Below are 56,023 nucleotides of genomic sequence, written 5' to 3' on the forward strand. Positions count from 1 at the left end.
AAGCCCCGCGCTGATCATATGAGATGTGCAGCGACCATCGGACAATCATTCATAAGCTCGGTTTTTTGACCTGAATCAATGCTGCACTGCACAGGTGTCGCTATTGGATCGGACAAGACGGTGAACGCTGGCTGAACTAAGCAGGTTTTCTCCGCAGTCCGCTTCATGGCGATTGCCTCACTTGTCCCGTGGCGGGCGCGTTTCTCTAATGGAGTTCAGTGCCATGCAGGCCAATACCGTAAAGTCACGCACGCGGAAGACTCGTCGGAGCACGGATACCGGCACGCGTAAGCCCCGGGTATCCAGCGCCCCCGCAAGCGCTCCGCTTGTCCCCGAATGTGACCGGCCGACACCGGGTCACTATACGGCACAGGCGATAGACCATGCGTTCAAGGCCAATCTGGCGCGGTTGACCCTCGGCATCTCTCCCGCCGGTCTCGCGACATCCTATTTCAACTGGTTCTCACATCTCGCGCTGTCCCCGGGCAAGCATATGGAGCTGGTGGAGAAAGCGGCCCGCAAAGCCGCACGGATTATGATCCATGCCGGAACGGCTGGGATGAACGCGGAAGCGCCCCCCTGTATCGAGCCGCTTCCCCAGGACCGCCGTTTCTCGGGCGAGGCCTGGAAACAGTGGCCTTTCAACATGATCTCCCAGTCTTTCCTGCTGACCCAGCAATGGTGGCATAACGCCACAACGGAGATCGACGGCCTCTCGAAGGAAGACGAGCATGCGGTGTCGTTCATGGCCCGGCAGATGCTCGACCACTATGCGCCGTCGAACATGCTCTGGACCAATCCCGAGGCCCTGAAGGCGACGGTTGCGCAGGGCGGCACGAACCTGGCCCGCGGGGCCGGGTATATGGCGGACGACTGGCAGCGCGCTATTGCTGGCAAGAAGCCGTCCGGAGCGGATGCCTTCCAGGTCGGGCGGGATGTCGGAGTGACGCCGGGCAAGGTGGTCTACCGCAATCACCTGATCGAGCTGATCCAGTATGAGCCGACCACGAAGCAGGTCTACCGGGAGCCGGTTCTGATCACGCCCGCCTGGATCATGAAGTACTACATCCTCGATCTCTCGCCGCATAATTCGCTGGTCAAATACCTTGTCGATCAGGGCCATACCGTCTTCATGGTCTCCTGGCGCAACCCGACATCGGAAGATCGCGACCTCGGCATGGAGGACTACCGTCAACTCGGCGTCCTTGATGCCCTCGACGCGGTTTCGGCGATTATTCCGGACACACAAATTCATGCGGTCGGCTACTGTCTCGGTGGGACGCTGCTCTCGATTGCGGCAGCGGCCATGGCGCGGGACGGCGATGACCGGCTGAAATCGATCACCACTTTCGCCACCCAGGTGGATTTCACCGAGGCCGGCGAGTTGATGCTGTTCATCCGGGAAAGCGAAGTCGCCTATCTGGAAAACATGATGTGGGACCAGGGTGTCCTTGATGGCTACCAGATGGCCGGGGCATTCCAGATCCTGCGCACGAACGACCTGGTCTGGTCACGCATGGTCCACGACTACATGCTGGGCGAACGTCAGGAAATGAACGACCTGATGGCCTGGAACGCGGATCTGACACGGATGCCCTACCGGATGCATTCCGAATATCTGCGCAGCCTGTTCCTTGACAACGACCTCGCCTCGGGACGGTTCACGGTGGGAGAGCGGCCGATCAATCTGGCCGACATCCGGGCGCCGATCTTCGCCGTGGGAACGGTAAAGGATCATGTCGCGCCCTGGCGGTCTGTACACAAGATCACCTTCCACCCGGCGACGGATGTCACGTTCGTGCTGACGAGCGGCGGGCACAATGCCGGGATCGTCAGCGAGCCGGGCCACCCGCGCCGGAACTATCAGGTAGCGACCAAGAAGGCGGGCGAAAGTTATATCGATCCGGATACCTGGGTGGCGGAAACACCGCGTAAGGACGGCTCCTGGTGGCCGGAATGGCAGGCCTGGCTTGCCGGGCAATCGACGGAAGGGGCCGCGCTGCCGGTCATGGGTGCGCCGGACGCGGGATACGCGCCGCTCTGTGATGCGCCGGGCACCTACGTTTTGCAGCAATAACGGCAGGATGTAGCCGGGGATCTGCTCACTCGCCGTGACATATGCAGTGAGGTCCCGTGATCGCAGACCGGCTTGGCCTTTTGTTTACGATGGTTTGTCTTTTCCAGCATGTTTTGCCAGCACAGCGTAAAGCTTGTTCGGGTCTACCGGCTTGGAGATATGATCGACCATTCCGGCGTCACGGGTGCTTTGCCGGTCGTTGTCGAAGGCGTTTGCCGTCATGGCGATAATCGGCAAACCGCTGTGCCCCGGGTCTCCGAGGATCTTTCGAGCTGCGCTCAGACCGTCCATTTCCGGCATTTGCAGGTCCATGAGGATAGCGGAAAATGTTCCCGGCGGTTCCGAACGTACTCTCTCGATCGCGCGCTGTCCTGTCTCTGCAACCGTCACCTGCATGCCGATCTGCTCCAGCATTTCCCGGGCAACCCGTTGGTTCGCAATATTATCTTCGGCCAGTAAGACGCGCAGGCCTGAGAGAGCGGCACGGTGCGAGTGGTCGATTTGGGGGCGCGGGCGATCGGTTGGCGCTGCCTCTCCACAAGCTGTGAGCAGGGCATCTCGCAGACGCGTAGGCGTTACGCCCTTCGGTATCATGCCGTCCATTTCGGCCGCCGGCGCGCTTTCGTGAATCTCGTTCCCGCCGAATGTTGCGATCAGGCGGCGCTTAACCTGCTGCCCGCTCATACCCGGGCGGTTTTGCAGTGCCGTGCGCAGACGGTTTGCGGTTTCCGGTGTGGTTATGGCGTGGTCCAGCAGAACGATGTCGTAGGGAGGCTCCGCCGTGCGCAGAGCGTGCTCCGCAGTTTCGCAACCGGCAGCGGTTCCGGCCGTTGCCCCAAGCTGCTCAACCGATCGCGCAAGGGTCTCACGTGCTTTATCCACTGCGTCGACGACTAATACATGCAAGTCGCTCCGGATATCATTTTCCGGCAGTGGAGCAGCATCGGTCGGCGTTTTAAACTTCACCGTAAGATGGAAATTGCTGCCTTTGTCCTGAACGCTTTCGACACCGATCGCGCCGCCCATCAAGGTTGTGAGTGCCTTGGAAATCGCCAGGCCGAGGCCACTTCCGCCATAGCGCCGCGTCGTTGAGGTATCCGCCTGACTGAAGGCCTGGAACAGGTTCTCGAATTGCTCCGGCGCCATGCCAATGCCGGTATCGGCGATCTCAAAACGGAGGGTTACGCCTTCTGCGTCCCGCTCAACCAGATCGACACTGAGAACAACCGATCCCTTATGTGTGAATTTGGCGGCGTTACTGGTGAGGTTTAGGAGAATCTGAGCAAGCCGGAACGGATCGCCGATAAGCCTTTCGGGGACGTCCTCTCCGACTGTGAGGAGGAGGTCGACATCGGACGAGAGTATACTGTTGCCTGTCAGGGCGACGACGTTGCCGAGTATGTCGTCGCGATGAAACAGCAGGCTCTCAAGCTCCAGCATACCGGCGTCGATCCGCGAGAAATCGAGGATGTCGTCGAGAATTCGGAGCAGGAGCTGGCTGGAGCTTTCGACCTGTGTCAGATGCTCGTTTTGCTTCTGTGTCAGATCTCCCCGGAGGACGAGCTGGGTGAAGCCTATAATTGCATTGAGTGGAGTCCGAATTTCATGGCTCATGTTGGCCAGGAAAGCGGATTTGGCGCGCGCCGCCGCTTCGGCGTCATCTTTCGCGAGCCGGATTTTTTCCTGATCCTCCATCCAGTCAGTGATGTCGACCAGCACGGAAACCCATCCGCCGGATTCCGTTTTCCGGGTCCGCCGGTCGATATGTTTCTGCCGCATCGGCCAATATTGGACGGAGTGGTTGAAGTCCTCGAACTCGTAGTAGTTCAGGTACTGTTGCCACACTTCCTCATATGTTTGTCCAGGAAATGAATCGAGCTCCTCGACTTCGTAGCGCAGCAGGTTGGCCATGCCGCCCATTTCCAGCATCAGGTCTTCCGTGTAGCCCTGAATTTCGACGAAGGCGCTATTCCAGGCCCGGAAGTTGAAATCCTTGTCGTAGATGATGACCGGGTGCGGGATTGCCTGTAGAGCCGCGTTCAATTCCTCATGCAGTTGCCGGGATTGATCTTGCGCGGCGGCCAGGTGGGTGTCCCTGTCCAGAAAAGCCAGGAGCACAGCTGCGGTTGTGGCGGCTATAGAGCGGAAGATTTCCCGGTCGATATCCGAGAATGCATGCTCGCGATCGGCGATGGCGGCGATAGCACCTAACGTGCCTGCGGCCGTCATAAGCGGGGCGGCGAGGGTCGTTTGCTGGCGGGACTGTGACGGCGCTGTCTCTGAAACCGCCACCGACTGACGGATGCGGATACATCGGGATAGGGGCGAGTCAGGGTCCTCAAGGGAGATCGTGTCGCCCTCGGTATTCGAATACGCGGTTAATTTCTGGCCCGCTGTGTCGATTAATACGAGCTGAGAGCGGTCGCATGAAAGGAGCTTCGGTACGCGCTGGTCAAGCACCCGGTTGAGTGCAGGGATGCCGTCTGCGGCCACGAGCGAGCTTAAAACGTCGGCGAGTTCGCCGAAAGGCGATGCGTGAGTGGTCAGGGTAATGTCGGCGGTTGGTGCGGTCATGCGCGGCATCTCTCAGGCGCAAACAGAATGCAGCCCGGAGAGATTTTTCGTAAGCAACATCTTGTCTGGCGCACGCGGTCTGACCATGGCAGCTGGTGGCGGACCCGGGATGGGTCCGCCTGATTTCGCAAGGTTTGGCCCCGTGGCCTCACCCCTTCCGGAACATGACTGGTTCTTCGGATTGGCTGATAACGCGGTGTTCGAAAGGACCGGAGCGCTTGATCGTGGATCCGGGCTGCAGATCGTATTCCTCGGCATCGGTCGATCCGTCGACCCGGCGAACCTCCCGGCGGAACAGAAAGCGCGTTAGCGCGGTAACCGTGTATGTCTCATCGGCGCCGTATTTGTGCCATTCGGTCGCGTCGCCTTTTTCCGGAAAGACAACCAGTCGTCCCTTAACGTTGGGTGAGCCGATCGCTACCCCATCGCCTTTATCTGTATCGTGATTATGAACAGTCATCGCGGTCCCACCCCGATTGATTGAGATACCAGATTTCTAATGTGAGAAAACTCGTGTCGTCAATCGAATGTCATAATCTGAATTAAGGGAAAATATTGTAAAATATTCCCTTAATTATAGGTTTCTTTGCAGCAGTTTTCTTGGGGTTTATCTGCCGGCTAGATATTCAGCAGGAAGATTCTGGTCACCGCGATCGTTACCAACTCCAGGTAGAGTACCATCGCGATCATCATGCCGTAGCGCTGCAGGTCGCTGATCAGTTTTGATTTCCGCTTGCGGGCAGCGGTACTGAAACTGCCCCACTTGGATGTCACATAGTCGATCTTGCGCACTTCTGCCGATTGCCACCACTGCAGACTGAGGACCACGCCGGCGCTGGCGAGGCTGAAAATCCAGACCATGATCATAAGCAATTGGGCGAGTGTCGGATCTTTCCAGTGGGTCCATTCCCCGTAGCCAGTCGCAACCGCGGCGCCGATGGAGAAATAGAGCACGGCGCGCCATTGCTGATGCTTCGCGAAGCGCAGGTTTTCGGACGCATCGGCATAGATCGCGAGGAATTCTGCGTGGGTCGTTTCCTCAAGTTCGCTCGGGGTGTCTTCCTCAGGGTTGAGCGGATCGAGGCGGTCTTCATCGGTGTCGATCGGATTCAGCGGCTTGGCCATGATCGGATCCTTCCCGTTCAGGCGGCATTCAGTACCGCCGGGCATTTCGGCTCTTTACGATGCCTTATTTTAGGCACCGATGGAATTTCGCTTTCCCTGCAAGGTCCGGCGTGCTGCTGGACTGAAGCTTACCCTTTTAGGAATTCGATCATGGATGGCCACATTGCGGCACCGTATTAGAGAGAGGAGGTGTTGATGTGCATCTGCTCCATGTTCGAAGCAGGAAAAGCGGTTGTTAAGTCAATATGTGAGTATGGCCAGTCCTCCGGCGAAACATCCTGCGCCGACTGCAGCGCCCAGCAGCAGGTTGCGTTTTGCCAGGAAGAACACCGCGAAGCCGATCGCCACTGCACCGACCCTGAGCATGAGCGGGGTGTCGGCCAGATCGCCGGTCGGCAGGATCGCCATGCGGGAGATCAGCCCGGCGACGGTGGCGTAGGAAACGCAGCCGATCCAGCGAAACAGAGCGCCGTCAGTGTCGATTTTCGAGGCCAATAAGGCACCCAGGACACGCCAGAGAAAGGTGACGGAGGCTGCCAGTAGGACCAGCGCGAGAGGCGAAATCGCGGCGGCGCTCATCGGCGCCTCCCGAGAATGATATAGGCAAGCGTCCCGCCGATCAGGCCTGTCAGGATCACCCCGTAATTCGGCTCGATGCTGTGCAGGGGAGGGCCAATGACGGCGCCGGCACAGACAGCGAGAATGACAAGGCGGTCTCGGTTCAGTGCAAACAGTAACGAAAGAAATACGACATTGAGGAACACCAGGGTAAGGCGGACGATGGCGGGCATGTCCGCAGAAAGCCAGTATCCGGCAAGCGTGCCGATGCAGCCCATGGTGATGCAGAGCCCCGCGACGGGCCAGTAGTAGGCCAGCGCCGATTCTTTGTTCATGCGCTGTGCGGCCGCCATGCCCATCGGCCAGGTCGATGCCGACATCAGGTGCGCGATAAAGATCCGTTTCAGCGGATGCGTAACGGCATCGCGGAAGGTGCCGACCAGGATCGTCGCCATCGGGAAGAAGCGGACGCTGGCCATGGATACGGCCAGCAAGGTGACGAAAAGATCCGCTCCCGAGGCTTTCAGGTCCGCCATCGCGACCTGCCCCGGCATGGCCCATACAAGCGCCGTTGAGAGCAGGGCCTCGAAGGCGGAAAAGCCGTTGGCATGTGCAAGGGAGCCATAGCCGAGCATGGTTGCGAAGACGACAATCGACGGGACCGCAAGGCCATGCCGCACACCTTCGCGAAAGGCTTCTTTCCGATTAGGACTGCATTCACTCTCGGTTTTCGCTGCGCTCAAGGCCGCCTCATACGTCTTAACTCTTCCGGGGAGCGAAATTTGACAGATTGCGTCTGGATTTGACTATCAAAAGCATACAGACTGCCCCGCTGAAAATGGTGCAAAAAAGAGAAAAAATCAAAGCACCGCCTAGATACGAGCGAGCCATGGGAGGCCGTGTAAATGCATGATGACCGACTGATCGAAGTCGACGATCTTCGGGTTCACTTTCCGCTTGATGACCAGACGGTCAAAGCGGTTGATGGAGTCTCTTGGCATATTGACCGGGGCGAAACGCTAGCTGTTGTCGGCGAGTCCGGGTCAGGTAAATCCGTTACGGCGATGTCGCTGATGCGGCTGACCGATTATGCCGGCGGGCATATAGCGTCCGGCAAGGTCGATTTCCGGCGCAAGAACGGTGAGGTGATCGATATCGCCAAAGCCGACCAGGGCACGATGCGGGATATTCGCGGTAACGATATCTCGATGATCTTCCAGGAGCCGATGACCTCTCTCAACCCGGTTTTCACCATCGGGTTCCAGATCGCCGAAACCATCATGCTGCACCAGGGCAAGAGCGAGCAGGAAGCGCTCGACATGGCTCTGGAGATGCTGAAACTGGTCCGTATTCCGGAACCGGAAAAGCAGCTGACCCAGTATCCGCACCAATTGTCCGGTGGTATGCGCCAGCGGGTGATGATTGCGATGGCGCTGAGTTGCCGTCCGAGCCTGCTGATCGCCGACGAGCCGACCACCGCGCTCGACGTGACGATCCAGGCGCAGATCCTTGATTTGATCAAGATGCTGCAGCAGGAAATCGGCATGTCCGTGATGTTCATTACCCACGATATGGGGGTGGTGGCCGAAGTGGCGGATCGTGTCGTCGTCATGCTGAAAGGCAAGAAGGTCGAGGAAGGGCCGGCGGAGCAGATCTTCCATTCGCCGCAGCATCCTTACACCAAGGCCCTGCTCGCAGCCGTGCCGAAACTCGGCTCGATGAAGGGCATGACCTTCCCGGCCAAATTCGCGAATGTCGATGTGAGTCGGTCGGAAGGCGAAGCAGTCAAGGACGCATCCGCCGCGCACGAACTGCAGGAAATGCAGGACACGGTTCGGCACACGGAAGCACCGTTGCTGACGGTCGAAGGTCTGACCACCCGGTTCGATATCCGTAAGGGTATGTTTGGATCGGCTACGGCGCGGGTTCACGCGGTCGAGGGGGTTTCTTTCGGTCTGCAGCCGGGCGAGACCCTGGCGCTGGTCGGAGAGTCCGGCTGCGGCAAGTCGACCACCGGGCGGTCTATCATCAAGCTGGTGGAGCCGAACAGCGGCAGCATCAAGTTTGAGGGCACAGAGCTGATGGGGCTCGACCCGAAAGACATGCGCCCGCTGCGCCGCGACATGCAGATGATCTTCCAGGACCCGTTCGCATCCCTGAACCCACGTATGACGGCGGGGTCGGCCATTGCGGAGCCTATGATCGTCCACAATATCGCCTCCGGGAAGGATGCGGATGAGCGGGTGGTCTCTCTGCTGCGCCGTGTTGGTCTTGATGCCGAGCATGCGGAACGGTACCCGCATGAATTCTCCGGCGGGCAGCGCCAGCGGCTTTGCATTGCCCGGGCTCTTGGGCTCGGGCCGAAGCTGATCATCGCGGATGAAGCGGTTTCGGCTCTGGACGTGTCGATCCAGGCGCAGGTCGTGAACCTGATGATGGATCTGCAGGAAGAATTCGGCCTCGCCTATCTCTTCATCAGCCACGACATGGCCGTTGTCGAACGTGTCAGCCACCGGGTTGCCGTGATGTATCTCGGTGAGATCGTCGAGATCGGCCCCCGTGCGGCTGTGTTCGAGAATGCTCAGCATGCCTATACGAAAAAGCTGATGTCGGCGGTTCCGGTCGCCGATCCGTCGCGCCGCAAACGGGACCTCAACCTGATGACGGACGAGATCCCGAGCCCGCTAAAGCCGATTGGCTACGAGCCTCCGAAGCAGGAATACCGGCAGGTCGGCGAAGGGCACTTCGTGCTGGAGAGTTAATCTGGCTGCGACCAAATCTGAAATCTGAAACGGCGCCTTCGGGCGCCGTTTTTTGTTGCCGTCTCGGTGAGTGAAATCCGGATATAGTCGGCCGGCATTCAAGCTGGAGAGCGATAATGACAGACTTCGGACAGGCCGTGCCCAGCGGCACGGATATAGATCATGCTGTAGCCGCGCTGGCGGGGGTTGCCGAGGAGACACCACTGATGGCAGCGCCGCATCTGGCCAACCTGTCCGGAGCCGCCGAGGTGTATGTGAAAGCTGAGTCGCTCCAGCGTACAGGATCTTTCAAATTCCGGGGTGCCTATTGGCGCTGCTGCAATCTGACCGATGGAGAAAAACTGGCCGGTGTCGTGGCCTACTCCTCCGGAAATTTCGCGCAGGGGCTTGCCGCCGCCGCAGCAGTTTTGGGGATTCCGGTAACGATTGTCATGCCCGAGGACGCACCGGAGGCAAAGCGCCGCAAGACGGAAGCCTATGGTGCAACTGTTGTCCTGAGTAAACATGGCAAACGCCCGCGCGAAGAGGTGGCCAGTACGCTGGCCAGGGAGATTTCAGAACGGGAAGGCAAAGTCTTGCTGCATCCGTTCGACGATCCGCTTGTTGTGACGGGGCATGCCAGCGCGGCTGCGGAGATAATCGAGGGGCTGCGGCGCGGTGGGAAAGAGGCGCCTGATTTTGTGTTTTCATGCGTTGGCGGCGGCGGCCTGATTGCCGGTCTCGCAGCGGGTTTCAATCGGTTATCCCCATCAACGCAGCTTGTCGCAGTCGAGCCCGAAGGCTTTGACAGCTTCGGGCAGTCCCTGGATGCTGGTGCAGTAACCCGGATCCGCGGCGACAGGGCGTCGATTTGCGATGCGCTGCAGGCAACGGCGCCGGGCGAGGTACCGTTTGCCTGCGCCAGAGCGACGGGGATGCAGCATCACGCTGCGGTGGGCGACGATACTGTCCGTGCGGCAATGCGGGTCGCATTCGAAACCCTGAAGCTTGTGCTTGAACCGTCGGGCGCCGTGGCGCTGGCGGCCTTGCTGCAGCGGCCGGACTATATTCAGGGCAAGCGCGTTGTGGTGATGGCTACAGGCGGGAATATCGATTTCGAGCAGTTCTGCGGAACGCTGGGCAGTGTGACACTTCAGTAAACCGTCAGAGCCTTAGCTTTATTGTGATTGTCTGAGCGCATTCCGGACAAAGAAAAAGCCCCGCCAATGGCGGGGCTTTTTGCTGAAGGTGTTGGTCTCATCCGCGCGTTCTGAGTTTCGGATCCAGGATATCCCGGACCGCGTCCCCGAAGAGATTGAAACCGAAAACGGCGATGGTAATCGCGAGGCCTGGCCAGATCGGAACCCAAGGCGCACTTTCGGCATATTCCTCGGCTCCGCCCTGCAGCATCAGGCCCCAGGCCGGTGTCGGTTCCTGCACGCCCATCCCGAGATAGGAGAGGGAGGCTTCCAGCAGGATCGCTTCACCTAGGAAGGCCGTCAGCATGATCAGGAACGGCGCGAGAACGTTTGGCGCAATGTGCTTCATGATGATGCGCATATGCCCGTATCCGATGGACCGGGCCGCATCAACATACGGCATCTCTCTGATCGCCAGTGCACTGGACCGCACGACGCGAGCGCAGCGCGGCACGAAGGGAATGGTAATCGCAATGATCACCTTGTCCGTACCGGTGCCGAAGATCGAGACGATGGCCAAAGCCATGATGATCAACGGAAATGCCATGAACACATCGATGATGCGCTGCATGATCAGATCGAACCAACCGCCGAAATAGGCACTCGCGACGCCGAGAATAAGCCCCCCGAATGCACCGACGAGGGCGCAGGCGAACCCTACGAAGAGAGCCGTTCTCGCGCCGTAAACGATACGCGAGAAGAGATCTCGTCCGAACTGATCGGTACCGAGCAGAAATTCCATGCTCGGCGCTACCAGCATATGCTCGAAACTATTGGCCTCCGGGTCGTATGGGGCAATAAATTCGGCAAAGACAGCCATGAAGACCATCAGAATAATGACGATGGCTCCACCGGTGCCGAGCGGCTGGCGCCGAACCATCCTACCGATATGATCGGTGATTCGGACCCGTTTGAAGCCGGTGTTGGTTTCGGGACTTGCATCCATGGTGCTCATGTCCTGCATCTCCCCTAGCTGTAACGAATGCGCGGATCGAGCCACGCATAGAGCACATCGACGACGAAGTTCATGAAGACGAAGATCGTCACCACGAGCATCACCAGCGCCTGTGTCAGTGTGTAATCGGATTGGGTCACGGATTCGACGAACAGCTTTCCGAGGCCGTTCAGGTTGAACACCTGCTCGGTCACGACAAGGCCGCCCATCAGGAACGCGAATTCAATCCCGATGATGGTCACCACCGGCAGCATCGCGTTTTTCAGCGCGTGCTTGTTGACGATGACTTTCTCGATCAGGCCCTTGGCCCGGGCTGTGCGGACATAATCCTCACCCAATACTTCAAGCATGGCCGAGCGTGTCATGCGGGTGGCGACAGCGGAATATCGATATCCCGTTGCCAGTGCAGGCCAGATGAGCTGCGATATATTATGTGCCGGATCATCAAAGATCGATTTGAAGCTGATCGGCGGCATCCAGGGTCTTCCCATGAATTCCTGCGTTCCGATCAACAGGCCGAGGATCATCAGAATGCCGAGCCAGAAGGATGGCATTGCGATACCGGCGATGCTGAAGCCGCGGACAACGTAATCGACCATCGTGTTCTGCTTCGCTGCGGAGATCACCCCGAGCGGAATAGCGATAACGATCGATGTCAGTGTTGCCATGATGGCGACCTGCAGCGAGAGCTCGAACCGAACGCCGATCTCGTAGGTAACGTCCTTGCCTGTCCACATGGACGTGCCGAGATCAAGAACGAAGAAGCCCTTCATATAGTCCCAGAACTGGACATAGATCGGGTTCTCGAGGCCGAGATTTATCTGACATTGTTTGATCTGCTCAGGATCCGCGTATGCACCTTCGCCGCCGAACTTGATCAGGCAGATATCGCCCGGAACAAGCCGCAAGAGAAGAAAGACGAGGATAGCCGCTCCGATCAGGGTCGGAAGCAGCATGAGCAAGCGTTTGACGATGTATCCGTACATGCCTTGCCGTAAAACCTTTGCTGGAAAAGGGCGGCCGCCCCGCCGGGTGCGGGGCGGCCGACGTCTTTAGCAGTGGATTAACCGCCGAGTTGTTTCTTCTTCTCGGCCTGGTCGATCCAGATGTTGTCGAGTGCCTGGTTCAGGTAGTGGCTTGGTGCGATCTTCCAGCCCTTCACATAGGAACGGTGCGGGTTGATCTTGTACCACCACAGCGTGATGAACTGGGATGACAGCTCGTCCAGAACCCGCTTTTCGTACTTGCGGATGATCTCGCGCTGTTTCCCTTCGTCACCTTCTGCCAGAAGCTCGTCATACCATTTGAGCAGCTGCTCATCCTGGAACTCGGCGTAGTTGTTGCCGGCGCCGGGCAGGAACTTCGAGATGTCGGCGATCGGGTTCACGATCGACTGACAGTTGAAGTCGAGCGAAATGGTGAAGTCTTTCTTCTTCCGCAGCGTGGCATAGAAAGGAGTGGTCGGCTGGACCCACTGGTCCGCCTTCACACCGATCTTCTTCCACTGATCGATCAGCCATGTGCCGACAACCTTGTAAGGCTGGTCGACGCCGCGATTGTGCAGGGTGACCTTCAGGTTCTCGTGACCGGCTTCTTTCAGCAGTCGTTTTGCTTCAGCACGGTTCGCCTCGACATCGTTGCCATAGCCGGCAAGCTGAGCCAGTTCGGCTTCGGTTGCTGCGAGCGGGTGGCCCGGGAAGACAACCCCGCCAACCGTTTTCACGATCGCGATGCGGGACAGATACTTGGAGCCGCCTTTGCGATCGATGGCGAGCGAGAGGGCTTTACGCACCCGCACGTCGTCCATCGGCTTGACCTTGTGGTTCGGGGTCACGATCAGAACGCAGTTCCAGTCGCTTTCCTGAACCGTGATGCTGTCGCCAAGGGCTTTGACAAGGTCGTCACGCGCTTTCGGCGGGAAACCGCGGAATTCGATGTCGGCCTGGCCGCCACGGATCGCCTGCAGGCGAACGGACATTTTCGGCGCGGAAATCGCAGTGAAACCGTCAAGGTAAGGCATGCCCTTGTGATGGTAGTTCTCGTACTTGACGCCTTTCACATGGCTGCCCGGTACGTGCTCAACAAACCGGAAAGCGCCCGATCCGTTGATGTTTTTCTGGTGCCAGGTGTAACCGTGCGCGTCCAGATCCTTCTTTGCGTAGAGGAAGTTGTACGGCATGGCGACAGACGGCAAGAAGGTGCCTGTCGGGTTTTTCAGCTTGAAGACGACGGTGTAATCGTCAGGAGCTGAAATCGATTCGACGGTCTTGAAATATGCCTGCCGGTTCGAGGCAATGCCCTCCGGCGGAAAGGCGATCTTGTCGAAGGTTGCCTTGACGTCGTGCGCGGTCAGCGGCGTGCCGTCATGGAACTTCACGTCCTTGCGGATCTTGAAGGTGTACTTGGTACCGCCGTCGGTCGGCTTCGGAACATCGCCTTCACAAACGTCGCAGACAAAGTCTGTCGGCGAGGAGGGGTTGTCCGGGTTAACCCGCATCAGCACGCTGTAGAACGGGCGGATCGGGTGGATCATACCGAAGGTGGATTCAATGTGTGCGTCGTAAGACGGAATTTTCGATCCGACAACCAACCGCAGCTCGTCGCCATATTGCGGCGTTTCGGCTGTTGCGGGGCTGGCGGGCCCGAAGATGGCTGCAACACCCAGCGCGAGCGCTGTTGTGGCAGCAGAGCGCCAAAGAATTTTCATAGACGTGTTCCTTCCCTAGTAGCGGATTTATTTATTGTTTTTGAGAGGATCGGTCGGAAATGAGCGTTTCCGTTTCTTCGCCAAGCGAAGAACGGACTCATTACCAATTGGACCGTTGTCTGACGTTCCTCCGTTCGCCTACCCTTTCGACAGTCTGCTAACCGTTGTTTTCCGGTCTTTCAGCTGATCGAACTGAATATCATTGTCCCGGCTTTCGATTTCCGGTCAAGGAAACACTGCATAACGGGACGTGCTTTTCCGGACTACGGGAACATGTCGAGGGAATGGAAACAAAATGACGGTGGTTAAAGCGCTTTTTTTTGATGTGTTTGGGACCGTTGTCGATTGGCGGAACAGCATTGCTGCGGAAATAGACCGTTTTTCCGATAAAAAGGGCCTGGACCTGGACGGGCAGGCCTTCGCGCTCTCCTGGAGGCGGCGTTACGTCCCGGCAATGGCCCGGATACGGAGTGGGGAACGGGGGTTCATTGACCTCGATACGCTGCACCGGGAAAACCTGATTGAGGTGCTCGAAGAGTTTGGGCTCAAGGGGCTGGGCGACTCCGATGTCGACCATCTCAATATGGTCTGGCATCGCCTTAACCCCTGGCCAGACAGCGTGCCGGGGCTGACGCGGCTGAAGACCAAATTCATTCTGGCAACCATGTCGAACGGCAACGTAAAGCTGATGGTCGATATGGCGAAGCACGGCGGCCTGCCCTGGGACATGATCCTCGGGGCCGAGATCGCGCAGAGTTACAAGCCTGATCCGGAAACATATCTTGCCGGGTGCCGCATGCTGCGCCTCGCTCCGGAGGAATGCATGATGGTGGCGGCTCACAATAGCGACCTGGTCGCTGCCAGGGCGCTGGGCCTCAAAACCGCTTTCATTGCACGGCCCACGGAATACGGGCCGGAACAGACGATCGATTTCAAAGCCGAGCACGATTTTGACGTCGTCGCGGAGTCGATGGAGGGCGTTGCCGACAAGCTCGGCTGCTGACGCTGTTAGAAAGGGAGGAACGGAATGGCCAACAAGAGCCCGACCGAGACATTCGGAGATTTCATAGCCGCGATGAGCGGTATGCCCGTGCCGGAGACGGCACAACATCATGCGAAACGTTGCGTCCTCGACTGGTTCGCGGCGGCCGTTCCGGGGGGCGTGCTGCCGCCGGCGACATTGCTGCCGGACGCAGTGCCCGAGGACCTGGATCGAGGCCGCGCGCGGCTTGTGCCGTCCGGGCGCTTTGCGACGGCACGGGCCGCGGCCCTGATCAACGGTGCCGGGTCGCACACGGTCGAATTCGACGATATTTTCCGCGACGGGCTCTACCATCCGGGTGTTGCCGTCATTCCGGCGGCGCTCGCGCTCGCCGAGGAAACCGATGCGGATGGTGCACTTTTTCTCCGCGCGGTGATCGCTGGCTATGAGGTCTCCAACCGGATCGCCGCAGCGGTCAATCCTGCGCATTACGACTATTGGCACACTACGGCGACCATCGGGTATTTCGGCGGCACGGCATCATCTTCCGTCCTGCTCGGTCTGACGGCCACGGAGGCGGCGCATGCGCTTGCCACAGCGGGCACCATGGCCGCCGGGTTGCAGCAGGCTTTCCGGGCGGAGGCGATGAGCAAGCCTCTGCATGCCGGACGGGCATCGGAAGGCGGCGTGCTGGCGGCGCGGATGGCGAAAGCCGGCATCACAGGCGCGCTCGATATTCTGGAAGGGGCCGCCGGATTCGGTGCGGCGATGAGCCGGGATGTGGATTGGGAGGCCGCCGTTGCCGGACTTGGCTCCGACTGGACCATTGAGCGGACCACGCAGAAAAACCATGCAGCATGCGGGCATGTTCATGCAGCTGTCGATGCCGTGAGGGAAATCGTTACCGCGAACAATCTCACCGCGGAGTCCATCCGCAAGATTGAGGCCGGATCATATCAGAAGTCGCTCGAGATCTGCGGCAACGCCGATCCCAAAACGGCTTTCGAGGCCAAGTTCTCGCTGCCCTATTGCCTCGGTGCAGTCATTGCCACCGGGGCGGTCCGGATCGCTGCCTTCTCTCCGGAGGCGCTTGCAAGCCCGACGATCCGCGATATCGCGGCTAAGGTCGAGCATACGGTCGATCCGGAATGCGACGCGGCGTTTCCGCTCCGGCGCTCTGCAAAAGTCACCATCGCGACCACGGATGGCCAGCGTTTCAGCCACTATGCGCAGACCCGCAAGGGAGATCCGGATTTGCCGCTGACCGATGCTGAACTGGAAGAGAAATTCTTTGAGCTGACGGGCGATGTGCTTGGCACGGCGGCCAGACCATTGCGGGATGCGCTCTGGCGGATCGATGCCTTGGCATCCCTGTCCGAACTGCCATTCGGCACCATCGAAGCTAAATCAGCAGCGGAATAACCGCGCCTAACAGGAGGAAGTTTTGGATTTCAATTTGAGTGAGGAGCAGCGTCTCTTCCAGGATGCCGTGCGCGGTTTTGCCGAGCGTCATCTGCAGGAAGATGCGCTCGCCCGGGCCCACGAAGAGAGTTTCCCGTTCGATGTGGCGAAACTGATGGCCGGACAAGGCCTGATGGGCATCACCTTCGATGAGGCCGACGGCGGGCAGGGCGGCTCGGTGATGGATGCGGTGCTTGCCATCCAGGCCGTCGCGGAGATTTGCCCGCGCAGTGCCGATGTCATCCAGGCCGGTAATTTCGGCCCGATCCGGACCTTTGCCGAATATGCCAGCCCGGCACACAAGGAGAAGTGGCTGGGCAAGCTTCTGGCCGGCGAGATGGCGATCTCACTTGGTATGTCCGAGCCGGAAGCAGGCTCCGCCGCGACCGATCTCGTCACCACTGCCACGCCGGACGCGGACGGCTTTCGGGTTAATGGCACGAAAGTCTTTTCCACCCACAGTCCGGAAGCGGGGATCTTTCTGATCTATGTGCGCTTCGGGCCGGGCATTGACGGCATTGGCTCGGTGATCCTTGAGCGCGGGCAGGACGGTTTCACCATGGGCAAGCCGGTGCGCTATGTCGGCGGCGAGCACTGGTGCCAGCTCTATTTCGAGGATGTCTATGTTCCGGCGGAAAATGTACTGCTCGGCGAGGGCGGGTTCCGCAAGCAGATCGCAGCCTTCAATATCGAGCGGATCGGGAATTCCGCCCGGGCACTCGCCTTTGGCCGGTACGCGTTCGGGATCGCACGTGACCATGCGCTGACACGCAAGCAGTTCGGTCGGGAGTTGGCGGACTTTCAGGGCATCCAGTGGAAATTTGCGGAGGCGGCGGCCCAGATCGAGGCCGCTCAGCTCATGCTCTACAAGGTCGCGACAGAGGCCGCGGAACGACTGCCCTCCGCCTATGACACGGCGATTGCCAAGTTCCTGTGTAACGAGGCCGGGTTCCGGGCAGCGAACGACGCCATGCAGGTGTTGGGTGCCCTCGGTTACACGGAAGAGAGCCTGGTTGAATATTGCTGGCGACGGACGCGGGGTTGGCAGATAGCTGGCGGCAGCCTTGAGATGATGAAGAACCGGATCGCCGAAGGCGTGTTCGAGAAACGCTTCTCCCAGCGGGCGCCGAAAGCAAAATAGTTGCTTTTGGCAATTAATTGATTGCTGTTGGCACTTAATGCGGTCACCATGCTTCCGTAACAGGGAGGAACATGGTGACCGATACGCATGACCCGGTGGAGGCTGTCCGCCACTTCACCCGCTTCTATACCGGCCGGATCAATGTTCTGGCGGAGCGCCTGCTGGAGAGCGAATTCTCGTTGCCGGAAGCGCGTGTGATCTTCGAGCTTGGCCATTGCGACGGGATGAGCGCCAGCGATCTGGCGGACATGCTGGGGCTCGACCCGGGTTATCTCAGCCGCCTTCTGAATGGCCTGAAGCGTCGCGGCATTCTTAACCGGTCTGTTTCCGAAGCAGACCGCCGGCGGCACGTTCTTTCGCTGACGGATGAGGGGCACAGCGCGCTCGATGGGCTTCAGGCGAAATCGCGTGCCGAGGTTTCAGCCGTGCTGGAGCCGCTGGGGCGGGAGGCGCGCCGCGATCTGGTCTCGACCCTGCGGAAGGCGGAAAATCTGCTTGGCGGTGAGAGTGTCGGTGGAAAATCGGTTCCAGTGATCCGGCCGCACCGGGTCGGAGAGCTTTCCTGGGCGCTTGCCCGGCAGGCCATACTTTATGAGCAAGAATACGGCTGGGACGGCGGCTTTGAGCTGACCTTGCTGAAGATCGGCCGCGAATTTCTTGAAAACTACAATCCAGCCGACGATTGTCTCTGGATCGCAGAGGTGGATGGCCGAGTGGCCGGATCGGCGGCCGTGGTGCGCGACGGGCCGGAAACGGCACGTCTCAGGATCGTCTATGTCGAGCCGGATGCGCGCGGGTTGGGGCTCGGGCATAAACTCGTCGGGGCCTGTCTCGATTTTGCCCGTTCGCGTGGGTACCGGGACATGGTGCTGTCTACCTTCAGCGTACTGTCCGCAGCCCGCCGGGTCTATCAGGTGGCTGGATTCTCGCTTTACGCGGAAGAGGACGCACAGGTCTATGGTCAGTCCCTGACGGAACAGCACTGGCGCCGCGATCTGGCACAGGATCAATGCCCGGAATAGCGCTACTCCCGAGCGGAAATTTCTAGCAATATCAGTGTCCCGGCGCGGATATCAGACCCGTTGCCTATCCTTTGCAGCGGGTCATCCTGATGTCTGAATACACTCCCCTTCTTCTTGCGCTCACGGCCGCTTTTCTCTTTGCGGTGGGCGGGCAGCTGCAGAATCTCGGGGTGAAAACGGTCGACTCCCGCACTGGAACCGCGATTTCGATCAGCGCCTCGGCGCTCATGTGCTGGTGCGCCGCGCCGTTCTTCATGGACTGGTCGAGCTGGATGCATCCGGCGGTATTGATTTTCATGGCTGTCGGTATTTTCCGGCCGGCGCTGTCCGCGAATTTTTCAGTCGTCGGGATCCGCTATCTGGGCCCGACTCTGTCCTCAACCTTGTCCTCGACCTCGCCGCTGTTCGGTCTCGCTCTTGGCATCCTTGTGCTTGGAGAAGTGCTGACCTGGCAGACTGCGCTTGGCACGGTCGGCATTGTTGTTGCCGTCGTCATGTTGTCCCGCAGAGGCAACATGACGGAGGTTTCCTGGCCGATCTGGGCACTGCTGTTCCCAATCGCAGCCGCCGCGATCCGGTCGGCGGCCCATGTGCTCTCCAAAGTGGGCATGGAGTTCATACCCGATCCATATTTTGCCACGCTCGTCGGGTTTACCGTTTCCGCTCTGGTCGCGACGGGGGCCCGGTTTGTAAAGAAGGCCGATGTGCCTTTCACCTGGAACGCTCCGGGACCGCGCTGGTTCGCGGCGGCGGGATTGGTTTTCGGAAGCGCAGTTGTTTGTCTCAATCAGGCGCTGCTGATGGGGAAGGTCGTGACAGTGGTGCCGATCATTGCCGCTTCGCCGATCTTCAGCATGATGCTGAGTCTGATTGTGTTCCGGCGCGAAGTGCTGACCCTGCGGATTGCGATGGCGGTGCTGGTCGTCTGTGGCTCGGTAGTCATGATCGCGGTGAACCGCTAGACCGGGACGGCCACTTCACCGTTCATGAGCAGACGGGCGGTGCGAGTCACGGTTACGGAACGGACCGTAGGTCCGTCATTCGCGGTCACGTCCGCACCGACGGGCAGGATGCCCGATGGATTGGCGAGGCGCACATCCCCGTCCGGTATCTTCGTCAGTGCCGCCGGAACGGTACCGGACAATCGGCAGGCGACGCCGGTGCACATGGCGCCGGTCAGGGGCAGGACCCGGTGGACGTTTTCCATGGAGAGCATCCGGACAGCAAGGTCCGCCATCTCCGGTTCGATCATGTTACCGGCGAGGTCGCGGGCAGCTTGCGGCGCGCCGACGATGGCGATCTTGGGAACGGCGGCGGGTGCCGATGCCTCGTCCTTGGCCAGTCCCATCATGACGGCCGCCTTGCGCCGTAATTGATCGAGCAGATCCATCAGGGGGCGATCGGATTCAAGTTCCGCAATGGTCTCATTCGCGGTGCGGCCGACAGCTGCTGCATCGATGAAAACACTCGGATTTCCGACATCCATCAGCGTAGCGTCGAAGCTCCGGCCGTCGTCGGTGCTGATTTGGTCCGTCAGGTTTCCGGTCGGAAGCAGGCTACCCGTTCCTGCGCCGGCGGGATCGAGAAACTCGAGTCGGATCGGCGAGCCGGTGCCGGCAACACCGGGGATGGCGAAATCACCTGTCTCGACCGCTAGCCCGTCCTCGACAGCGAAATGGGCAATCAGAATCTTGTCGGTGTTCGTATTGTAGACCCGGACGGAACGCTGGCCGTCGGCCAGCCGGATCAGGCCGCGCTCCAGCGCGAACGGTCCGACGGCGGAGGACAGGTTTCCGCAGTTCGAGCTGTAATCCACCAGGGCATCGCCGACGGCCACCTGCCCGAAGGTAAAATCGAGGTCGGCATCGTCGCGCGCGCTTGGCGAGATCACAGCCACTTTCGACACTGATGAAACCCCGCCGCCCATGCCGTTGAGCTGGCGGCCATAGGGGTCGGGGCTGCCGATAACCGACAGAAACAGCGGGTCCCAGTGAGATTGGTTGGGCGGCAGATCGTCGAGTGCGAAGAAGACGCCCTTGCTGGAGCCGCCACGGATGAAACAGGCTGGGATGCGAAGGCTTGTCATGATCAGCCTACCGCTCGTTCGCCGGAATGGCAGCGCTCGGCGGGAAAGAGAGAGTGACCGTTGTCCCCTCTCCGAGGGTGCTTGTGATGTTGATCGTGCCGCCCATCGCTTCCGTCAGCCGCTTCGAGACATGCAGACCGATGCCGAGCCCGCCGGCAGTGACGTTGCGTTCGGTCTCCGAGCGAACATAGAGATCGAATATGTTCTCCAGAACGGACGGCGCGATCCCGGTTCCGGTATCGGAAACCTGCACCTTCATACCGGTGGCATCCTTGCTCAGGGAGAGGCTGATGGTGCCCCCGGCATCAGTGAACTTGATGGCGTTGCTCAGAAGATTGAGTACCACCTGCCGCAGCCGTTGCGGATCGACCGGATGCGCGATCGGTCCGCGCGGCAAAAGAAGACGCAGCTTAAGGTTCTGCGAGCGGGCCTTCGGCTCGATAACAGCCTGGCACTCGTCCAGGATTTCCTTGATGTCCGAGGGCTCGAGCTTGAGCCGCAGGCTGTTGTCTTCGATCAGCGACAGGTCGATCAGCTCGTTGATCAGGTCGAGCAGGTGGCGTGCGGATACGCCGATGGTCCGGACATAGTCCGCGTATTTCTCATGCGGCAGCGGTCCCAGCGTTTCATGCTGGATCATCTCGGAAAAACCGATGATCGCATTCAGCGGCGTGCGCAGCTCATGGCTCATGGTGCCGAGGAACCGGCTCTTGGCGACATTGGCGGCATCCGCCTCGTCCGCAGCTTCGGTCAGGGCTTTTTCGATTTCAACATGACGGGAGCCGTCCCGCATGCTTGCCGTGAACATGACACCGACAGCCGTCGGCACCAGCATCATCGAGAGCTCGACCGGAATAAGCGCGCCATTGCGTTTACGCGCAAAGACCTCGCGCCGCATCGTCTGCGCCGCCTCCGCCGCTTGCGACAGGAAGGTTTGACGTACCGAGCGGTGTGCGGACCGATCTGCATCGGGATAGAGAACTTCCACCGGCTGGCCGATAAGCTCGGACGCGTTGTAGTCGAGCAATTGGCTCAACAGCCGGTTCGCGCCGCGAATGATGCCCTCGGCATCGAAAACGACAAGCGGATCCGGCACTGCGTCGATCGGAATCGGCAGATCGGTCTGGCTCACGCCGCCGCCATAGCCGGCGAACGGCTGATCTGAATCCTTTTCCAATTCTCCTAGGCCCCGGAGGGTCGGATGAGGCAATGTGGTCGTTCCCGGATGGTTTATCTGAACAAAATCGGCCATGCCCTCCCCCATTTTGAGCATGGTGCCGACAGCTATTTCTTCGCCGCCACATCACAAGACTAAGTGCAATCGTATGCGGAAGCTACATGATTTAGTGGTGGGTTTAGTGAAATTGTATCTAGTTTTGGGCGTTAATTACATAAGCTGTTGCTTTATTGGAACGGGCGGTCGCCAGCGAGTGTGATCCGGTGCATGAGGCGTCTATATCCATGATAATCGTTGACCGGATAATGCATCGCCGCACGGTTGTCCCAGAAGGCGGCAGCCCCCTCTGACCAGCGGAACCGGCAGGTGAATTCGGGCTGGATTTGATGCTCGAACAAGAACCCCAAAATGGGGGCGCTTTCCTCTTCGGTCATGCCTTCGAACCGAACCGTGTGCGCGACATTCACGTAGAGTGCTTTTCGTCCGGTTTCGGGATGCGTCCGGATCACCGGATGGCATGCTTCGAACTCGTCCCCTTTCAGGCCTGCCGAGGCACGGTCCATCATGTGCGTTCGCGTTCTTTGCACCTTGCGTTTGCCTGAGATGTTGATGGCTTTCAAAGGGGCGAGCAGCGCCTTCATGCCGTCGGACAAGGTTTCATATGCCAGATACTGGTTGGCGAAGAGGGTATCGCCGCCGAAGGGCGGAAGTTCCCGCGCATAGAGCATCGTGCCCATCGGCGGGTTCTCCTGGTAGACCGTGTCCGAGTGCCAGACCCCGCCGAAATTGAACTGATCGTCTTCTTTTTTCAGGATCGGTGTGATCTCCGGGAAATCGTCCAGGCCTTTCGCGAAGGGATAGATCAAAGGCTCTCCGAAGCGGCGGGCGAAGCGGAGTTGCTGTTCCGGGCTCAATGTCTGGGCCGGAAGGAAAATCACCAGGTGATCGAGCAGGGCCTTGCGGACGGCTGCGACGGTGGCCTCATCAAGCTCCCGAGATGCATCCACGCCATGAATTTCCGCACCCATGGCGCCGGCGATCGGTCTGATGTCGAGCGTCTGCTCCGCCAGTCTGGACTGAGCCATCTCTTCCTCCCGTGTGATTGTTTTTTTGCGTTACTGCAATTTAATCTCACGGTGCCGGCCTGCGACAAGGGGCCTATTCAACCATTCGGAGGTTCCGAACGGGCGTCAGTCCGAGCCCTGGTTCCGGGCCATTGCGCACACTTCCTCGGGGCTGTGCCCTGCGGCACGCAAATCCCGTATGGCGATGGACTGGTCCCGCTTGGCGAGCCGTTTGCCGTCTTCGTCCCGCAGTAACCCGTGATGCTGGTAGTCGGGTGTGGGCAGGTCGAGCAGGGCCTGCAGCAGCCGGTGAATGTGGGTCGCGTCCAGCAGATCCTCGGCCCGGGTGACCAGCGTGATGCCCTGCAGCGCGTCGTCGAGCGTCACCGCGAGATGATAGCTCGTCGGAATATCCCGCCGGGCAAGTACCACGTCGCCGAACATTTCGGGCCGGGCCTGTTGCAAGCCCCGCTTTCTGTCCGTCCAGACGAGTGGGCCGGTCCGTTCAAGCGCACGCGCCATCCGCAAGCGAAGGGCGAAGGGCGCACCCGCCTCGAAGCGCCGCTGGCGTTCATCTTCCGGGAGCAACTTGTCGGTGTCCGTGGGGGCGTCTGCCGGAGCGCCGTGCGGTGCGGAGAGCGCCTCGTTCAACTCACGCCGGGAGAGAAAGCATCGATAGAGCAGTCCCATATCTTCCAGCCGGTCGAGGGCCGTCTGGTAAAAACCGAAATGTTCCGACTGGCGGCGCACCGGCTCCGGCCAGGACAGGCCGAGCCAGCGGAGATCTTCGAGGTTTGCCGCTTCATGTTCCGGACGGCAACGGGTGATGTCTATGTCCTCGATCCGCAAAAGGAAGGTGCCGCCTTCGCGTGCCGCGAGATCCGCCGCGAACAGGGCCGAATAGGCGTGACCCAGATGCAGGTCGCCTGTCGGAGAGGGCGCGAAACGGGTGATTGTTCCCGTCGGCGATGGCGAAATGGATGGAACGGACAGAGTGTGTCTCCAAAACTTGGCGAGGAGCCATTCCTGATATAGGTAGCGTAGCAGGTGAGGGAGCGAAACCGGTCTCCCGCGACGGAGCATGGGAGACTGAGATGACCGAACTTGATGGGCCGCGCATGGCGGCTGCGAGCGGAGAGGCCCCGACGGCACTGGTGGTGCTGTTGCATGGACTTGGCGCCGACGGTAACGACCTGATCGGCCTTGCGCCGGTCTGGGCGCCGCATCTGCCGCATGTCGAGTTCGTCTCGCCGAACGCACCGTACCCCTGCGACATGGCGCCGTTCGGCCGGCAATGGTTCAGCCTGCAGGTCCGGACGGAAGAGGTGATGCTTGAAGGTGTGCGGCAGGCCGCACCGATCCTGGAGAATTTCCTGGCCGGTGAGTTGGCCCGTACCGGGCTCGGCTGGGACCGTCTGGCGCTGGTCGGGTTTTCCCAGGGAACCATGATGTCCCTGCACCTGGCGCCCCGCCTGGAACAGGCACCTGCCGGTGTGGTCGGCTATTCCGGTGCTCTTGTCGCAGGTGGATTGCTGGCTGACGAAGGTGTTGGAAAGCCGCCCGTCTCGCTGATCCACGGATTGGCGGATGAGGTTGTACCGCATGCGGCAATGCCGGCCGCCGAGGCGGCGTTGCAGGCGGTCGGTATCGAGGTCGAATCGCTCTCCCGGCCCGGTCTCGGCCATGGCATCGACGAGGAAGGGCTTGCCCGGGGCCTTGCCTTCCTGCAGCGGGTACTACCTCAATAACGACAGGCGACAAGGCTTTCCCGCGATCCGGGAAGAGGCCGGGAAATTCGCCGGTGACAAGTTCGAAAAACCGTAACAATATATTGATATCAAGCGGGTGCTCTTGAAGCACAAGACGTTGGAAACTGAGGTCGACGAGAAATGAACATCGTTATACCCCACAACATATTGTGGCCGGGCTTGGCGCGCCCCCGTCAGTTTCCTAGTCGGTAATTCCTCGGCAGGACGGAGAGAAACGCGTGAACGCCCTATCAGCTGCTCATCCTTCTCCGGCCCTTGTCCTGAACGCTGATTTCAGGCCTCTCAGTTATTTCCCTCTTTCCCTTTGGTCCTGGCAGGACGTCGTCAAGGCGGTGTTCCTGGACCGGGTCAATATTCTCTCCGAATATGACCACGTGGTGCGCTCGCCGAGTTTCGAGATGAAGCTGCCGAGCGTGATCGCATTGAAGGAATTCGTGCCCCAGTCGCGGCGTCCGGCCTTCACAAGGTTCAATGTGTTCCTGCGGGACCGGTTCAGCTGCCAGTACTGCGACACACGGTTCCCGACCCACGACCTGACCTTCGATCATGTTATCCCGCGTTCGCGCGGCGGTAGGACCAGTTGGGAAAATGTCGTGACCGCCTGCGGTGCCTGCAATCTGCACAAGGGCAACAAGATGCCGACGCCGCGCGGCTTCATGCCGATCGTGAAGCCGGTGCAGCCGTCAACTTACCTGCTGCAGGAGAACGGGCGAGCCTTCCCGCCGAACTACCTGCATGAAAGCTGGCGCGACTATCTCTATTGGGATAGCGAGTTGGAGCAGGACGAGTTCGAAAACCGCCCGGGGTTTTAGCTCAAGTTCGGTGTTGACGCCTACCCGAGCAAACCGGATAGATCTCCAAGTCCCCATCCCACCAGTGCACCGAGCAGGACGACCAGCCAGGGTGGCAGCTTCCAGGCCGCCAGCGCGAGATAGGCTGCCGCAACCAGCGCGAAGTCTGCCGGTGACGCCACAGCACCGGTGAAAATCGGATCGTAGAGCGCGGCGAGGATGAGGCCGACGACCGCTGCATTGACGCCGCGCAAAGCCGAGTGCGCCTTGCTGTTGCTTCTCAGCTTGGCCCAGAAGGGGAGGGCTGCCGGGACCAGCAGGAAACTGGAAAAGAAGATCGCAAGCAGTGCAGCCCCTGCATAGGGAATCTCGCTGCCGGACGGGGCGATGACGGCGCCGAGATAGGCGGCAAAAGTGAAGAGCGGCCCCGGCACAGCCTGCGCCATACCATAGCCTGCCAGAAACGCATCGTTGCCGATAATGCCCGGCGGTACGATTTCGGCCTGCAGCATCGGCAGGACGATATGCCCGCCGCCGAAAACAAGCGCGCCGACCCGGTAGAAAATGTCTGTGAGCTGGAGCAGCGGATGGCCTGATTGTGCGGCCAGTAACGGCAGCCCGACGAGCAGTGCGGCGAATATCGCGAACAGCGCCAGTGCGGTCTTCGTGCCGATCGCCGGTTTCATGGCGGTCCCTGCCGGCGGGCCGTCACCGGATTTTGGCAACAGCAACCCGGCAATGGCGCCGACAAGGATCACAAGCAACTGGCCATAGGCCAGGGCCGCCATGAGCATGAAGGCGGCGGCACAGACGGCGAGGGTCGCGCGGGGTGCATCGGGACAGAGCGAGCGTCCCATCTGCAATGCGGCCTGCGCCACCACGGCGACGGCAACCAGTTTCAAACCGTGCAGCCAGCCCTGGCCTTCCGCTCCACCCGCGACAGTGACGCCATAGGCAAAAGCAATCAGCAGAGCGGCCGACGGCAGGGTAAAGCCTATCCAGGCGGCCAGCGCGCCGGGGACACCGCCGCGCAGCAGGCCAATTGCGAAACCGACCTGACTGCTGGCAGGGCCGGGCAGAAACTGGCAGAGCGCCACCAACTCCGAATAGGCCCCGTCATCGAACCATTTGCGGCGTTCGACGAACTCGGTACGGAAATAGCCGATATGGGCGACCGGGCCGCCGAAGCTGGTGCAGCCAAGCTTCAGGAAAATAATCAGAATGTCGAACCAGGATGTGCGTTCTGCCGTTGGAACGCTTGCACCAGTTTTCATGATCAGGTCCGGCGCGGCAGGCTGAGTAAGATGGCAACGCAGCCTGCGATGGCGCAAAGCAGGAAGTTGTACCCGGCCATCGAAATGCCGAACATTTCCCAGGCAATGTCCGTGCATCGGACGATTGGCTGGTTCATGAGCTGCGCCTTCAACGCTTCTAGACTGTCCGGCATTGAGGTCGCTCCGCACTCGGCTGTGCCTTCCCACCAGAGATACTCGACACCGACATGGAAAAATCCGATCCCGGCGCTTGTGAGCAGGGCCAGGCCTCCCAGCACGCAGAGCCACCGTGAGACTTTTGGGGCGCGGTTAACGAAAGCGAGGGCCAGAAGACCGAGAACGATAGCGGCCGCGTGCGGATAACGCTGATAGAGGCAGAGGACGCAGGGGGCGAGGCCGCCGATATACTGGAAAGCAAACGCGCCACCGAGCATGGATGAGGCGAAAGCGGCGACTCCGGCTGGAACCAGCCAGGCCGGAAAGGGTCCGATCAAGGGTCTCACAGTCCCGGTCTCCATGGCCACATTCCCGGCTGTTCGGCGGTTGGTCCCGTCGGTTCTATCGCCCCTGCGGCAGAGGTCAAGTCCCGTCGGCGTTATCGTGTGGTCACGCTGTTTTCCCGGCCCGCATGGCTGCCCGCAGGTAGCAGAAAAACCCGATGATCGAAGTGCCGACGACGACTTCGAGCGCGAAGTCGTAGCCGCCGATCTCCCAGAACAGTGAGCCGAGGAACGGTGCGGCGGCGAAACAGGCGAGATAGGGCAGCGCCATGGCGCCGGCGATGGACCCGAAATTCATCTCGCCCATGATCTCCCGGGTGACGACCGGTTTCATGATGCTCGTCAGCCCGTAGCCGCTGCCCTGCAGGAAGACGAACCCGACAAGCAGGATCGGCCAGGACCCGGCGCCGATCAGCAGGACGCAGGCAACGGAAACGGCGAGGAAGCAGTAACACATGGCAACGAAGTTCGAGATGTAGCGCTCGACCGCCATCATTACCACCCGGCCGAGCACCTGCATCGGGCCGATCATCGACGCGGCCGCGACGGCGATGGCGGCATCGACACCCCGTTCCTTCAGCAGTGGCAGCAGGTGGTTGATGACCACGCCATGGGAAATCGCCATCAGGGAGAAGCCGATGGCGAGGAGCCAGAAGGTCGGGTTGGCGAGGAAAGCTGATTTCTTCGGCTGTACGGCAGCGTGTGCGCCGGAGCTCGCTGCTGGCGGGGGCACATGGGTCGTTCTGGTGCGTTCCAGCTCGCGCGTGCCCGCAATCATCAGCGGCAGTGCGACAAGGCAGACGGCGGCGCCCGCAACCTGAACCGCGAGGTGCCAGTCTGCGAGAGCAACCAGGGCATGCGCGGAAGGGAACGAGACCGTTCCGGCGAACCCGGCCGCCAGCGTGATCAGCGTAATCCCGCGCTTTGCGGAGACGCCCCGGGTCCGGGTGACCAGCATGAAGCAGGGCTCGTAGAGGCAGGCGGACATGGCCATGCCCAGGCCACACCAGAAAGCGTAGAAGACGGGCAGGCTGTCGACCAGGGAGAGCAGGGCGATCAGGATGCCGCCGATCAGTGTTCCGCCGCTGAGCACCGTTGCCCCATGCCCCCGGTCGACCAGATTGCCGACGATGGGGGAGCAGAGCGCGCTCATGGCGATGGAGGCGGTGAAGGCACCGGTTAGCTCTGTCTTCGACCAGCCGAGATCGGCCTCCCAATGCACCAGCAGGGCCGGGAAGATGTAATAGAGACCGGCCCAGACAATGGTTTCCGCGACGGCGAGCAGAGCTATTGGTTTGTCGAGGCGCATACGGTTACCGGTTTTCCATAGTGTGGCTTTTTGTCAGGAGACGGTGCCGGAGGCCACCGGATTGCGGTCCGGTCCGTGATGTACCGCCCATTCCATGCCAGCCGCGCCGAAAGTGCATGAGAAGGTCGCGAGCGTGTAGCTGTCGCTCGCATCATGCTCGCCGCGGCACAGGATCGGGAATTCCTGGACCGTGCGGTCGAACAGGATTGTCAGAGCATCGCGCTCTCCGGCGAGCAGCATTGCGTCTGCGCGGGCCTGCCGCTGCCGGGAGGAGTCCGAGATGGTTTGGTCGATCGACGCCAGAGCGGGACGGACCAGATGATTGGCATGAGCATGCGGCGCAGTCACTTCCAGAGCGACCATCCCGCTTGCCGGGGCTTCGACTGAAATCATCCGTCCGCTGCCGTCCGCGAAATTGTGGTGGAAACCGGAGGCCCGGTCGTCGCGTCCGACGATTTCCAGCACCTGCTCAAGTGTCGTGGCGGACAACACCGCGCGGGTGATGACATGCCGGGGGATGCCGACGGTCAGGTCATGCGGGCGGATATTGTTGATGGTCTGGACGATGCCCACCGCGTTCCAGCCAAAGGCGTGACCGGGCAGCATGCCCGGGTAGCAGTAAGCGGAGAAAGCGGGGCCGGTCTCGGGCTCGAAATGGGCGATGAAACCCTGGCCGGCCAGTTCCGGGGCACCATCCTCGTTATGAGCGAGGGTGGCCGGTCTGTCCGCTTCTGCGGGTAGCATCAAACTGGTGCAGGCATCCTCGTCGCTGCGCACCAGATCCCGAAGGTCGCCCCGGCAATTCCAGAGAAAGACGCTCTCGAATGGCTGACCCGCTCCGTCCGCGATGCCTTCTATTTCCCGGACATATTCCGGAAAGGCGTTTCGGGCGGCGGCTTCGAGGCCCTTCAGACGCTCCGAGCCAAGCCATGGTTCAAGCGCCCGGAATTGCGGTGTTGCGAAGGAGGCCTCGGCGATGGCTGTTGCCGCTTGTTTTCCAAGGCCGTATCCGAGCTCATAGACGGAGCCGCGAAGGGAGATCTGGTCCATTGCGATGGTCTTTTCAGTCTGTCGTTTCTTGTGCTTCGCGCCAGGCATCTTACGGCGACGTGAAGAAGGATGAGGGCGCGGGACATTGCCGCGAGGCAATACCATACGCACATTGTCTCCTGAATCCAGCGGTGCTGACGCGAATGCTTGAACGGAGTGTGCGGACATGAGTTTTCTGACGCGGCTTGCTGCGCTGCTTGTCGTTGTGGCTGTCTGGAGTATGCCGGCCGGCGCGGCGCCGAAAGCCGCGCTTTGGGATGTCTGGGCGGCGCATGATCCGGCCAGCGCTATCGCTGTGGATCATGCGGGTTGGGACCGGTTTCTTGGACAATATGTCCGGCCCGGAAGCGACGGTGTAAACCGCGTCGCCTACGACGAGGTCACGACGGCGGACCGGAAGGCGCTTGACGGTTATATCGATGCTCTCGCCGCGGTGCCGGTGCGATCCCTCTCACAAGCCGAACAACTGCCGCTCTGGGTCAATCTCTACAACGCGCTGACCGTTCGCGTGGTGCTGGAGCATTACCCGGTCGCCTCGATCCGTGACATCGACATATCACCCGGTTTTTTCGCCGACGGGCCGTGGGGGAAGAAGCTGGTCACGGTGGAAGGCGAAGCGGTCTCGCTCGACGATATCGAGCACCGCATCCTGCGCCCCATCTGGAGCGATCCGCGCATCCACTATGCGGTGAACTGCGCTTCTCTCGGCTGCCCGAACCTGCATACGCGCGCCATGACGGCGGAGAATGCGGAAGCTTTCCTGGAGGAAGCGGCAATCGCTTTCATCAACCATCCGCGTGGCGCCCGGATTGAAGACGGGAAGCTTTATGTCTCCAGTATCTACGACTGGTTCGACGTTGATTTCGGCGGGAACGACGCTGGTGTCATCGCGCATCTTAAAGCGTATGCGCAGGGGGAACTTGCCGGGGCGTTGACCGGGGTTTCGCGGATCGCGGATGACAGCTACGACTGGCGCCTGAACGGAACGGTATCGCCCTGACGGCTCAAACCCGCCAGCGCAGCAGCATCTTCTCGGCCCGGCCGATGATCCAGGACACGGTAAGGCCGATTGTCGAGAGAATGGCGACACCGGCGATGAGCTGGTCCATTGCCATCAGGCTGCCGGCCATCAGGATATAAGCCCCGACACCGAACTCCGCGCCGATCATTTCAGCCGCGACCAGCAGCACGATGGCGATGGCGGCGGAAATCCGGAAGCCCGGCAGGATCGCGGGCAGGGCGCCTGGCAGGATGATCTTGCGGACGATGGAGACCCAGGAAAGCCCGAAGGACTGGCCCATGCGGATGAGGCCCCGGTCCACATTGTCGACCCCGCCATAGGTCGCGACCACGGTCGGGAAGAACGTGCCGAAAAGGATGGTGGCGACCTTCGAGCCCTCGCCGATGCCGAACCAGATGATGAAGAGCGGCAGCAGCGCGATTTTCGGTATCGGGAAGATCGCGGCTACCAGCGGCACCATTCCGGCCCGGGCGAGGGAGAACAGCCCGATCGCAAAGCCGACAGCGATGCCGAGAAGGGTGCCTGCCGTCCAGCCGATTACCAGACGCGAGAGCGAGGCGCCGAGATGCGTCCAGAGCAAGCCGCTGTCGACCAGTTCCATGAAGGCCGTGGCAGCCTCGCTCGGGGCGGGCAGGACAAGCGGATGAATGATGCCGGTCCGGCAGCCGGTCTCCCAGACGGCGATCAGGACCACCATGACGGCAAGACCGACCAAAGCGCGTGGGCGCGGGTTGAAGCCGCCACCCCGGAACGGAACGGGTTGAGAAGTGGGGTTCTCAGGCATCGATCAGCTCCATGTCGGCGGCAGCGGCTTCGTCCCGGATCAGGGACCAGAGCTGTTCCTGCTTTGAAGCGAGCTCGCCCACGCGGTCGGCACGTTCGGCAAGCGGCATGTCGATGGAGACAACCTCCCGGATACGTCCCGGACGGCGGGACAGGACCACGATCTTGTGACCGAGCCGGACCGCTTCGTTCAGGTTGTGGGTGACATAGACAGCGGTGAATGGCGTCTTCGACCAGAGGCCGACGAGATCGTCCATCAGCAGCTCGCGGGTCTGACTGTCCAGAGCGGAGAGCGGCTCGTCCATCAGCAGGACCGCAGGGCGGACGGCGAGGGCACGGGCGATGGCCACACGCTGCTTCATGCCGCCGGAAAGCTGGCGCGGCAGGGCATTTTTGAAATCGGAGAGCTTGGTGCGGGCCAGCACGTCATCAATGATGGCCTCGGTCTCTGCCTTGCCGAGCCCGTGATCTTCCAGCGCGAGGGAGACATTTCCGGCGACACTGCGCCAGGGCAGAAGGGCGAAATCCTGGAATATGTAGGTCAGCGGGTTGAGGCTGTCAGCCGGTGGGGCGCCATGCTCAAGTACCGCGCCTTCGTCCGGGCGTTCCAGGCCACCGATCAGGCGCAACAGGGTCGATTTCCCGCAGCCGGAAGGTCCGACGATACAGACGATTTCACCGGCGGGGATTTCGAGGTCGATATCGCTCAGAACCGGCATACCGCCATAGCGATGATTGATGCCGTTCAGTGTGAGTTGCATGGCGGCTCGCGGGGACCGTCCGCGCCCGGCTCCGGAGAGCCGGGCGCATCGGAATCAGTAAGTTTCGACGAATTGCGTATCGACCAGCGTGTCGATCGAGATGTCCTTGCCGACCAGACCTTCGCTCTGGAACCAGGCGAGCTGCTTCTTCACATTGGTCAGGTTCAGCTTGAGGTCCGGCTGCAACCGCATGGCGCCGTTCTTGATCGACGGTGCAGCTTTTTCGTAGGGCCGGCTGGTATAGACATATTTGTGGATGAGTTTGGTCATCTCTTCGATGGCCGCATCGCCCTTTGTCTTGTCGACCATGACGGCGTTGAAATCGGCCGATCCCTTGGCGTAGGCAGCGACGAACTTCTTCACCAGCTCCGGACGCTCGGCGGCGTTCTTGGCAGAGGTGAAGGCGGTGGTCACCTGATAGTCGTCATAGTCGTTGATCCAGCCGATGATCTTCGCGGCGCCGCCTTTCGACAGCGGCTTGGCGATGTGCGGAACGATGATCATGGCGTCGACCTGACCGGACTTCAGCGCGCCAATGATGGCGCCGACCTTCTGCAGTGGCTTCAGGGAGATTTTCGAGATGTCGAAACCTTCCTGCGCCGCGACCTGTGAGGCCATGTAGTGGAAGGAGGAGCCGGTCTGGGTGATGCCGAGGCTGTGGCCCGCGAGCTTGTCCGGGCTGGTCAGGCCGGCCTCAAAAGCGGCGGTGCCGGCGAGGATGGCGGAGCCGTCGATGCCTTTTTCTTCCTGCAGCACGCCGCCGATCACTTTCACCGCACCCTTGTCGGCGAGGTTAACCAGACCGCCGGTGATCGAGGTCACGCCGAAATCGACGTCGCCCGAGGCAATCGCCACGGCCATCGGCTGGGCTGCCTGGAAGTATTTGAACTCGACTTCGAGACCCTGCTCGGTGAAGTAGCCTTTCTCAAAGGCGACGAAGCCACCCGAGTGCGAGGTGAAGCGGAGCGCCCCGACGGTGATCTTGTCGGCGGCAACGGCCGTTCCGAACGTCCCGGCCATAATGCCGAGTGCGGTGACGCCCGCCATCATGGCGCGGCGCGAGAAGAGATGCTTCATCTCTGATCCTCCCGAGTTTCTTTTGAATAGCAGCGCAAAACCGCCAGGTGACACGGGCTTTCTCTTAGTCGGTTCGGCTCCATGAGGAAACCAAATTGCGCAACCGGTTAAGCTTGCGCAATGATAGGGCCAATTAACCAACCCTCGGAAACGCCCTTCCCACCCTTGGAAATACCCTTCAATGACCAGCTTTGATTATGTGATCGTCGGCGCCGGCTCTGCCGGTTGTGTGCTCGCGAACCGGCTCAGTGCGGATCCGTCCGTCACCGTGTGCCTGCTCGAAGCAGGGCCGCCGGACTATCATCCGATGATCCATATCCCTGCCGGTTTCATGAAGACGCTGGTCGATCCCTCGGTGAACTGGCTTTACGAGAGCGAGCCGAGCTACTGGACCGGCGGCCGCTCCATCGCCGCGCCGCGCGGTAAGACTCTCGGTGGCTCCAGTTCCATCAACGGGCATATCTACAATCGCGGCCAGCGGCTCGATTTTGACGGCTGGGCCCAGCGCGGCAACCGGGGCTGGGGTTATGCCGACGTGCTGCCCTATTTCAAGCGGACCGAGCATCGTATCGGCGAGGGCGAAGATACGTTCCGCGGCCGCGAGGGCAATATGGCGGTGACCGATATCGACTGGCAGCACCCGCTCTGCGATGCTTTCATCAAGGGCGCCGAAAGCATCGGTATCCCGCACAACAAGGATTACAACGGCAAGATCCAGGAAGGCGTATCCTACGCCCAGCGGACGATCTACGGCCGCCGTCGGATGAGCACAGCGCGGGGTTATCTGCGTCCGGCGATGAAGCGCAAGAACCTGACCGTGCGGACCAATGCGCATGCGACGAAAATCCTGTTCGAAGGCAAGAGCGCCAAAGGCATCCGCTATTCTGAAGGTGGCCGGCACGGGATCGAGACGGAGGTTTTCGCACGGCGTGAGGTGATCCTGTCCGGCGGTGCGGTGAATTCGCCGCAACTGCTGCAACTCTCCGGCGTAGGCGATCCGGAACTGCTGCGCGGGCTCGGCATCGATGTGCAGCACGCGCTTCCCGGTGTTGGCGAGAACCTGCGCGACCATTACGCGCCGCGCTTCACCGCACGGGTCAAGAACTCGAACAGCATCAACGAGCTGGCACGGGGGCCGAGGCTCTGGGGTGAGGTCTTCAAGTATTTTACCGGACAGAAGAGCATCCTCGGCCTCAGCCCGACGCTGGTCTACTGCTTCTGGCACTCGAACGAGGCGGCGCGGAACAGCGATCTGCAGTTCACCTTTACGCCAGCCAGCTACAAGCACGGCGTGCAGTCCAAGCTGGACGATCTGCCGGGCATGACCATCGCCTCCTGGCAGCAACGGCCGGAGAGCATCGGCTATATCCGCGCCCGAAATGCCGATCCGTTCGAGGCTCCGGCGATTCAGCCGAACTATCTGGCGGACGAGACCGACCGGCAGGTGCTGTTGTCGGGAATGAAGCTCGCCCGGCGCCTGTTGCAAACCGAACCTTTGCAGCCTTTCTTTGATGGTGAACTCTATCCAGGTCCGGGCGTGCAGAGCGACGACGAGCTGCTGGCCGCCGCCCGTGAGCGGGGCACCACGACTTTCCATCTGATGGGCTCCTGCCGGATGGGCCCGGATAGCGACAAGACAGCCGTGGTCGACGATCAGCTTCGGGTTAGGGGAATGGCAAATCTCAGGGTTGTCGACGCGTCAATCATGCCGACCATGCCGTCTGCGAACCTGAATGCCTCGACCATGATGATCGGGGAAAAGGCTGCGGATCTGATCCTTGGTAATCCATCAGCAGAGCCCGTATCCCTTAAAGATTGAAGTGCCTAAATATTCCGCTCTATTGGTTGTATTTTGCGGATTTACGGGCGTTTTGGGGATTCGATGTTAAACAAGAATTAATAAGTTCCGTGTTTTTCTGGTTTTCCGGATCATTCGGATTGTTGAACGCATACAACTTGTCTTAGTATTCACGGGAATTAACCATGGCGTTGGATTTTCACGGGGGCAGCATGAGCTCTTCAAAATCACGCAAGAATGTTTATGCGGGTCACCGGACCTCCATCATCCTTGAAGAAGACTTCTGGGAGGCGTTGGAAGAGTGCGCGCATGACCGTGAATTGTGCATCGATTCTATCGTGACAGACGCCGAGAAGGCGTTCCCCGAGATGAGCCGGACCGCTGCTGTCCGGATGTTCCTGCTGGAGCATTTCCGCACCAAAGCGGAAGACACCGACCCCATCCACTAAGCTAACCATATCCGAATGATCGGAGTGTGGCGCTCTGCGCCAGACCCGTTATCATTCCGGAATGACGATTTCTCCTCTCCTGGCTGACGCCAAATCCGCGCATCACGCAGGCGATCTGGAGCGTGCGATCACCGGTTACCGTTCCGTTCTTGAAGGCGGACCGGATGCGGCGACAAGCAACCTGCTCGCCATAGCGTTGGACGGAAGCGGCCGTGCCGGCGAAGCGGAGTCGGTGCTGGCCCGTGCCCATGAGATGGAACCGGACCTGGCTGATCCGGCACTCAATCTTGCCCGCCTCAGACTGCGGCGCGGAGCGGTTGAAGAAGCCGTTCCGCCTCTTCGGAGGGCCGGTACAACCGGCAGTCAGGAAGCCCTGGCACTCCTTTTCGAAGTTGCCTGTGCTGCCGGTCTGCATGCGGATGTTCTGAACACAGGCCGCCAGCTCCTGGTTGACGGAAGCCTGCAGGTGCAGCAGGCGGAACGGCTTGGCGAGATCGCATTCCGGACCGAAGCAGAAGATGCGCCAGCGATCCTGGAGAATGCCGTCAGGCGTTTCCCGGATTCGGCCCGCTTGCATCTCCTGATGGCTCATCATCTCGGTCGCCGCGGCACGCATGACGCGGCGGTGACGGCGTTCCGACGGAGCCAGTGTCTCAATCCGGCAGACCTGGACGCTGTTTTCAATGCGGCTCGTATTCTCGATCTGTCCGGGCAGAACAATACTGCCAGCCGCGAATGCAACCGGGCACTCGCAATTGCTCCCGGTTGGCCGGATGCCTTGCTTCTCTGTGCCCGTATCGAGGCTCTGCATGGAAGCCCCGCCAGGGCACGCGCCCTCGCGGCGCAGGCACTGGCCGCGCTTCCCACAAGTGCCAAAGCACATGCTGCCTTTGCCCTTGCCCGTTTCGCCGGGGGAGAGAAAGAGGCTGCCATTGCGGGCCACAGGCGCGCATTGCTGCTCGATCCGGCGGATGCGATGGAATGGAATGACCGGGGGGTGATGCTCAAGCAGGTCGGCGCTGTCGGTGTTGCGGATCTTGCCTATGGGCGGGCCCGCACAGTTTCACCGGAGCTTCTCCCTGCGATCAAGAACCACGCGGCGCTTCTGTTCGACATGACAGACATGGAGGCTGCCGCCGACGCTTACGATCATGCGCTCCGTATTGCCCCGGACGATGCCGGTCTCGCGATGAAGCGGGCGATGACCTTCCCGACCATCCTGCGGTCCGAAGCTGAAATCGATGCCATACGGGCGGATACCGAACGCCGGATGCAGGCGATCAAGCACTCCGGTATGGTGATGACGGATCCTCTTAAAGAAGTCGGTCGGCCGAACTTCTATCTCGCCTATCATGGCCGGAACGACCGCGGTCTGCAGACGTTGATTGCAGAGACTTATCTCGCGCTCTGTCCCGCTCTTGGTTTTGTTGCGCCGCATTGCCGGTCGCCGAAACCGCGCTCCGGCGGCAAGTTGAAGATCGGCTTCCTGTCGAAATTTTTCTACGATCATTCGGTCAAGTTCATCAGCGAAGGCATCATCCGCAATCTCGATCCCGCGCTTTTCGAGGTGCATCTGATCAGCACCATGGAGCCGCAGGATGTAGATATCTTCCCGCCGGGCCAAGGGCCTGCCGGGTATACACGGATCGAGGAAGACCTTTTCCAGGCGCAGCAGGATATTGCGGCGCTGGAGCTGGATATCCTGGTGTTCGGCGATATCGGGATGGAGCCGCTCAGCTATTATCTCGGGTTCGCGCGATTTGCCCCTGTGCAATGCGTCATGCAGGGACATCCGGTGACGACCGGCCTGCCGCATATGGATTACTTCGTCTGCAGCGCCTTGCAGGAAATTGACGGCGCGGAGGCGCATTACACGGAAATGCCGATCCGGGTGAAGGACATCCCGCTCTGCTATCCGGATTTGCCGGAGGTCCCGGACAAACGGCTTTCCGACTTCGGCCTGCCGGAGGACCGGACGCTCTATTTCTGCCCGCAAACCCTGTTCAAGTTTCACCCGGATTTCGATGCCATCCTGAAAGGCATTCTTGAAGGCGATCCGGACGGCATGCTGGTGTTGTTGAAAGACCGGCAGGAAACCCGGAACCGTCAGCTAATAGCGCGCCTTTCGGAGACTCTTGGCGATCTGACGCAGCGAATCCACTGGGTTGGCCGCCTGCCGAAACTCGATTATTACGCCTTGCTGAAACACAGCGCGGCGATGCTCGACACCACTCATTTCTGCGGCGGCAACACAACCATCCAGGCGCTCGGTCTCAGCATCCCGCCGATTACCCTGCCGGCGGATTATGTTCGCGGACGGATGACGATCGGCTGGCTGAAAGCCATCGATGTGATGGAGCTGGTCGCGGAAACGCCGGAGGATTACGTGCGGATCACGCTGGCTTGCGGCACCAACCCGGCATGGCGGGCACGGGTCGTCGCGAAGATCGAGGCAAGAAAGCACGAGCTGTTCGAAAATCAGGCCTGCGTCCGGGAACTGGAGGCGTTTTTCCCGGAAGCTTATGACGCGGCCCTGCGGGGAGAACGGTTACGTTGGATTTCCGGGCGCCATATGCCCTGAGACGGGGGCATTTAGACGAAATTTGGAACCTGATCCAATTGCGCGTCGGCCAGTGAGCCCCAGCCGAGAGCATGGGTGAAAAGATCGAGCCCGCGCGATCTAGCGTACTGATTGCCGTTCAGTCGTGCCTGATAGGACATGCTCCGGGCGAGAAAACGCTCCTTCATTTCCGATATCCGGCTTTCCGTCCCGTTTTCGAGTCGTCCGATCATTTCCATCGTCGCCAGTTCTATGGCGCGACCTGAATTCTCCATCGGAGCGATTCCTGCGTCCTGATAGAATTGTGCGTCGGGCAGAGGTGTTGAATTGAGGGTGATCGGTAGGTCACGCTCCAGAATTTGCTGATAGGTGAGAGGTGCTGAAGCCCCGGTTTCGATGAGCGGTTTATAGAGGAACAGATCGCCCGGCAGATGATGACCGAAAATGGTCGGGATCAGGTTTGTCGTCAGGCTCGGCCGTCCGAAGGCGCGGACCAGACCTTCCGGTCCGGATTGGCAATTGATTGACAGGAAACACTGCCCGCAGAGGAAGACATCCATCCAGTCTTCGTGGTCATCCAGATGGGGCACGTCGAAGACAAGACCACTCCCGGTATTCAACAACGGGTCATCCTTGCTGCCAATGCGGAAAACCGGGAACCCCTGTTGTGTCAGCCATTCAATGGCGGGGAGGAAATTCTCCAGCGACGCGGTGCGCATCACACCTTCACGTCTGTTGACCGGGTTGGATACGTGCTCCACGTCCCGGACATGGAGAAGGATGAAACGGCGCCCGGCTTCAATGCCGAGCCGGTTTAGCCAATGCCAGCCGCGTTCCAGTAACTGCTCATCCATGGAAAGAAACGACGGCCCGTGGGTCCAGCGCTCCATTCCATAATCTCTATAAAACCGCAAAATATGTGCGGCATATAGATCGTATGGTCCTTTCTGTACGAGCCCCTGATTGAGCAGTGACGAATAGAGCACCAGCTTGTCGTCGGTCTCGATGATCGTGAATTGCTTCGCAAGCAGATCGAACAGACCCTGATTGATCCCGGCGTCACTTCTTGGCGGTGTGATCAGCACGATCTGCTCGTACATGCTTCCGAACATTGTCTTCAGATAATGAGGTTCCGGGCCCAGATGCCCGATATGCCGCGCGAGCGGAAGAGTGGCGACCAAACTGCGCGCGCCCTTTCGCAAATATGGCTGCACGAGGCCGCGCAACCTGTCATCGAATTGTGGAGAGGACAGAAGGGTCAGCAGGTCTGAAATGTCGGGGTTAGGCTCGTTAACGGCCATCATAGTCAATCAGGTCAGCTTCTTCCCCGGGCGCAAAGTCGACGTGGATATGATTGCCGTCATGATCGTGGATGTTCACCTGCTGAATTCCCATTTCCGGCAGCACGCCGCAGCGATAGGCGACTTTCTGATCCCTCAGGTGTGCCAGGAAAGTGGCTAGCCCGTCCGCCGAGATCGCGAAATGCTCCAGCTGCGCATCGGCACGATACGGTGCCGGCTCAGCTTTGACGCCGACCAGATGCACCATTGCGGCGCCGTTGGCATAGAGCCAGGCGCCGGGAAAAGGGAAGGGCGGGCGCTCGCCGGGATGCATGTCCAGCACCCGGCCGTACCAAGCGACCATCGCATCGAGATTCTGTGTCCGGAGGTTCACGTGATCGAGCGTCTTGAGCGCCATGGGCTTTCCTTTTTGTTCACGTTATGTTTCGATCCGGTAGGGCAATTCGGAAGAAGCTTACCTCATGGCCGACATCATACCCAATCGCGACGCGCGGCGTCTGTTTCTCCATCTGCACGCGCTGTCGGAGTCTCCCGGCCGGCCGTTCAGGCGAAAGGATCTGCCGGAGCTGATCCATCGCATCGGATTCGTGCAGGTAGACAGCATCCGCACTGTGGAGCGGGCGCATCATCACATCCTGTTTTCTCGCGCGACCTCCTACAAGCCGGAATGGCTGCACCATCATATCGAGCGGGAACGGACCTTGTTCGAGAACTGGACGCACGATGCCTCGGTTATCCCGGTCGAGTTCTACCGCTACTGGAAGCCGAAATTCGCCCGCACGCGCGACCGGCTGATGAGCCGGGACTGGTGGCGGGAACGGCTTGGCGAGGATTACGAGGAAACCTGCGCCCGGATTCGCGCCCACATCATCGAGAACGGCCCGGTCCGGTCCCGCGATCTGACGGAAGGCGAGAGCCATCACGATGGCAGCGACGAGAACAAGGCCTGGTGGGGCTGGAAGCCGTCGAAATCCGCGCTCGAACATCTCTGGCGCACGGGAGAGCTGGCTGTCTCTGCCCGTGAAGGCTTTCAGAAGGTCTATGACATCGCCTCCAACGTGGTGCCTGCCGAACATTTCGAGCCGGTGGTGCATGACGAGGAATTCATCGACTGGGCCTGCCGTTCCGCCCTTGTGCGGCTTGGCTTTGCGACGCCGGGGGAGTTGGCCGCCTATTGGGATGCGATCTCTCCTGCGGAAGCGAAAGCCTGGGCCGAGCAGCAAACCGCAGAAACAGCCATTTCGGTCGAGGTCGAGAATGCGGACGGTACCCTGCGGCAGCATCTGGCCCGGCCCGAAGTCTTTCACCGGACGGCCGCCGCACCGACACCGCCCGGCCGTATCCGGTTCCTCAGTCCGTTCGACCCGGCACTGCGCGACCGCAAGCGCCTGCAGCGCCTGTTTGGCTACGATTACCGGATCGAGGTCTTCGTGCCTGAGGCGAAACGGGAATACGGGTATTACGTCTTCCCGATGCTGGAAGGCGACAGGCTGGTTGGCCGGATCGACATGAAGGCCGATCGGCCTGCTGGCGTGCTCCGGGTGCGCAAGCACTGGCTAGAACCACGTCTCAGCCTTACCGCGCAGCGCAAGGCCCGGATGGAGGCAGAGCTGCTGCGGTGGCTGAAATATCTCGGGCTGGATCGGGCCGAAGGAGACGGCTTCGATGCCGCCCTTTAGCCTATGGTGGGATTGTCCCGGCGTTTCAGAACTGTTTTTGCCGTATCGATGAACGCCCGGAGCTTGGGGTTGTTTCCTGCCCGGTCCGGGAAATAAAGAAACAGGCCGGTTTCCTCGACAGAGGCTTCCGGCAAGATCTCGACAAGCCGTCCGTCTGCCAGTTCCGCCGCGATTTTCGGCTCGAACATGTAGATGATACCCAGCCCTTCCAGCGCGAAATCGATCGCGACGTTCATGTCGTTCACGATCAGGTTGCCTGCGGAGGGGACAGCAATCTCTCCGCTGCCGCTCTCCAACTCCCAATCGTAGAGTGCCCCGCCCGAATGCCTGTATGAGAGGCAGTTATGATCCGCCAGGTCCTTGATGGAAGCGGGCTGCCCGTGCTGCTCGATATAGGAGGGCGCTGCGGCCATGATGGTCCGGAAGGGAGGGGACAGACGGAGGATCTTCATGTCCTGATCGATGGTGCCGCCGAGACGGATACCGGCATCGAAATTCTCCGCAACGATGTCGATCAGACGCTTGTCCGCCGAAACCTCAATTGTCAGGTCCGGGTAGCGTTTTGTCATTTCCCTGATAACCGGCGTCACCACCATGTCGATAAAGGGCTGGGCAATGGTCAGGCGCAGCAACCCGGAAACCTGCCCCTGAGCCGACTTCAACCGCTCCAGCGCGTCGTCGATGCCGGTAATGGAGGGGCCGGTGGTATCGACGAGTAGCTGTCCCCAGTCGGTCAGTGAGACGCTGCGGGTGGTGCGGGCGAAGAGCGGAAGGCCGAGCCGATCCTCAACCAGCCTGACGGAATGGCTGACTGCGGAAGCGCTCATGCCGAGCTCTTTGGCGGCAGCCGCGAAGCCGCCCCGGCGCGCAACGGCGAGGACGACGGGAAGGTGGGGGAGGATGTCTCTCTGCATTGCTGAAAAATATTGCACAATACATGCAGTTCAAGGGTGGATATCTTTTTCGCAAGAGGACCCATCTCTCTCCCAACGGCGACGAAAGCGGCGTGGGGATACGCCGGCGAGCTTTCGCGCGTGTGGGAGAGCTGAAAAATGATCACATTAAATCTGAACGGCACCGAGCATCAGCTCGATGCCGACGCGGATACTCCACTGCTGTGGGCGATCCGCGACCATGCCGGTCTGACCGGAACGAAATTCGGCTGCGGGCTGGCGCAATGCGGGGCCTGTACCGTGCATGTCGATGGGACGCCGGTGCGCTCCTGTCAGACGTTCCTTGGCGATATCGAAGGGGCGAAAGTCACTACCATCGAAGGCGTCTCCGGCAAGGTGGCCGAGACGGTCCAGACAGTCTGGGCCGAGCTGGATGTGCCGCAATGCGGCTATTGCCAGTCCGGACAGATCATGTCGGCGGCCGCACTGCTGGCGGAAACGCCGAAGCCGACGGATGACGATATCGACGCGGCGATGAGCGGAAACCTTTGCCGTTGCGCCACCTACCAACGCATTCGCGCCGCGATCCATGTCGCCGCCGACCGTCTGGAGGCCTGATCGATGCTGTCTCATAAACTCAATGCACTTGCCGAGCGCGCGAAGACCGAACCGGTTTCCCGCCGCGGCTTTCTGCTGTCCGCCGCGGCCACCTCGGCGGGCCTTGCCATTGGCTACCGGCCGCTTGCCGGTCTGGCTGCAACAGAGCCGTCCAAACAGGGCGATGAACTCGCGGCCTATATTGCGATTTCCGAAGACGACACGGTGACCATCTATTCCTCGCAATTCGATATGGGACAGGGCTCCTATCACGGCATTGCTACGCTGGTTCTGGAAGAGCTGGGCGCGGACTGGGCACAGGTGAAGGTCGAGGGCGCGTCGGCGGACGTGCGCCATTACGGCAACGTCATGTGGGGCGGCGGCTTCCAGGGTTCCGGCGGTTCTACCTCGATGGCGTCTTCCTGGGACCGGTATCGCAAGGCCGGCGCCGCCGCCCGGATGATGCTGGTCGAGGCGGCCGCGCAGGCCTGGGGCGTTCCGGCGTCCGAGATCACGGTCAGCAAGGGTGTCATTGCCCATGCGGGTTCCGGCAAGTCTTCCGGTTTCGGCGCTTTTGCGAAACCGGCGGCGGGCCTGACAATCCCGGACACCATCGCGTTGAAGGACAGGTCCGAGTGGACGGAGATCGGCAATCCGGATCTGAAGCGGTTCGACCGTGTCGGCAAGACCAAAGGCGAGCAGGATTTCACCATTGATGTGAAATTGCCCGGCATGCTGACCGCCGTAATGATCCACCCGCCGAAATTCGGTGCGACAGTTGCCAGCTTCGATGCGGATGAAACCAAAGCGCTGAAAGGCGTCACCGACGTGGTGGCGATCGACCGGGGTATTGCGGTGGTGGCGACGGATATGTGGTCCGCGCTGAAGGGCCGGGACCTCGTCACCGTCACCTGGGACGAGAGCAAGGCGGAGACGCGCGGTTCGGCGCAGATCATGGCCGAATATCATGCTCTGGCCACGAAGGCCCCGACGGCGGTTGCCCGAACCGACGGCGAGCCGGAAGCGGCTCTGGCTTCTGCTGCCAAGGTGCTGGAAGCGACCTACGAATTTCCGTATCTCGCCCATGCGGCGATGGAGCCGCTAAACGCCGTTGTGCATATGAACAACGATGGGGTTCTGGAAATCTGGGGCGGCCACCAGATGCCGGATTTCTACCAGCAGATGGCCTCAAAGGTCGCAGGCGTGGAGTTGGTAAAAACCCGCATGCACATCATGAAGACCGGCGGCGGCTTTGGTCGGCGGGCGACCCCGGACGCGGATGTCATCGTCGAGGCGGTGGCTATAGCCAAGGCTATTGGCTGGAAGGCGCCGGTCAAGGTGCAATGGACCCGCGAAAACGACACGCGCGGCGGCCGCTATCGTCCGGCCTATGTCCACCGGATGCGTGCCGGAATTGACGCGGATGGCAAGCTGGTGGCCTGGGACAACCATATTGTCGGCCAGTCCATCGTTGCGGGCGGTCCCTTCGCCGGACTGATCAAGGATGGCGTTGACGCCACATCCGTTGAAGGCTCCTCCACCCTGCCTTACGCCATTCCCAATCTTGGCGTTGGGCTGACCACCACGGATGTGGGGGTTCCGGTTCTCTGGTGGCGGTCGGTGGGCTCGACTCACACGGCTTATGCGACCGAAATGTTCCTCGACGAGGTGATCGCCGAGATCGGTGCGGATCAGGTGCAGTTTCGTCTCGACCTGCTGAAGGACCATCCGCGCCACGCGGGCGTCCTCAGGCTGGCGGCGGAAAAAGCCGACTGGGGCAAGAAGCTGCCTGAAGGCCACCATTGGGGCGTCGCCGTGCATGAGAGCTTCCACTCTTATGTCGCCGAACTGGCCGAGGTTTCGGTTGAGGACGGACAGGTGATCGTGCACCGGGTCGTGGCGGCCGTCGATGTCGGCACGCCGATCAATCCAGACGTGATCAAGGCGCAGGTCGAAGGCGGTATCGGTTTCGGACTGGGCTCGGTCCTGCAGGAAGAACTGACGCTGACGGATGGCGCGGTGGATCAGGGCAACTACGACACCTATCTGCCGCTCCGCATCGACCGGATGCCGAAGGTCGAGGTGCATATCGTGCCCAGCACGGAACGCCCGACCGGTATTGGCGAGCCCGGCGTCCCGCCGATTGGCCCGGCCATTGGCAACGCGGTGTTCCGGGCAACCGGCCAGCGGGTGCGTACCTTGCCGTTCGAGAAGGGCTTCAAGTCGGCCTGATTGAACAGCGACTCTGAATAAAGTGAACCGCCGCCGGGCAACGGGCGGCGGTTTTTTTATGTTCATCTTTCGTCGTCATCCCGCACTTGATGAGGGACCCAGAGAACGAGGAGTTGTGCTTTATGATCGCCTGGGTCACGGCTCCCCGGCCGGAATGACGGCTGTGTGGGTTCCGATAGGCCATGATACTGTTCCCTGATGCAAAGAGGGAGCGAATGCATGTCCTGGAAGGGTCGTCTGGATCACATTCACATCTGTGCCAAGGGCGCGGAGGCCATGACCGAGCTGCGGGAAGCAAAACTCGTCGCGGGGCAGGGGATCGAGGGGGATCGGTATTTCCTCGGCACCGGCACCTATTCGGACAAACCGGCGCCCGACCGGCAGGTAACCCTGATCGAGAGCGAGACGCTCGCGGCGCTGGCGCGGGATCACAATATGGAACTCACCCCGGTCGAAAGCCGCCGCAATCTGACGGTGACCGGCGTGCCGCTCAATCATCTTGTCGGCAAACGTTTCCGGGTCGGTGATGTGGTGCTTTATGGCGGCCGGCTGAACACACCCTGCAAGTATCTCGACGATCTGCTGGGCAAGAAGTTGTTCAAGCTGTTGTTGAATCGCTCCGGCCTCAATTGCGAGATCGTCGAGGGCGGTACGATACGGCCCGGGGACACGGTCGAACCGGCGGAATGAGGAGGGTGTCTTGAGTGTGAAGCGGATCGTCGCAAATCTCGCGGTCCCGGATGTGGCCGCGACTACGAAATTTTATCGCGATCTGTTCGATCTTGAACTGGAGATGGATCTCGGCTGGATCGCAACCCTGGGCTCTGAAGAGCATATGCGGGTGCAGTTCAGCTTGATGCGCGAAGGCGGTTCAGGTGCGCCGGTGCCAGACATCTCCGTCGAGGTGGACGACCTCGACGGGATGCTGGAAAAGGTGAAGGCAGCCGGTTACGAGATCGAGTACGGCCCGGCTGACGAGCCTTGGGGCGTGCGCCGTTTCTATCTGCGTGATCCCGAAGGGCGGCTCGTGAACGTGCTGACGCATCTCTGAGGCGAACTCAGAAATGAAAGTCCGGCAGTGCGTTGAAGGCGCTTTTCAGCGCATCGCCCCAACCTTGTGAAATGGTCAGGTAGTACGGGTCGTCAGCAGTGATCCGGCGCTCGTGACCGATCTCGAAGCTGTCTTCTTCGTAAGTCATGACATCGATCGGCAGGCCGACGGAGAGGTTGGCCTTCACGGTCGAGTCGAAAGAAACCAGCAGGAGTTTGACGGCTTCCTCGTAGGTCATCGTCGGCTCGAACGCGCGCAGGATGATGGGGCGGCCGTACTTGGTCTCGCCGATCTGGAAGAAAGGTGTGTCCTCCGAGGCTTCCAGGAAGTTGCCTTCCGGATAGATCAGGAACAGGCGGGCGCCGCCGCCACGGATCTGGCCGCCGAGCATGATGGTCGCATCGAAGGTGGAATCCGCACGCTCGCCCGTGGGCGAGGCGGTCCGGATGACATCGCGCAGCAACTCGCCGACCTGCCGGGCGACATCGAACATGGACGGTGCGTCCAGAATGGACGGGTTGCGGTCTTCGGGCGCCTTTGTGCGCTCGTCGAGCATGCTGACGACCGTCTGTGTCGTCGCCAGATTGCCGGCGGTCATCATGGTGATCACCCGCTCACCGGGCTTCGACCAGGTGAACAGTTTCTTGAACTGGGAAATGTTATCGACACCCGAATTGGTACGAGTGTCCGACATGAACACGAGACCCTTCTCCAGCCGAAGGCCGACGCAGTAGGTCATTCTTTTAGTGTGCTCCGAACGCGCGGTTACTGTTGTTCCACCTGGAGGCTAACGGAGAAGGATTCGACGCTATCGCCGAAACGCATCCCGGACACAGGTGCCGCTTCTTTATAATCCAAACCACAGGCGACACGAACATATCGTTGATCGGGCGAAATGACATTCGAGACGTCGAACCCAACCCAGCCGATATCGGCAAGGAAGACCTCCGCCCAAGCATGCGCCGCTTCCTGATCAATCCGGTCGTCCATCATGAGATAACCGCTGATATAGCGGGCCGGAAACCCAATTTCACGGGCTGCGGCGATCAGTATATGGGTGTGATCCTGACAAACACCATGCCCCGCCTTCAAAGCTTCTTCCGCGGTTGTGGTCACCTCGGTCCGGCCGGTCTCGTAGGCGACCCGTTCGCGAATCAGGGCCGAAAGCATATGCATCCGGGTAAGATCGGATTTCTCCTCCCGGAGCGACTTCAGCAGCTTTCTCAGTTCGGGTCCGGCCAGCGTGGCAGGGGTTTCGCGGCGGTAATACCAGAGTGGAGCATGCTGCACTTCAAATCCGAGCACACCGTGGGTCTCGTGCGTATCGATCTCGCCTTCGCAGAGGATCGTCATTTCGCTCTGGCCGGGTTCGATACTGCTCAGGATAACGTGATTGGCGTGCTGGTCTGTAAAGCTGAGTTCCTGTTTGGCGCCTTCGAGACTCACATTCCAGTTCACAATCGACTGCATAGGTGACGGACGCGGCGTCTTGCGAAGCTGCTGGAGTGCGAAATGGACAGGCGTATCATAGTGATAGCTTGTCCTGTGGGAGATCCTGAGACGCATGATCAGCTATAAAATCTATAATCTTGTTCGATCTGGCCGCTGAGTTGCCCGGTATCCTGAATGAAACCTTTCAGAAACTCGTGCAGCCCGGAGGCTAGGATAGAGTCAATGGGTTGCCTGTCCAGCTTGCTGAACATTTCCGTTGCCTGCTCCGCGCATTCGCTGCGTTCGCCGTAGCGGTTCGAGAGCTGGTCCAGGTTATCCACGATCTCTTCCATGCAATGGGCAATGGACCGGGGCATCGAGCGGTCGAGGATCAGGAAATCAGCAATGCTGGTCGGGTTGATATCCTCGCCGTTCAGCCATCGGTAGGACCTGTTTGCAGAGACGGAGCGCAATATCGTCTCCCACTGCACATTGTCCAGTGACGAGCCGATATGGGAGAGAGACGGTAGCAGGACGTAGTATTTCACGTCCAGAATGCGCGCTGTGTTGTCGGTCCGCTCGATGAAGGTGCCGAGGCGGGCGAAATTATAGATATCGTTCCGCAGCATGGTGCCGACGAGCGTGCCGCGCACCAGTGTGCTCTGCTGTTTGATGGTTGCCAGAACGGACGGCAGGTCCCGTTCCCGGATCGGCCGCTGCAGAGCCTGATCCAGCACCATCCAGCATTCGTTCGTTGCTTCCCAGACCTCCCGGGTCAGCGCGGTGCGTACCAGTCTGGCGTTCGTCCGTGCCTGCTCAATGACATAGCGGACACTTGAGGTGTTGTCCCGGTCGCGGAGCAGGAAATCGACAACGTTCGGAGCATTGTACTCGCTGTGGCGGGCAACGAAGCCTTCCGTCACGCCGGCGGTGGCGATCACGGATTGCCATTCACTGGTCGCCGCGCTTGAGCGGGTGAGGGCGATGCGGAAGCCGGCTTCCAGAAGGCGCGCGAGATTTTCGCTGCGCTCAAGATAGCGGAACATCCAGAACAGGCCGCCTGCGGATTTGCCGAGCATCAGTCCTCCAGCACCCAGGTGTCCTTGGTCCCGCCGCCCTGACTTGAATTCACCACGAGAGAACCCTTTTTCAGGGCCACACGGGTAAGGCCGCCGGGCGTGATGTCGATCCGGTCGGGAGAGACCAGGACGAACGGGCGAAGATCGACGTGGCGCGGAGCAAGACCGGCCTTGGTCAGGATCGGAACCGTGGACAGCGCCAGAGTCGGTTGGGCGATGTAATTTTCCGGCCTGGTTTTCAGCAGTTTCCGGAAGCGGGCAATCTCACGTTTGCTGGCGGCGGGGCCGATAAGCATGCCGTAACCGCCTGAGCCGTGTACTTCCTTGACGACCAGCTGTTCCAGATTGTCGAGGACATAGGCAAGCGAGTCCGGCTCGCTGCAGCGCCAGGTATCGACATTCTTCAGGATCGGCGTCTCGCCCGTATAGAACTCGACGATATCCGGCATGTAGGAATAGACGGCCTTGTCATCCGCCACACCGGTGCCCGGCGCGTTCGCGATGGTGATGCCGCCGGATCGGTAGACATCCAGAATGCCCGGCACGCCCAGCATGGAGTCCGGATTGAAATTCATCGGGTCGAGATACTCGTCATCGACCCGGCGGTAGATCACGTCGATCGGCTCGTAACCGCGTGTGGTCCGCATGGCAACGCGGCCGTCGATCACGCGCAGGTCGTGCCCCTCGACCAGCTCGGCGCCCATCTGGTCGGCCAGGAAGGAATGCTCGAAATAGGCGGAATTGTGGATGCCGGGCGTGAGCACCGCGATGGTCGGCCGGCCATTACAGGCGCTCGGCGCGGAGCGTGCGAGGGTACGCCGCAGGTTCTTTGGATAGTCACCGACATTCTGCACCGGTATGCGCGAGAACAGCTCCGGGAACATCTGCATCATGGTTTCCCGGTTCTCCAGCATGTAGGAGACGCCGGAAGGCGTGCGGGCATTGTCTTCAAGCACGAAGAATTCATTGTCGTCGGTACGCACCAGATCGATACCGACGATATGTGTGTAGACGCCACCCGGTGGATTGACGCCGATCATTTTCGGCTCGAAGGCACTGTTTTCGGCGATCAGCCGTTCCGGTATGCGCCCGGCCTTGATGATCTCCTGCTGGTGATAGAGATCGTAGAGGAACGCGTTGATGGCCCTTACACGCTGCTCGATACCACGCGCCAGCTTGGACCATTGCCACGCCGAGAGGATGCGTGGAACGACGTCGAACGGGATCAGCCGTTCCGTGTTCTCCGTATCACCATAGACATTGAAAGTGATGCCGGTCCGGCGGAAAAAAGTCTCCGCTTCTGCCGATTTTCTGAGCAGCTGACCCGGATCCTCTGAGTTGACCCAGTCATGATACTCGCGATACGGCTCGCGGACATCGCCTCCGCCACCGAACATCTCATCGTAATCGTTTTTGCTTTCTGACATTGTTCGAAATTAGAGCAATTTATCTGGGTATTTCGCAAGTGCGAAGATTCCCGGTGGGCGATAATTGCGCTGTCAGAGTTGGTTTTGGGTGGCTTTTTTCTGCCCGGAAAAGTCGCAGTTTCCAAAGGCATTCGCTGGGCTGGTTCGTTAGGCTTCCGAGCCTAGATATTCGAGAAGTTCCGAGCTCACCACATCCATCAGCATAGATCGGGTGATCTGTGATTTCAGGACATAGCGGTTGATCTCGTCGTTCTCTCTGGCTTCCCGTTCGGACATTAAACCCGGCTGTCCGGTGCGCAGAATAATCCGGATATCGTCCTGACACAGTGTTTCCCGGATATAATGCGCCAGCTTGAGGCCTGCGTCCGGTGTTTCCATCACCACGTCAAGCAGGATGACCGAGATACCGTCGCATTTGCCCAGAACGTCGATCGCTTCGGCGCCGGAATATGCGTGGTGAAAATGGAGCGGGCGGCCGAGCATCATCTCTCCGCCGAGAGCGAACAGTGTCGATTGATGTACGTCCGCATCGTCATCGACAATGAGAATGCGCCACGGCATCTGGCTCTCTGGACCGCACTCGGCATCCTCTTCGACGTCTGAGTCCTCATCCATGAAAACCAGCGCATCATCGTCTTCTTCGATGTTGTTTGCGTATGGCCTATACGATCCCATGCCAGCCCCGAATACTTCCCATCCCTTGATCATGCCACCACCTGAGTGCTTCTGCTCATACCTGGTTTATAACGTGGCTCCGCTTTTCGAGCGGGCAAGGCCATTTTACAAACCGAGTATTAAGCCGAACTTAATAGGGCGGGTTCAAACGCGGGAATTTTCGGATTTTTGGGATTGGTCGTCGGTAGGCATTCCGGCGCCAAATGACGCCGGAATGCGTCGTGCCGTCAGCCGACGAAGGCGCGCTCGACCACGAATTCGGCAGGCTTGTTGTTCGCACCTTCGTTCAGGCCAGATTTCTCCAGAAGCTCCTTGACGTCTTTCAGCATCGCCATGGAGCCGCAGATCATGCCGCGATCCGTTTCCGGATTGAGCGGCGGTACACCCAGATCCTCATAGAGCTTGCCGCTTTCCATAAGATCGGTGATGCGGCCCATCTTCGGGCTCTCTTCGCGGGTCGTGGTGGAATAGAGCGTGAGCTGGGCCCGGGCAAGCTCGCCGAATACCTCGTCCTCTTTCAGCGAGGTAACAAGATCCTTGCCGTAATCCAGCTCCGCAACTTCCCGGCAGGTATGGGTCAGAATCAGCTCGTCGAATTTCTCGTAAGTCTCCGGATCGCGGATTACGGAGGCGAAGGGCGCGATGCCGGTGCCGGTGGAGAACATGTAGAGCCGTTTGCCCGGGGTCAGGGCGTCATTGACCAGTGTGCCGGTCGGCTTCTTGCGCATCAGCACGGTGTCGCCCGGCTGGATCTTTTGTAAATGCTCGGTGAGCGGGCCGTCCGGAACCTTGATGGAGTAGAATTCGAGTGCCTCGTCCCAGGACGGGCTGGCGATGGAATAAGCGCGATAGACCGGCTTCTCCGCGTTCGGCAGACCAATCATGACGAACTCGCCGGAGCGGAACCGGAAGCTTTGCGGCCGGGTCATGCGGAAGCGGAACAGGCGGTCCGTATAGTGCTGCACTTCGGTCACGGTTTCGGCGAAGACACCGTCCGGGATCGGAAAGCCGCCGGTGCCGCGCTCTTCGGCGCTGGCGGGAGTCGCCGCGTGACTGTCCATCATGTTCATTTACCTGCTCACCTGTTGCGAGGGCCGGCTGGCACCGGTACCGCCGGTCATGATCCGGCGATCTGGATTTTGTCGGCCCGTTGAAAGGACGACGACCGCCGTTTTCTAGCGTTGGCGGTCGCCGGGATCAATCTTTCCATGCGGGATGGGACCTTCGGTCCGTGCCGTTGCATGGCTCTGAGATGGTTGAAAGAGGATCAGGCGGCTGCCTGATTCCGGTTGTTCCGATCTTGCTGGTCGCCACGGCTTACGGAGCCGTCGGCGTTGAAGTGGATGCCACATTCCGTCTTGTCGGATTGCGCCCAGCGACCGGAGCGGACGTCACCACCGACAGCGGCGGGGTCGGTGCAAGGCGCGCAGCCGATTGATGTGTAGCCCTGTGCCTGCAACGGGTGGCGCGGCAGGTCCCGGACGGTGAATTCGGTATCGATCCTGGACGCATCCCAATCCGCGAGCGGGTTCAGGCGGATGCGTTCGCCGAATTGCTCGATCATCTCGATTTCGGAACGCAGGCCGCCATGGGCGCGTTTGCGACCGGTGATGATTAGGCCGAACGGCTGGATGGCCTGGCGCATCGGCAAAACCTTGCGAAGGTTGCAGCAGGCATCGGGATCGCTCTGCCAGAGCGTGCCGTCCCGGTCCTGACGCCGGATCAGCGCGGTCGACGGGGTGGCGTTGCGGATATCGGTAAGGCCCAGCCGGGCTGCCAGCTGGTCTCGATAACGCAGGGTCTCCTCGAAATGCTTTCCGGTATCGATGAAGATCACCGGCAGGTTCTTGTTCACTGACGCGACGATATCCAGCAGCACGGCGGATTCCGTGCCGAAGGAGGCGATCACAGCGCTGCGGCCGGGAAATTCCTCTTCGGTCAGGGCGGCGAGCATATCTTGCTCGTTCAGGCTTCCATATTCATCGCTCAACCGCCGGTGCAGAGCCGCCGTTTCTGCTTCGCTCTGGTCCCAGGACCGGGAGACAGTGTCCTCGTGTATCCGTTCGATTGCTTGCGCCATGCTCGTTCTATCCTTCCAGCGTCGCTCGCAGGCGTCCCTCAGCGATTGGGCATGCCCCACCAATTGGACAAGACGGCCCGTTGACGGAATCGGTCCGTCTTTTTCATCACTCAGGTCATGCAAGACCGCGTAGGACGCGGCATGCCCGCCACTCGGTTCGGGCCCACGGGAACGTACCCGTGGCGCTTTAGCAGTTGGTGACGCGGATGCAAGCTGCCCTGTCAAATCCCGCGGGAATGGTTATCCGTTCCGATCCTGAAGGTAAGGACGGTGCGGGGGAGGGTCAACGTGCTGAAAAGGCGGAAAAGTTAAATAAACCGAACCGTTCCCGGATCGGCTTTCGCCGGATTAATTCCGTCTGCGGCCACGGCGCTGGCGAGAAGATTCTTTGCTCTCTCCATCGCCGAGAAGTTCGGCTGTGGCCCCTGTCAGGGTGCCGCAAGCCGCCACGATGGCGGTCATGTCGGGAGTGCCGCCCTTGGTGTGGCCTTCCAGTGCCTGCCGCATGGCACGGACATGCTCCGGCGTGGTGCCGCAGCAGCCGCCGATAATCCGGGCGCCGAGATCGACCGCGAGACCGGCATAGGCCTGCATCAGCTCCGGGGTGCCGTTGTAGCGGACTTCGCCGTCCTCGAAGACCGGAATGCCGCAATTGGCTTTGGAGATCAGAATGTCGTCAGCTGCGAGGCTTTCGCGGGCGCTGAGCAGGCCGACGAGCAGGTCCGACGCACCGGTGCCGCAATTGCCGCCAAAGCCGACCGGTTTCACGGCGCGCGCATGCATCATCTCCACCAGGCGCTGGGGCGTCATGCCCATCATGGTGCGGCCATTGGTATCGAAAGAGAGAGTGCAGACCGCCGGAATGCTGACCTCGTCCGCTGCGTCCAGTGCGGCCGTCAGCTCCTCTTCGGAGGAGATGGTCTCGATCCAGGCAACATTGGCACCGCCATCCTTCAGGCCGCGCATCTGGGCGGCGAAGGCGTTCTTTCCGTCTTCTATGGTAAGCGGGCCCAGCGGCTCGTAAAGGTCGCCAGTCGGTCCTACGCTGCCGGCATTGACGATCGTCCGGCCGCTCTCGGCAATTTCCGCCGCGAGCAGTTCGGCGGCTGCCTTGTTGATCTCGTAGACCTTGTCTTCCAGCTTGTGCAGCTTCAGCCGGTTCGCCGTGCCGCCGAATGTGTTGGTCAGGACGATGTCACTGCCTGCCTCAATGAAGTCCCGGTAATGTGCCCGGACTTTTTCAGGCTCTTCCAGATTCCACAGCTCCGGTGCGTCGCCATGTTGCAGGCCGCGTGCGAACAGGTTCGTGCCGGTGGCGCCGTCGGCCAGCAGCCAGGGGCGGGTTGCAAGCATTTCGGAGAGAAGATTTGTCATGGCGGCGGTCCCGAAGCTGGACTTGTCTCTGATTGGTAGGGCAGCATTACCGGTCTGAATACCGGATTGTAATCACGTTGATTGCGCACATGCCGACACTATGTGTCGTTGACCGCCGGTTTATCCGCACCGACAGGAGTTCTTATGGCCGCCGATGTTATCGACTACCGGATCGAAGGGGATCACGCCCCGCTCCTGACAGTCACCCTGGACCCTGGCGAGGCGGTGCAGGCCGAGGCCGGCGCCATGGTGTTGATGGACCAGCACATCAAAATGACCACGGAGCTGTCCGGCGGTCTGCTTGGCGGACTGTTCCGCAAGTTCTCCGGCGAGAGTCTGTTTCTGACCTATTTCGTGAACGAAGGCGATGAACGGCAGGATGTGTCCTTTGCCGGCTCCATGCCGGGGCAGATCCGGGCCATGGACCTCAGCCAGAATGACGGTCTCTTCTATTGTCAGAGGGATGCCTATCTCTGCAGCGCCCGCGGCGTCGATGTCTCCATCGCGCTGACCCGCAAGCTTGGCGCGGGCTTCTTCGGCGGCGAGGGACTGATCCTGCAGAAGCTGGAGGGCGACGGTCTCGCCTTCCTCAATGCCGGCGGCACACTGGTGGAGCGTGAACTTGCCGCGGGGCAACGAATCACCGTCGATACCGGCTGCCTCGTCGGTTTCTCCGGAACGTGCGACTACGACATTGCTTTCCAGAAAGGCATCAGGAATTTGGTGTTCGGTGGTGAGGGGATCTTTGTGACACACGTCACGGGCCCCGGCCGCGTCATCGTGCAGACCCAGCCGATTGCCGAACTCGCCATGTCGCTGGCCCGGCTGATGCCGAAAGAGAGCGACTGATCGAGGCAAAATCCGGGAACACAAAAACCGCCGCTCGGCATGCGAGGGCGGTTCCGTGTTTGGATCGGGTAGTTAGCCGCCGGAGCGGCGAAGCCCTGAAGCTCTAGAAGCCCTCGCGCTCCATGCGCTTGCGCATCAGCTTGCGGTAGCGGCGGACGGCTTCAGCCTTCTCGCGCGCCCGCTTTTCGGACGGCTTCTCAAAGTTGCGGCGCAGCTTCATTTCCCGAAAGACACCTTCGCGCTGCATCTTCTTCTTAAGCGCGCGCAGTGCCTGATCAATATTGTTATCGCGGACCGTTACATGCACGAAACCCGACCTCCAAAACAATTGTGCGAATTCAGAACGCAGTATGCCCCGGGGAAATTCGCCCCCCTGAGACAAGAACGCGGTGTGTATCACAAGAGATTGCCGCTTGCAAAGGCCGAGCGTGCATAAATCACGCGGCTTTTGCATGGCGGCATTGCAATCTGTTCTCGGCGCCAATCTGACGCACGCACATTATAGCCGAGAGTTTACCAAATGGGGAGAGGGTTCTATATCCATGAGATGACAGCAAAACAGATCGTACGCATGGGCGCGCCGGTGCTCAGCCGCCGGGCCGATGAAATTCCGGACCCGGCCTCGGAAGAGATCGCGGCCCTTGCCGAAGACATGGCCGACTCGATGGCGGCAGCCGGTGGCGTTGGCCTCGCGGCGCCGCAAATAGGCATCCCGAAACGCATCATTGTCTTCAAGGTGCCGGGCGAGCGGACAACGGCAGCTGCGAATGACGGACCGCTGGAGCTGCAGGTCCTGATCAATCCGGTAATCGAGCCGCTCTCTGGCGAAATGGAGCTGGGTTGGGAAGGCTGCTTGTCCATTCCCGGCCTGAAGGGCGAGGTGCCGCGCTACCGGAAGATTGCCTATCGGGGCTTCGACCTGCAGGGTGAGAAGGTACTGCGTCAGGCGGAAGGCTTTCATGCGCGTGTGATCCAGCATGAAGTCGATCATCTGGACGGTATTCTCTATCCCGAGCGGATGACGGATATGCGCCGCTTCGGCTATGGCGAGGAACTGTTGCAGGCGGCGGTCGATGCATCGCCGGAAGACATTCGGGGAGACGGCGAATGACCGAAGACACCGATTCCGTTCTGGAACAACGCGAGGCGGAGCGCGACCGGGTGCTCGACTGCATCCTGCCGCATGTCATGTTCGACGGATGGAGCCGCAAGACCCTGCGCCATGGGGCGGAGGATGCGGGCATCTCCGTTACCGAGCTGGACCGTCTGTTTCCGGCTGGTGTCACCGACTGTATTGGCCATTTCCTGGACCGGGCCGACCGGGACATGGTGCAGGCCTTCCAG

General features: G+C 60.3%; 53 protein-coding genes (1 of these 53 cut by a window edge). 22 read left to right on the plus strand and 31 right to left on the minus strand.

The window, feature by feature from the left end; translation table 11 throughout:
* The first annotated feature begins 223 nt into the window (after nucleotides 1-223).
* Nucleotides 224-2,077: a PHA/PHB synthase family protein gene (locus tag IG629_RS15860; RefSeq protein ID WP_226886829.1), complete on the plus strand. Its 1,854-nt coding sequence runs from the start codon at nucleotides 224-226 to the stop codon at nucleotides 2,075-2,077.
* Nucleotides 2,078-2,161: 84 nt separating this feature from the next.
* Here IG629_RS15860 and IG629_RS15865 read toward each other — a convergent pair whose 3' ends face one another.
* The 5 genes from IG629_RS15865 to IG629_RS15885 form a co-directional block, all read right to left on the minus strand.
* Nucleotides 2,162-4,651, minus strand: coding sequence for a hybrid sensor histidine kinase/response regulator (locus tag IG629_RS15865; protein WP_193172917.1), 2,490 nt, complete (start codon nucleotides 4,649-4,651; stop codon nucleotides 2,162-2,164).
* 148 nt (nucleotides 4,652-4,799) lie between these two features.
* Nucleotides 4,800-5,111 (minus strand): hypothetical protein, encoded by a 312-nt coding sequence (locus IG629_RS15870; protein WP_193172918.1) that lies wholly within the window; start codon nucleotides 5,109-5,111, stop codon nucleotides 4,800-4,802.
* 158 nt (nucleotides 5,112-5,269) lie between these two features.
* On the minus strand, nucleotides 5,270-5,776 hold the full coding sequence (locus tag IG629_RS15875) for a hypothetical protein (RefSeq protein WP_193172919.1): 507 nt from the start codon (nucleotides 5,774-5,776) through the stop codon (nucleotides 5,270-5,272).
* Nucleotides 5,777-6,016: 240 nt separating this feature from the next.
* Nucleotides 6,017-6,355: an AzlD domain-containing protein gene (locus tag IG629_RS15880; RefSeq protein WP_193172920.1), complete on the minus strand. Its 339-nt coding sequence runs from the start codon at nucleotides 6,353-6,355 to the stop codon at nucleotides 6,017-6,019.
* Complete coding sequence (locus IG629_RS15885) at nucleotides 6,352-7,077, minus strand: AzlC family ABC transporter permease (protein WP_193172921.1); 726 nt, start codon at nucleotides 7,075-7,077, stop codon at nucleotides 6,352-6,354. The genes IG629_RS15880 and IG629_RS15885 overlap by 4 nt, the downstream gene beginning before the upstream one ends.
* A gap of 162 nt (nucleotides 7,078-7,239) precedes the next feature.
* Here IG629_RS15885 and IG629_RS15890 point away from each other — a divergent pair, with 162 nt between their 5' ends.
* Nucleotides 7,240-9,096 (plus strand): ABC transporter ATP-binding protein, encoded by a 1,857-nt coding sequence (locus IG629_RS15890; RefSeq protein WP_193172922.1) that lies wholly within the window; start codon nucleotides 7,240-7,242, stop codon nucleotides 9,094-9,096.
* Nucleotides 9,097-9,212: 116 nt separating this feature from the next.
* A complete protein-coding gene (locus IG629_RS15895) occupies nucleotides 9,213-10,235 on the plus strand; it encodes a threonine ammonia-lyase (RefSeq protein ID WP_193172923.1) in 1,023 nt (340 codons plus the stop codon).
* A gap of 97 nt (nucleotides 10,236-10,332) precedes the next feature.
* On the opposite strand, the gene IG629_RS15900 is transcribed toward IG629_RS15895, so the two are convergent.
* The 3 genes from IG629_RS15900 to IG629_RS15910 form a co-directional block, all read right to left on the minus strand.
* Complete coding sequence (locus IG629_RS15900; RefSeq protein WP_193172924.1) at nucleotides 10,333-11,229, minus strand: ABC transporter permease; 897 nt, start codon at nucleotides 11,227-11,229, stop codon at nucleotides 10,333-10,335.
* Between the two features lie 14 nt (nucleotides 11,230-11,243).
* Nucleotides 11,244-12,215: an ABC transporter permease gene (locus tag IG629_RS15905; RefSeq protein ID WP_193172925.1), complete on the minus strand. Its 972-nt coding sequence runs from the start codon at nucleotides 12,213-12,215 to the stop codon at nucleotides 11,244-11,246.
* 77 nt (nucleotides 12,216-12,292) lie between these two features.
* Nucleotides 12,293-13,936, minus strand: a complete 1,644-nt coding sequence (locus IG629_RS15910) for an ABC transporter substrate-binding protein (RefSeq protein ID WP_193172926.1) — start codon at nucleotides 13,934-13,936, stop codon at nucleotides 12,293-12,295.
* 295 nt (nucleotides 13,937-14,231) lie between these two features.
* On the opposite strand from IG629_RS15910, the gene IG629_RS15915 reads away from it, so the two are divergent.
* The 5 genes from IG629_RS15915 to IG629_RS15935 all read left to right on the plus strand — a co-directional run bounded on the left by IG629_RS15915 (nucleotide 14,232) and on the right by IG629_RS15935 (nucleotide 19,504).
* Nucleotides 14,232-14,939, plus strand: coding sequence for a haloacid dehalogenase type II (locus tag IG629_RS15915; RefSeq protein ID WP_193172927.1), 708 nt, complete (start codon nucleotides 14,232-14,234; stop codon nucleotides 14,937-14,939).
* Nucleotides 14,940-14,963: 24 nt separating this feature from the next.
* Nucleotides 14,964-16,340 carry an MmgE/PrpD family protein gene (locus IG629_RS15920; protein WP_193172928.1) on the plus strand — a complete coding sequence of 459 codons (1,377 nt, stop codon included), beginning with the start codon at nucleotides 14,964-14,966 and terminating at the stop codon, nucleotides 16,338-16,340.
* Between the two features lie 22 nt (nucleotides 16,341-16,362).
* Nucleotides 16,363-17,520 (plus strand): acyl-CoA dehydrogenase family protein, encoded by a 1,158-nt coding sequence (locus tag IG629_RS15925; RefSeq protein ID WP_193172929.1) that lies wholly within the window; start codon nucleotides 16,363-16,365, stop codon nucleotides 17,518-17,520.
* A gap of 74 nt (nucleotides 17,521-17,594) precedes the next feature.
* Nucleotides 17,595-18,542 carry a bifunctional helix-turn-helix transcriptional regulator/GNAT family N-acetyltransferase gene (locus IG629_RS15930; protein ID WP_193172930.1) on the plus strand — a complete coding sequence of 316 codons (948 nt, stop codon included), beginning with the start codon at nucleotides 17,595-17,597 and terminating at the stop codon, nucleotides 18,540-18,542.
* 89 nt (nucleotides 18,543-18,631) lie between these two features.
* Nucleotides 18,632-19,504 (plus strand): EamA family transporter, encoded by an 873-nt coding sequence (locus IG629_RS15935; protein WP_193172931.1) that lies wholly within the window; start codon nucleotides 18,632-18,634, stop codon nucleotides 19,502-19,504.
* Here the strand turns inward: IG629_RS15935 and IG629_RS15940 are convergent.
* The 4 genes from IG629_RS15940 to gluQRS all read right to left on the minus strand — a co-directional run bounded on the left by IG629_RS15940 (nucleotide 19,501) and on the right by gluQRS (nucleotide 23,952).
* Nucleotides 19,501-20,628, minus strand: coding sequence for a 2-methylaconitate cis-trans isomerase PrpF family protein (locus IG629_RS15940; RefSeq protein WP_193172932.1), 1,128 nt, complete (start codon nucleotides 20,626-20,628; stop codon nucleotides 19,501-19,503). The two genes, IG629_RS15935 and IG629_RS15940, sit on opposite strands and share 4 nt — an antisense overlap.
* A 7-nt stretch (nucleotides 20,629-20,635) precedes the next feature.
* Complete coding sequence (locus tag IG629_RS15945) at nucleotides 20,636-21,805, minus strand: sensor histidine kinase (protein WP_193172933.1); 1,170 nt, start codon at nucleotides 21,803-21,805, stop codon at nucleotides 20,636-20,638.
* Nucleotides 21,806-22,032: 227 nt separating this feature from the next.
* The gene (locus IG629_RS15950) at nucleotides 22,033-22,890 is read right to left on the minus strand and encodes a TauD/TfdA dioxygenase family protein (RefSeq protein WP_193172934.1); all 858 of its coding nucleotides are present in this window, start codon (nucleotides 22,888-22,890) and stop codon (nucleotides 22,033-22,035) included.
* Between the two features lie 105 nt (nucleotides 22,891-22,995).
* Nucleotides 22,996-23,952, minus strand: coding sequence for a tRNA glutamyl-Q(34) synthetase GluQRS (gene gluQRS, locus IG629_RS15955; protein WP_193172935.1), 957 nt, complete (start codon nucleotides 23,950-23,952; stop codon nucleotides 22,996-22,998).
* 11 nt (nucleotides 23,953-23,963) lie between these two features.
* Between gluQRS and IG629_RS15960 the strand changes: the two genes are divergently transcribed.
* Entirely contained in the window at nucleotides 23,964-24,617 is a 654-nt protein-coding gene (locus tag IG629_RS15960; RefSeq protein ID WP_193172936.1) for an alpha/beta hydrolase, read from the plus strand.
* Between the two features lie 239 nt (nucleotides 24,618-24,856).
* A complete protein-coding gene (locus IG629_RS15965) occupies nucleotides 24,857-25,450 on the plus strand; it encodes an HNH endonuclease (protein ID WP_193172937.1) in 594 nt (197 codons plus the stop codon).
* Nucleotides 25,451-25,470: 20 nt separating this feature from the next.
* On the opposite strand, the gene chrA is transcribed toward IG629_RS15965, so the two are convergent.
* From chrA to IG629_RS15985, 4 genes are all read right to left on the minus strand, one after another.
* Nucleotides 25,471-26,703, minus strand: a complete 1,233-nt coding sequence (chrA, locus tag IG629_RS15970; RefSeq protein WP_193172938.1) for a chromate efflux transporter — start codon at nucleotides 26,701-26,703, stop codon at nucleotides 25,471-25,473.
* A gap of 2 nt (nucleotides 26,704-26,705) precedes the next feature.
* Entirely contained in the window at nucleotides 26,706-27,206 is a 501-nt protein-coding gene (locus IG629_RS15975) for a disulfide bond formation protein B (protein ID WP_319025106.1), read from the minus strand.
* 103 nt (nucleotides 27,207-27,309) lie between these two features.
* Nucleotides 27,310-28,512 (minus strand): MFS transporter, encoded by a 1,203-nt coding sequence (locus IG629_RS15980; protein ID WP_193172940.1) that lies wholly within the window; start codon nucleotides 28,510-28,512, stop codon nucleotides 27,310-27,312.
* Between the two features lie 33 nt (nucleotides 28,513-28,545).
* Nucleotides 28,546-29,562: a C45 family autoproteolytic acyltransferase/hydolase gene (locus tag IG629_RS15985; protein WP_193172941.1), complete on the minus strand. Its 1,017-nt coding sequence runs from the start codon at nucleotides 29,560-29,562 to the stop codon at nucleotides 28,546-28,548.
* Between the two features lie 166 nt (nucleotides 29,563-29,728).
* Here IG629_RS15985 and IG629_RS15990 point away from each other — a divergent pair, with 166 nt between their 5' ends.
* Entirely contained in the window at nucleotides 29,729-30,562 is an 834-nt protein-coding gene (locus IG629_RS15990) for a DUF547 domain-containing protein (protein WP_193172942.1), read from the plus strand.
* Nucleotides 30,563-30,566: 4 nt separating this feature from the next.
* Here the strand turns inward: IG629_RS15990 and IG629_RS15995 are convergent, their stop codons facing one another.
* The 3 genes from IG629_RS15995 to IG629_RS16005 are packed head-to-tail and all read right to left on the minus strand — an operon-like array spanning nucleotide 30,567 to nucleotide 33,204.
* Nucleotides 30,567-31,367 (minus strand): ABC transporter permease, encoded by an 801-nt coding sequence (locus tag IG629_RS15995; protein WP_193172943.1) that lies wholly within the window; start codon nucleotides 31,365-31,367, stop codon nucleotides 30,567-30,569.
* Complete coding sequence (locus tag IG629_RS16000) at nucleotides 31,360-32,127, minus strand: ABC transporter ATP-binding protein (protein ID WP_193172944.1); 768 nt, start codon at nucleotides 32,125-32,127, stop codon at nucleotides 31,360-31,362. The genes IG629_RS15995 and IG629_RS16000 overlap by 8 nt, the downstream gene beginning before the upstream one ends.
* A 54-nt stretch (nucleotides 32,128-32,181) precedes the next feature.
* A complete protein-coding gene (locus IG629_RS16005; protein ID WP_193172945.1) occupies nucleotides 32,182-33,204 on the minus strand; it encodes an ABC transporter substrate-binding protein in 1,023 nt (340 codons plus the stop codon).
* A 181-nt stretch (nucleotides 33,205-33,385) separates the two neighbouring features.
* Between IG629_RS16005 and IG629_RS16010 the strand changes: the two genes are divergently transcribed.
* The 3 genes from IG629_RS16010 (at nucleotide 33,386) to IG629_RS16020 (ending at nucleotide 38,032) form a co-directional block, all read left to right on the plus strand.
* Nucleotides 33,386-35,023, plus strand: a complete 1,638-nt coding sequence (locus IG629_RS16010; protein WP_193172946.1) for a GMC family oxidoreductase — start codon at nucleotides 33,386-33,388, stop codon at nucleotides 35,021-35,023.
* A 191-nt stretch (nucleotides 35,024-35,214) separates the two neighbouring features.
* A complete protein-coding gene (locus tag IG629_RS16015; protein ID WP_169721240.1) occupies nucleotides 35,215-35,451 on the plus strand; it encodes a ribbon-helix-helix domain-containing protein in 237 nt (78 codons plus the stop codon).
* 61 nt (nucleotides 35,452-35,512) lie between these two features.
* On the plus strand, nucleotides 35,513-38,032 hold the full coding sequence (locus IG629_RS16020) for an O-linked N-acetylglucosamine transferase family protein (protein WP_193172947.1): 2,520 nt from the start codon (nucleotides 35,513-35,515) through the stop codon (nucleotides 38,030-38,032).
* 11 nt (nucleotides 38,033-38,043) lie between these two features.
* Here IG629_RS16020 and IG629_RS16025 read toward each other — a convergent pair whose 3' ends face one another.
* Together IG629_RS16025 and IG629_RS16030 are read right to left on the minus strand one after the other, a co-directional pair.
* Nucleotides 38,044-39,315, minus strand: a complete 1,272-nt coding sequence (locus IG629_RS16025) for a TIGR04372 family glycosyltransferase (RefSeq protein WP_226886844.1) — start codon at nucleotides 39,313-39,315, stop codon at nucleotides 38,044-38,046.
* Nucleotides 39,302-39,709, minus strand: coding sequence for a VOC family protein (locus IG629_RS16030; protein WP_193172949.1), 408 nt, complete (start codon nucleotides 39,707-39,709; stop codon nucleotides 39,302-39,304). Before IG629_RS16030 ends, IG629_RS16025 begins: the two co-directional genes overlap by 14 nt.
* A 64-nt stretch (nucleotides 39,710-39,773) precedes the next feature.
* Here IG629_RS16030 and IG629_RS16035 point away from each other — a divergent pair, with 64 nt between their 5' ends.
* The gene (locus IG629_RS16035; protein ID WP_028467363.1) at nucleotides 39,774-40,991 is read left to right on the plus strand and encodes a winged helix-turn-helix domain-containing protein; all 1,218 of its coding nucleotides are present in this window, start codon (nucleotides 39,774-39,776) and stop codon (nucleotides 40,989-40,991) included.
* Here IG629_RS16035 and IG629_RS16040 read toward each other — a convergent pair.
* Nucleotides 40,988-41,905 carry a LysR family transcriptional regulator gene (locus IG629_RS16040; RefSeq protein WP_028467364.1) on the minus strand — a complete coding sequence of 306 codons (918 nt, stop codon included), beginning with the start codon at nucleotides 41,903-41,905 and terminating at the stop codon, nucleotides 40,988-40,990. The genes IG629_RS16035 and IG629_RS16040 overlap by 4 nt on opposite strands.
* Before the next feature lie 138 nt (nucleotides 41,906-42,043).
* Between IG629_RS16040 and IG629_RS16045 the strand changes: the two genes are divergently transcribed.
* The 4 genes from IG629_RS16045 (at nucleotide 42,044) to IG629_RS16060 (ending at nucleotide 45,764) form a co-directional block, all read left to right on the plus strand.
* Nucleotides 42,044-42,502 carry a (2Fe-2S)-binding protein gene (locus IG629_RS16045; RefSeq protein WP_193172950.1) on the plus strand — a complete coding sequence of 153 codons (459 nt, stop codon included), beginning with the start codon at nucleotides 42,044-42,046 and terminating at the stop codon, nucleotides 42,500-42,502.
* A 3-nt stretch (nucleotides 42,503-42,505) separates the two neighbouring features.
* Nucleotides 42,506-44,713: a xanthine dehydrogenase family protein molybdopterin-binding subunit gene (locus IG629_RS16050; RefSeq protein ID WP_193172951.1), complete on the plus strand. Its 2,208-nt coding sequence runs from the start codon at nucleotides 42,506-42,508 to the stop codon at nucleotides 44,711-44,713.
* Nucleotides 44,714-44,932: 219 nt separating this feature from the next.
* Complete coding sequence (locus tag IG629_RS16055) at nucleotides 44,933-45,403, plus strand: MOSC domain-containing protein (RefSeq protein WP_193172952.1); 471 nt, start codon at nucleotides 44,933-44,935, stop codon at nucleotides 45,401-45,403.
* Between the two features lie 16 nt (nucleotides 45,404-45,419).
* Nucleotides 45,420-45,764 (plus strand): VOC family protein, encoded by a 345-nt coding sequence (locus IG629_RS16060; protein WP_319025114.1) that lies wholly within the window; start codon nucleotides 45,420-45,422, stop codon nucleotides 45,762-45,764.
* A 7-nt stretch (nucleotides 45,765-45,771) separates the two neighbouring features.
* Here the strand turns inward: IG629_RS16060 and IG629_RS16065 are convergent, their stop codons facing one another.
* The 8 genes from IG629_RS16065 to bmt form a co-directional block, all read right to left on the minus strand.
* Nucleotides 45,772-46,503 carry a proteasome-type protease gene (locus IG629_RS16065; RefSeq protein ID WP_193172954.1) on the minus strand — a complete coding sequence of 244 codons (732 nt, stop codon included), beginning with the start codon at nucleotides 46,501-46,503 and terminating at the stop codon, nucleotides 45,772-45,774.
* A gap of 26 nt (nucleotides 46,504-46,529) precedes the next feature.
* On the minus strand, nucleotides 46,530-47,330 hold the full coding sequence (locus IG629_RS16070) for a transglutaminase family protein (RefSeq protein WP_028467370.1): 801 nt from the start codon (nucleotides 47,328-47,330) through the stop codon (nucleotides 46,530-46,532).
* A gap of 2 nt (nucleotides 47,331-47,332) precedes the next feature.
* Nucleotides 47,333-48,274 carry an alpha-E domain-containing protein gene (locus IG629_RS16075; protein WP_028467371.1) on the minus strand — a complete coding sequence of 314 codons (942 nt, stop codon included), beginning with the start codon at nucleotides 48,272-48,274 and terminating at the stop codon, nucleotides 47,333-47,335.
* Nucleotides 48,274-49,701 carry a circularly permuted type 2 ATP-grasp protein gene (locus tag IG629_RS16080; protein ID WP_193172955.1) on the minus strand — a complete coding sequence of 476 codons (1,428 nt, stop codon included), beginning with the start codon at nucleotides 49,699-49,701 and terminating at the stop codon, nucleotides 48,274-48,276. The genes IG629_RS16075 and IG629_RS16080 overlap by 1 nt, the downstream gene beginning before the upstream one ends.
* A 147-nt stretch (nucleotides 49,702-49,848) precedes the next feature.
* A complete protein-coding gene (locus IG629_RS16085) occupies nucleotides 49,849-50,409 on the minus strand; it encodes a response regulator (protein ID WP_193172956.1) in 561 nt (186 codons plus the stop codon).
* Between the two features lie 194 nt (nucleotides 50,410-50,603).
* Entirely contained in the window at nucleotides 50,604-51,446 is an 843-nt protein-coding gene (locus IG629_RS16090; protein WP_319025107.1) for a ferredoxin--NADP reductase, read from the minus strand.
* Between the two features lie 197 nt (nucleotides 51,447-51,643).
* The gene (locus IG629_RS16095; RefSeq protein WP_193172957.1) at nucleotides 51,644-52,456 is read right to left on the minus strand and encodes a phosphoadenylyl-sulfate reductase; all 813 of its coding nucleotides are present in this window, start codon (nucleotides 52,454-52,456) and stop codon (nucleotides 51,644-51,646) included.
* A gap of 348 nt (nucleotides 52,457-52,804) precedes the next feature.
* Nucleotides 52,805-53,830, minus strand: coding sequence for a betaine--homocysteine S-methyltransferase (bmt, locus tag IG629_RS16100; RefSeq protein ID WP_193172958.1), 1,026 nt, complete (start codon nucleotides 53,828-53,830; stop codon nucleotides 52,805-52,807).
* Between the two features lie 144 nt (nucleotides 53,831-53,974).
* Between bmt and IG629_RS16105 the strand changes: the two genes are divergently transcribed.
* A complete protein-coding gene (locus tag IG629_RS16105; RefSeq protein WP_193172959.1) occupies nucleotides 53,975-54,679 on the plus strand; it encodes a TIGR00266 family protein in 705 nt (234 codons plus the stop codon).
* 103 nt (nucleotides 54,680-54,782) lie between these two features.
* Here the strand turns inward: IG629_RS16105 and rpsU are convergent, their stop codons facing one another.
* A complete protein-coding gene (rpsU, locus tag IG629_RS16110) occupies nucleotides 54,783-54,986 on the minus strand; it encodes a 30S ribosomal protein S21 (protein ID WP_028467376.1) in 204 nt (67 codons plus the stop codon).
* Nucleotides 54,987-55,199: 213 nt separating this feature from the next.
* On the opposite strand from rpsU, the gene def reads away from it, so the two are divergent.
* Entirely contained in the window at nucleotides 55,200-55,790 is a 591-nt protein-coding gene (def, locus tag IG629_RS16115; RefSeq protein WP_226886832.1) for a peptide deformylase, read from the plus strand.
* Nucleotides 55,787-56,023, plus strand: partial view of a COQ9 family protein gene (locus tag IG629_RS16120; RefSeq protein ID WP_193172960.1) — the beginning only. The gene runs 453 nt beyond the window's last position; the window shows 237 of its 690 coding nt (coding positions 1-237); its start codon is at nucleotides 55,787-55,789; the stop codon falls past the right edge of the window. Before def ends, IG629_RS16120 begins: the two co-directional genes overlap by 4 nt.

It is taken from the genome of Nisaea nitritireducens, assembly GCF_014904795.1.
In the GTDB taxonomy this organism is placed as follows: Bacteria; Pseudomonadota; Alphaproteobacteria; order Thalassobaculales; family Thalassobaculaceae; genus Nisaea; species Nisaea nitritireducens.

What these genes read in the sequence shown, in the direction of transcription:
- IG629_RS15860 (WP_226886829.1), top strand. Translation starts at nt 224, where the DNA reads ATGCAGGCCAATACCGTAAAGTCACGCACGCGGAAGACTCGTCGGAGC.
- IG629_RS15865 (WP_193172917.1), bottom strand. Translation starts at nt 4,651, where the DNA reads ATGACCGCACCAACCGCCGACATTACCCTGACCACTCACGCATCGCCT.
- IG629_RS15870 (WP_193172918.1), bottom strand. Translation starts at nt 5,111, where the DNA reads ATGACTGTTCATAATCACGATACAGATAAAGGCGATGGGGTAGCGATC.
- IG629_RS15875 (WP_193172919.1), bottom strand. Translation starts at nt 5,776, where the DNA reads ATGGCCAAGCCGCTGAATCCGATCGACACCGATGAAGACCGCCTCGAT.
- IG629_RS15880 (WP_193172920.1), bottom strand. Translation starts at nt 6,355, where the DNA reads ATGAGCGCCGCCGCGATTTCGCCTCTCGCGCTGGTCCTACTGGCAGCC.
- IG629_RS15890 (WP_193172922.1), top strand. Translation starts at nt 7,240, where the DNA reads ATGCATGATGACCGACTGATCGAAGTCGACGATCTTCGGGTTCACTTT.
- IG629_RS15895 (WP_193172923.1), top strand. Translation starts at nt 9,213, where the DNA reads ATGACAGACTTCGGACAGGCCGTGCCCAGCGGCACGGATATAGATCAT.
- IG629_RS15900 (WP_193172924.1), bottom strand. Translation starts at nt 11,229, where the DNA reads ATGAGCACCATGGATGCAAGTCCCGAAACCAACACCGGCTTCAAACGG.
- IG629_RS15905 (WP_193172925.1), bottom strand. Translation starts at nt 12,215, where the DNA reads ATGTACGGATACATCGTCAAACGCTTGCTCATGCTGCTTCCGACCCTG.
- IG629_RS15910 (WP_193172926.1), bottom strand. Translation starts at nt 13,936, where the DNA reads ATGAAAATTCTTTGGCGCTCTGCTGCCACAACAGCGCTCGCGCTGGGT.
- IG629_RS15915 (WP_193172927.1), top strand. Translation starts at nt 14,232, where the DNA reads ATGACGGTGGTTAAAGCGCTTTTTTTTGATGTGTTTGGGACCGTTGTC.
- IG629_RS15920 (WP_193172928.1), top strand. Translation starts at nt 14,964, where the DNA reads ATGGCCAACAAGAGCCCGACCGAGACATTCGGAGATTTCATAGCCGCG.
- IG629_RS15935 (WP_193172931.1), top strand. Translation starts at nt 18,632, where the DNA reads ATGTCTGAATACACTCCCCTTCTTCTTGCGCTCACGGCCGCTTTTCTC.
- IG629_RS15940 (WP_193172932.1), bottom strand. Translation starts at nt 20,628, where the DNA reads ATGACAAGCCTTCGCATCCCAGCCTGTTTCATCCGTGGCGGCTCCAGC.
- IG629_RS15950 (WP_193172934.1), bottom strand. Translation starts at nt 22,890, where the DNA reads ATGGCTCAGTCCAGACTGGCGGAGCAGACGCTCGACATCAGACCGATC.
- gluQRS (WP_193172935.1), bottom strand. Translation starts at nt 23,952, where the DNA reads ATGCTCCGTCGCGGGAGACCGGTTTCGCTCCCTCACCTGCTACGCTAC.
- IG629_RS15960 (WP_193172936.1), top strand. Translation starts at nt 23,964, where the DNA reads ATGACCGAACTTGATGGGCCGCGCATGGCGGCTGCGAGCGGAGAGGCC.
- chrA (WP_193172938.1), bottom strand. Translation starts at nt 26,703, where the DNA reads ATGAAAACTGGTGCAAGCGTTCCAACGGCAGAACGCACATCCTGGTTC.
- IG629_RS15980 (WP_193172940.1), bottom strand. Translation starts at nt 28,512, where the DNA reads ATGCGCCTCGACAAACCAATAGCTCTGCTCGCCGTCGCGGAAACCATT.
- IG629_RS15985 (WP_193172941.1), bottom strand. Translation starts at nt 29,562, where the DNA reads ATGGACCAGATCTCCCTTCGCGGCTCCGTCTATGAGCTCGGATACGGC.
- IG629_RS15990 (WP_193172942.1), top strand. Translation starts at nt 29,729, where the DNA reads ATGAGTTTTCTGACGCGGCTTGCTGCGCTGCTTGTCGTTGTGGCTGTC.
- IG629_RS15995 (WP_193172943.1), bottom strand. Translation starts at nt 31,367, where the DNA reads ATGCCTGAGAACCCCACTTCTCAACCCGTTCCGTTCCGGGGTGGCGGC.
- IG629_RS16000 (WP_193172944.1), bottom strand. Translation starts at nt 32,127, where the DNA reads ATGCAACTCACACTGAACGGCATCAATCATCGCTATGGCGGTATGCCG.
- IG629_RS16005 (WP_193172945.1), bottom strand. Translation starts at nt 33,204, where the DNA reads ATGAAGCATCTCTTCTCGCGCCGCGCCATGATGGCGGGCGTCACCGCA.
- IG629_RS16010 (WP_193172946.1), top strand. Translation starts at nt 33,386, where the DNA reads ATGACCAGCTTTGATTATGTGATCGTCGGCGCCGGCTCTGCCGGTTGT.
- IG629_RS16015 (WP_169721240.1), top strand. Translation starts at nt 35,215, where the DNA reads ATGAGCTCTTCAAAATCACGCAAGAATGTTTATGCGGGTCACCGGACC.
- IG629_RS16020 (WP_193172947.1), top strand. Translation starts at nt 35,513, where the DNA reads ATGACGATTTCTCCTCTCCTGGCTGACGCCAAATCCGCGCATCACGCA.
- IG629_RS16025 (WP_226886844.1), bottom strand. Translation starts at nt 39,315, where the DNA reads ATGATGGCCGTTAACGAGCCTAACCCCGACATTTCAGACCTGCTGACC.
- IG629_RS16030 (WP_193172949.1), bottom strand. Translation starts at nt 39,709, where the DNA reads ATGGCGCTCAAGACGCTCGATCACGTGAACCTCCGGACACAGAATCTC.
- IG629_RS16035 (WP_028467363.1), top strand. Translation starts at nt 39,774, where the DNA reads ATGGCCGACATCATACCCAATCGCGACGCGCGGCGTCTGTTTCTCCAT.
- IG629_RS16040 (WP_028467364.1), bottom strand. Translation starts at nt 41,905, where the DNA reads ATGCAGAGAGACATCCTCCCCCACCTTCCCGTCGTCCTCGCCGTTGCG.
- IG629_RS16045 (WP_193172950.1), top strand. Translation starts at nt 42,044, where the DNA reads ATGATCACATTAAATCTGAACGGCACCGAGCATCAGCTCGATGCCGAC.
- IG629_RS16050 (WP_193172951.1), top strand. Translation starts at nt 42,506, where the DNA reads ATGCTGTCTCATAAACTCAATGCACTTGCCGAGCGCGCGAAGACCGAA.
- IG629_RS16055 (WP_193172952.1), top strand. Translation starts at nt 44,933, where the DNA reads ATGTCCTGGAAGGGTCGTCTGGATCACATTCACATCTGTGCCAAGGGC.
- IG629_RS16065 (WP_193172954.1), bottom strand. Translation starts at nt 46,503, where the DNA reads ATGACCTACTGCGTCGGCCTTCGGCTGGAGAAGGGTCTCGTGTTCATG.
- IG629_RS16070 (WP_028467370.1), bottom strand. Translation starts at nt 47,330, where the DNA reads ATGCGTCTCAGGATCTCCCACAGGACAAGCTATCACTATGATACGCCT.
- IG629_RS16075 (WP_028467371.1), bottom strand. Translation starts at nt 48,274, where the DNA reads ATGCTCGGCAAATCCGCAGGCGGCCTGTTCTGGATGTTCCGCTATCTT.
- IG629_RS16080 (WP_193172955.1), bottom strand. Translation starts at nt 49,701, where the DNA reads ATGTCAGAAAGCAAAAACGATTACGATGAGATGTTCGGTGGCGGAGGC.
- IG629_RS16085 (WP_193172956.1), bottom strand. Translation starts at nt 50,409, where the DNA reads ATGATCAAGGGATGGGAAGTATTCGGGGCTGGCATGGGATCGTATAGG.
- IG629_RS16090 (WP_319025107.1), bottom strand. Translation starts at nt 51,446, where the DNA reads ATGAACATGATGGACAGTCACGCGGCGACTCCCGCCAGCGCCGAAGAG.
- IG629_RS16095 (WP_193172957.1), bottom strand. Translation starts at nt 52,456, where the DNA reads ATGGCGCAAGCAATCGAACGGATACACGAGGACACTGTCTCCCGGTCC.
- bmt (WP_193172958.1), bottom strand. Translation starts at nt 53,830, where the DNA reads ATGACAAATCTTCTCTCCGAAATGCTTGCAACCCGCCCCTGGCTGCTG.
- IG629_RS16105 (WP_193172959.1), top strand. Translation starts at nt 53,975, where the DNA reads ATGGCCGCCGATGTTATCGACTACCGGATCGAAGGGGATCACGCCCCG.
- def (WP_226886832.1), top strand. Translation starts at nt 55,200, where the DNA reads ATGGGGAGAGGGTTCTATATCCATGAGATGACAGCAAAACAGATCGTA.